This window comes from Desulfobotulus alkaliphilus (genome assembly GCF_007830435.1).
GTDB classification, from domain to species: Bacteria; Desulfobacterota; Desulfobacteria; order Desulfobacterales; family ASO4-4; genus Desulfobotulus; species Desulfobotulus alkaliphilus.
In genome coordinates this window covers 60,320-114,221 of sequence record NZ_VLLC01000013.1, presented here as the reverse complement: position 1 = coordinate 114,221, position 53,902 = coordinate 60,320, and the positions used below count along the sequence as shown (strand labels likewise).

Here is a 53,902-nt window from a genome sequence, read left to right as displayed (position 1 = left end):
CATGAGACATTCACACATGCACCGGGTCAGCGACTCCGGGGAACCTGCCTGCCACTTGCGTTGACGCAGCATTCAGTTTTGCCTTCCCGTTCACCCAACACGGTCAGCATTCCCAACCCTGATTTCGGAGCTCAATACCGAGCCTGTGTGTTCCCCTGTCAACGCTTAACCACTACCCTCACGAGCAGCAGCCCATGACTCGGGGCTCCGGCGGTTCGCTACACCTTACCGGATAGAGGACTTGCACCTCCAATCTTATGCCAGCTTATCCCGGCGCACTGGGTGTCCTATGGTTGTGCCTCCAATCTTATGCCAGCTTATCCCGGCGCACTGGGTGTCCTATGGTTGTGCCGGCCCCTCTCCCGGAGGGAGAGGGGAGGAAAAAAAGGAAAAAATCACTGTCCACCACGCACGAGGCGCACCTGGTAGTTGCTGGCCTTGCTGCCGAGGTTGACACCGCCGTAGCCGAAAAGGAGGTGCCACGCACCGCCACTGCCGTTGGCACCGGGCGAGGAAGACCAGAACCGAGAAGACGGCGTCTGTGGGAAAACGGCCGCATTAATGACAGGACTAAAGCATCTTTCTTCTACAATGGATTCCAGTTCTTTGATATTGGGAAGCCGCCAATCATTATGACCTGCAAAATTCGAATCCTGCGCCGCCTGCAAGGCCCCCTGCCAGTTGCGGGTAATGGCACTTCCAGTACAGGTGCTACCATCCCAATCCTGGCCTAAGGAGCAGCGCATCCACACAAGGCCCGTGGGCTTATGGGTCACAGTGCCGTCGGCATGGATATCAAAATCTACTGTGGGGGTGGTCGAGGTGATGGCCGTATTTTCCGATCCACTGCACAGGGTTCCGGCTATGAGGGATGGAGAAAAAAACAGGGCTGCAACAAAAGAAAGGCAGATGAACAGATAGCAAGGTTTCATGGAGAACACTCCTTATTTAAAGGTGCGAAAAATTATTTTCTTTACCCTCTCCCTCCGGCACTCAGACGGGAAGGACCTGTCAACTTAAAACATATTCAGTTCGCCGACTGTGTGCCGGACAGGCAACCCTCTGGCTTCGAGAGCCTCAGCCACCACCCGGAGGAAGAGAGAGTGTAAGATACACAATACGCCTCAGCACCCGTTTCCGGATACCTTTTTTCAAAAACCCCTCTTCTGTACACACAAGCCATGGCAGCCCTGCACTGTCCAGTGCCTTCCATAAACGCTCCCCCCTTTTCATGGGCAGCTCCCAGGCCTTTACAGGGGAAGGGCCTGCATAGGGCTTTGCATTCAAAAAAGGCTTGTTCAGAAGCCAGCTCCCACCACACTGCATGATCAGGATACAACCCGGATACATGGCCTTAAACCAGTGCCACTGGCTGTGCATGGTCAGGGGGGTGGGGGGCATCCACCGGGGTTTCAGGTCAAAGGCATCCAGAAAAAGGTTTTTCAGCCATGGGAATTTTTCAAACACGGCCTGCTTTAACCCATGGGCATCGGCATGGGAAAAATGCCCCCAGTAACTGACCAGCACAGAGCGCAGGCTTTTGCGGAGTTCCGGCTTCAGTTCCAGTTGCACGCCCCTGCCCCGGGGGATCAACAGCTTTTTTTCATAGTCTCTCAGTTTTTCAAAGAGATTGCCCTTCACACGACGGCGGACAAGGCGGTAATCGGGACGGATGATATACCCTAAAAAATCAACACCACTGGACAAAGCTTTTGGTGCGGAACCCGGCCGGAGCCGCAGGCGCAGCTTTTCTTCCAGAAAAAAAATGATGCGTTCATGCCAGTCTTCAAGGCAGGACCTTTCCTTATGCATCAACAGAAAATCATCCACATAGCGTACATAATAAGAGCATTTCAGATCATGCTTCACAAACTGATCCAGCACATCGAGATAGAGATTGGCAAAGAACTGGCTGGTCAGGTTACCGATGGGAAGCCCAGTTCCCGGAGGTGCATTTTCAAGGCGCTTATGCTCAGGCACACAGGCAAAGGAGCGGGCATCCCCGATGCGAATGGCCTGGGCCGCACAGGGCTGTCGGATGACACGGGAAGCCATGCGGTAACATTGCCTTGCCTGCTCCAAGGGCATCCCCTTTCGTTTTACGGCTTTCTGAAGCTTCAGAGAAAGACGTTCCAGCAGGGTATCATGGTGGATACTGTTAAAAAAACTGGCAACATCCAGTTGAAGCACAAAGCCCTTTCCCTGAATCCTGCGCATGAAGGTCTGGGCACGGTTCACGGCAAAGTGGGTGCCCCGATCCTTGCGGTTTGAGGCGGCATCATGGATGAAATCCTGATCTATTACAGCCTCCAACTGCGGAATCAGCCAGTGATGCACCACCCTGTCTTCATAGCAGGCGGCATATACTTCACGGGCCTTGGGTTTGGTAACAGTAAAGACAACGGGTGGCTGAGGCTGCCAGTACGCATTTTTCAGGGCGTCCTGTGTATCCACAAGATGATCCAGGAGGCGCTGTTCATACAAACAGGCACGCACCGTCCTCCGTTTTCGTTTCCGGCAGGCACGGTAGGCCCTGTCCACGGAGTAAAGGCTCAGGTACGGTGCTGTTTCACGCTCCACCACGCACGAGGCGCACCTGGTTGTTGTTGTTCTTGTTGTTGTTGTTGACATTGCCGTTGTTGAAATTGAGGTTCCACGCATTGTTACTGTTGTTGGCATTGGGCGAGGAAGACCAGAACCAGCATAACCTGCCTTCTTGACTCCCGCCCGCCACCCGTAAACGGCAGGCAGACGGGTTTTGTATCCCTTGCTTCAAGGGGAGGCAGGCGCACAGTGAATGGGGTCACGCACTGCGTTTCCATTACGCAGCACTTCTGCCCTTGCCTGTTTCAGCCAGCCACCAGCCTGTTTTCCCACCTGTACCGACAGTTCAGCCACCCGCTGAAACTGTGCAAAATTTTTAAAGGCCTTCAGTTCTTTGGCAAGTTGAATCTGCATTTTTAAATCTTCTATGCGTTCCGTAAGTTCCTGCACCTGTTTATGGCGGCTTTGCCTGCGGGTATAGGCCCTGTGAATCAACTGACAGATTCTTAAGCTGCTGGCCCGCAGTTCTGAGCCTATGGTGTATTTGTGATAACGGGGAAAAGCCCTTACAGCCTGCTCCACTTCCAGCATCAGGAGGTTGGCATCCCGCCATATGGGGAGGTGTTTCATATAGGGTACCATGGGGTTTTCTCCATTTTTAAGATTTCCCTCACCCCGGCACTCAGGCCAACAGGCTTCAGAACATTGTACAAATCCATTTTTTGGCCTGTGTGCCGGGCAAGGCCCCGGCCCCTCTGGCTTCGAGAGCCTCAGCCACCGCCCAGAGGGAGAGGGGAGAAAAAAGGCAAAAATCACTGTCCACCACGCACGAGGCGCACCTGGGAGTTGAGGTACTTGGCGTTGCTGTTGACATGGCCGCTGGCGAAAGCGAGGTTCCACGCACGGCCACTGACGTTGGCACGGGGCGAGGAAGACCAGAACCAGCTTGATTGCGTATTGGGAAAAAACTCCGTATCAATGGATGGATTTCTTCTGCCATAATTCACAATGGACAAAATCTCTTTTCTTGTGGGCATCCGCCAATCCCTTGCCCCGCAAAGACCCGCCTCATTCACAGCCTCCACAAAGCCTTTGGTATCGCAGTCAGAGTGCTTGCAACTACCTCTATTCTGATAGCCTGCGTGTCCACCGTTGGTGCCAGAAACAGGATTGTACCAGGAATAGCTATGTGACATATGCCTGAGATGCTCCGGATCATTCACCTTCACCTCCCAGATGAGGCCGGTGTGGTTATCTTTCACGCAGGACCACTTTGTGCCTGCGGCTTCACTGCCAGTATCCGACCAGCTATTATTCTGAATGGCAAGGGGCTGACCATTGGCACCCAGCTTGGTGAAGTCAAAGCCTGCGGCACCGGCACCTACCTTTTGCAGGGTTTCCTCACGGGCAGCCGCATCCCTGCCAAAGTCCGCATCCTGTCCGGGATGAGTGGCCACAGGACTTGTAATGTTGTTGGTTGTTTCATCGGCCCACCAGTCGATACCGGTGTCATTTAAGCGGCCTGTAATCAAAGAAGTATTTTCTGTATAGCACAAAGCATGCCTTGCCCCATCCCAGGATCCAAGATCAATCAGATGATTATCAATATTGGCATGGGAAAGATAATGGCCAGGTAAATTATGATCATGCCTTGTTATAAAATAGTGCCTCCTGCTTCCGTAAAGAACATGCCCATTCCTTGAAACATTCAGGCTTCTTCTGTCGTCACTTTCAGGTGAAGGCATTGCCAATCTGTCAAAAAATACATCCATGGATTTTCCTGAATCATAATAGGCTACAACATCATTCCAGTCCGCAAGACGGTAAGCGGAACCAAACTCATTTTTACAGGCCTGATTATTATCTTCTGTTTCATTATATTTATTAATGGTTGCCATAAATTTGAAGGCTGTAGGATTGGGCGTAGCAGAAACCTCATTGCTGTTTGAAGATTCACTACCCGATACAAGGGCACGGATCACAAAGTAATAACGGGTCCCGTTGTTCAGGTTTTGAACGGTATGGGCTGTGACATTGCCAAGGCTTATTTTTTCATCATAGGTTCTGTAATCATCCGGGTTTATACCAGCACTTCGGCCATAATAGAGGGCATAGCCCGTTGCCCCTGATATGGCATTCCAGCTTAATGCAACACTTTCTGAACCGAAAATTGCCATGAAGGCAGAAGGTGCTGCAATTGTTTGAGGTCGCAATTTACCCAAATTAACAGCGCCAGATGGCTGTTGGTCATCCGTCCTGTAAACACCGACAAATTCAATGGCATCTTTACTGAAGGGATACCCTGCAACTATAGAATAATCCGTATCAGATTCAAAGGGCACACGAACATCAACATAGCCCTGCCCATCACTGCTGGGGGCCATTTTACTGTCTTTGCCATCCATCCCCATGGGTATGACCCGGACCCATTTATTATTGGCTTTCACATATATGGGTTGATCTGTAATAAATGCCCCATTGCTATTCTCCAGTTGAAACTGCAAGCGCACTGAGGGTGTCACATGAACAAGAAGTTCTCTACGGGTTGTATAATCATTGCATGTTAATATGCAGTAACTGTGTGTGGCCCCAAACTGCATTCGCCATTCAGAAGGCCTGCCAGCTTCCTTAAGTTTTGCCTCCCAATTAAGCCTTTTATCTTTTTTAGAAAAAGCCGAATGCAAATCTATGTCTTCAAATGCAGCAGAAGTTTCTGTTACTTCGCTTTCTTCATAATAAGAAATATTAATGAGTTTTTTAGCAACCCAAGCTCCAAGAGAAACACCTGGAATTATATCTATCTTATTACGAAGCATACTGCGGACACCAATATCCAACAATTCTCCCTCCAGTACATCAACCCTGTCTATATTGTTCAGGCTTCCTGCTACATATTGATCCAAGGGCGTCACTGTTCTTGCATTATCTGTAATTTTAGAACCTGCCTCTTCATATACCTTCCCTGCAAAACCAGAACAGCTATATCCCCGATCCTCATTATTGCCTACAAATGTATATGGGGCACCTGTTTTAACAAGTGCGTTCCTGACTACCTCAATCCTTTTTTCCCAAGTCATCCCAGGAAATCTTTTAGCACCTAAGTAGTATTCACCGCTCCTGTAACCTGTATCGTGGGCTATCAGAACACCCTTATCATCATCGGCATTCTTTGAAGAATGTATATAGCTGTCATAGTCCCAAGGAGACCATGGGTCATCAAGTACAGGCTTACGACGATGAAGTGCCCTGTAAGAACTTTCATCAAGGGTTTTAAGGTGATTGAGCATATCCTCCAGTTCTGTATCTGTAAAACCTTCATGACGGGGTACTGGGTCTTTTAGTTTCCTTCCAATATGAGAAGGGCCAATTCCAAGGTTCATACGGACGTGGCCTGGAATCCAAGTCAATACTTGACCCAAAAAAGGGTAGTCTATGGATGAGGGAGAAAGTGTAAACTCCAGATCTCCTGGCAACAGATGATGACTGGGAAGTTCAAAAGCTAAAGAAACAACAGGGCCGCCACCTATAAAAGTAGCAACTGAAAAATGTGGAATTTCAACATAAAATTCACCATCATCGTTTATAAACACGCTTAAGGGTACAGCCTTAACCTGTCCATGCTCTGATTCAAAGCCTTCAAGAGAATCACTATACAAAAAAGCATCAATAATGCCGGAAGGGCCAGCCATGGACTTTGGAATTGTCAAAACAGCAGGCTCATCTTTGCTGAACTGCAATCCCTCTGGTTCCAAAACAAAGGTATTGACATAAACATCACCATCTCTTGTTTTCATATGTTTCATTTTAATTTCCGCATCCTCAGCCATGGAATCAGGTTTTACTTCCAGCTTAACCTGCTCTTTCATAGCAAGAACCCCACCCTCTGCAGCCTTGAAAAATTCCTCCTTAATTTCAACAGTATCAAAACGCCCGCCAGACTGATAAGCTGCTTCAATAGTCAGATCTTCGTATCCGCTATCTGTATAAAGCAAAACATAATAAATACCTGCCTGAGGACTTTTTATATGGCAGATTTTTTCATTCCCGGCTGATTCTTCTGAACGGCAGTCATATTCGGACAGTGTAGGATACACTCCTTGGCGCACATACAGATCGGCATCTCCTGAACCACCATACAGGCGAAAAATCAAATCTTTTGAACCTTCAGGTAAATCTATTTCGTATATTCTCTGGGCCTTGGGAACTGCACTTAGGTTAGTGATACCTAACCCATTTTGCAGGGGGATGGTTTCCATCCATTCAAACAAAGCTGTAACAGTACAATTTTCAAAAGTATTTGTAATTATATAAGTATTGGAAGATAATCTGCCCCCGCAGCCCGTTACCGATGAAATGCCGTAGCCTGTATCGGGGGTTACGGTAAACGAGGTGCTACTGCCGTGGTTTACGCTTCTGCTGGAAGGGCTTATGCTGCCGCCTTCCCCTGCGCTGGCGGATACGGTGTAGCTGCTCTGAATGAACTGGCTGAAGCTTGCCGTTACCGTACAGGCCCCTGTGATGGCTCCCGTGGTGTAAGTATTGCCGCTTAAGGTGCCGCCGCAGCCTGTTACCGAAGAAATGCCGTACCCTGTATCAGGGGTTATGGTAAAGCTTGTGGTAGCACCATGATTGACCGTCTGCGGCGTATCAGGATCTATAATGCCGCCTACTCCTGCTGAGGGAGTTACGGTGTGTCCTGTTTCATTTATGGGTGGTTTGGTATTGCCCCCATCACTGTCTTTGCTGTCCGAACCTCCACCGCCACAGCCGGAAAAAAGAAACAGGAATGACAGGGCAAGAACCCATAGGAATTTTGCACGCAAAGATTCCATACCCTGCGACGGAGACAAAGCCATTCTGTGATTGTTTTTCATTTAACACCCCTTGATGCTGATGCACAATGCCAGCCCTGTGACCGGATCATTACTTTTGGTTTTTTATGATCTGGAATAATCTTTTTGCCAACAGCCTGCCTTAAGGGTACATTTCAGTCAGGCAAGAAAACCGCCACCCCATGCTAAAAACATTGAACCGAGTTTTTTTTGCTTACTACACCCATCCGCAGATGAAAAGAAAAAAAACAACTTTTTCCTCATTTTGTTCTGAGTCTTCATCCGGCAGAGACAACAAAAGGTACAAAGGCCGAAGCCCCGGTAAGTGAAGGGTTTCGGCCTTTGTGTCTGTAAAGACTTATTCTTTTGGGCTGTGGGCTATTTTCTAGGGCCTCAGCCAATGGATTTTGGAGCCTCTGGCTTCGTGGCTTCGAGGGCCTCAGCCAACGGCCAGAGGGAGAAAGATCAAGACTTGTCAAAATTCAATCTGATTACCACTGTCTTTCAGTCATACAAACCTTAATCATGGAAATTATATGACCTGATTTTACGAATGTTAACGGGCACCCGTAAAGGGTGCCCCTACAAAAAACAGGGCCGTAAAACCCATTCGTAGGGGCAGGTCTTGCGCCTGCCCGTATTAAACCATGGGGCTGACAACAACCTGACCAGCAAGCTGTGGCTGAATCAGGGTAGTAATCAAAAAATTCAATCCTGCTGTTTTTCAGTCTCAACCCGCAAAAGGGAGGCCTTTTCAGGATTCAGAACCCTTGCGGCAAGGGCGCTTAAGTCTTCGGCGGTCCAGGCCATATAGTCTGATATCAGGGTTCTGGCCCATTCCCGCAGCTCAGGCTTTTCTCCGGAACCATCCATGACGCCCATGATCCAGTACATATTATTCTGTTGACGTGTTTCCAGATTGTTGATGAGCGGGCCCCTTACCCTTTCCAGCAGCTCCGGTGTCAGCCCGCCCTCCCCCAGACCCGCTGCAAGGGAAAGGATGCGGCCCGAAACCTCCTCCGCGGCTTCGGGGGCCACGGAAACCCCTGCCATGATGCCGCCCCAGTCGGACCATCCCGTATAGTGCCAGTGCCAGGCAAAGGGGGCATAGGCAATGCCCATATTTTCCCGGATTTCCTCACGCAGCCTCTCCCTCAGAACTTCCGCCAGCAGATTCAGCCCCCGGTGCTCCAGTGAAGAGGCACTGCCGCCCGTGGGAAAACCCCACTGCACAAGGCTTGCGGGCGGATGGGCATGGACCCTGACGGTTCTGGAAGTACCATGGGCAAAGGCAGGACTTTGGGCCACAGGCTCCGCCACCCTGACATGGGATGCGGGCCTTTTTCCCAGAATACTGCGCACAAGCCCTTCCACTTCCAGCACATCCATATCCCCTGCCACGGAGATTTCTAAGGGATCGGAGGCAAGAACAGGGGCCAGCCAGCTTCGGATATCATCCAAAGACCATGGGGGCAGGGCATCCGGCGGGCAGAGCCTTGCATCGTCTCCCGTGAAAAAGCAGGGGTTCTCCCGGCGAAATGTCCGGTCAATACTCCCGGCCGCCTGCTCCAGCTCTCTCACATAGCGATTTCTGGCAAGCTCAAAGGCCTCTTCCCTGAAACCCGGATCTTCCAGACGGGCACGCAGCAGATGAAGCAGGCTGGCAAAATCGCTCCTTCGGGCCTCTCCGTCAAAAAATATTTCCTTTGGTCCCATGCCCATGTGCAGGGCGACGCGCTTACCCGCAAGGGCCTGTTCCAGGGCATCCCGGCCAAGGGTACCCGTACCCGAAAGATTCAGGGTTTCGGTGGCAATATAGGAAAGACCGGGCCAGGGCTCACCGCTGCGCCCCGTACCCAGACGCACCCGCATCCGCACCCGGCCCGCCTCGAAGTCCGTCTGCCGGATGTGGAGAAGGGTGCCGTCTTCCAGCAGCACATCCCGGATGCCAAGCCCTTCATCCTCCCATACCTTTTTGACACCAGCCAGTTCTTCCGGTGCGGGCAGGTAGGGGAAATCAACGGCTTTTGACCACAACCTTTCCCTTGAAACCTCATCGCCGGCGGCAAGATAAATGGAACGCATCCGCTGTTTCACCTGAGCTGCGGGCAGAGCCACCCCTTCTCCCAGCATGCGCACCAGCCTGTGGCTGCCGGACCAGAGCTGCCGGAAAGAACGGTTCACTGCGGACAATTCCGCCTTCTCCAGAAAGGGAATCACCAGCAATGCCATGGCTTCAGGACATACAGGCACCTGATCCGTATAAAAATCCATCAGAAACTCTGCTGCCAGATCACCACTTGCCATGCGCCGGGATGTCTCTGCCCTTTCCTCAAACCAGGCAATGAACTCCTGCCTTACCCTTTCCAGCTCCCCTGCGGTAAATCCATGCACCAGGGCCTCCCTCAGGGTTTTTGTGGCAATTTTGAGATTTTCTTCCCAGGTCTCCGGCCTTGAAACCATCCGCAGATCCGCAAGCCGGATGCTTCCGTAAAGGTCATGGGTAAAGGCGGCAAGGGAAAGCACCGGAAGACCGCCCTCCTCCTTCAGCCGCTCAAGGCGCTGGGCCAGCATACGCATGCCCATGTGGCGCAGAAGCGCATCCTGATCCGACTGCATTGTATGGGGCGAGGGTTCCATGGATGATACCGTGGAAATTCCAAGGCGCAGCTCGCCGCTTGCCGGTTCATTGTGATACATGAATGCAAGTCCCCGATGATCCGGCACACCGATTTCAGGCTCCGGCAGCAAAGGACCACGGGCCTTGAGATCCCCGAAGGCGGCATGAATCTTTGCCTGCACCTCAGCCAGATCCATATCCCCAACGCCCAGAAGCAGCATGCGCTCCGGTCTGTACCAGGCATGGTAAAAAGCCCTGAAATCTTTTGCATCTGCAGAGCGGATCACAGAAGCAAGGCCAATGGGCGGCCTTTGGGGAATGCGGGTTCCCCTGAACAGAAAGGCCTGCTCTGCCCGGTGCATGCGGTAGGCAGCCGAATCCCTGTCCCTTTTTTCGGCAAGGACAATGCCCCGCTCCCGCTCAATTTCTTCTGCAGGGAAAAGAAGCTCTCCTGCATAATCGGCCATGATCCGAAGGCCCTGATCCAGGGTCTCGGATTTGCCTTCGGGAAGCACAATGTCATAGACCGTCCGGTCAAAGGCCGTATGGGCATTGGTGTCTCCCCCAAAATTCATGCCGATTTTCTGGAAGAAATGGATAAGGCTGCCCGGCGGAAAGTGGGTGGAACCGTTAAAGGCCATGTGCTCAAGGAAGTGGGCCAGCCCTTCCTGACCTTCGGCCTCATGGCGGGAACCCGAACGTACCAGAAGGTGAAGATGGACCCTGCCCGAAGGATGATCATTGGGAAAAAGGGCATAACGGAAACCATTGGGAAGCTCACCAAACACCAGCTTCGGATGGGGAGAAAGATCCGACCTTTCCCATGGCCAGCCGGAAGAAGACTCCCCTGCAAAGGCCTGTGTACTGCCGGATATAAAAAGCATCATCAGACAGACAAAAAACCAAAATGCCTTGCGCATACTTTCCTCCTCTACCTTAAAGATTTCCATCAATAGGAATCACCCATCCCGGCCTCATCCAATGCCTGCATCCGGTTTAAAAGTCCCTTCACCCGAAACTCCCATCCCGGCACCTCCGCAAGGAGGGCAAAAACCCTGCGGGCCTCACTGTAACGACTAAGCTCCCTGAAACACAGTCCTTTCATATAAAGCACTTCCGGCGTTTCTTTCAGGCCGGAAAGGCTCGCCAGAGCGGCTGAGGGATTTCCTGCCTGCCGGTGAAGCCGGGCTGCCAGCATCCCTGCCTCCGGTCCTTCGTTTTTCTGAAGAAGAAGCAGAGCATCCCGGTACCTCCCGGCAGCCATAAGGTAGGGAACCCCATCCATTGCATCCCTGCCCGCCCTTTCCATTGCCCCTGCCGCCAGATGGGGAAGCCCGGCTGAGGCATAGAGCCCAGCCAGCGCCTGCCAGTCCCCATGATCTGGTTTTTTTAAATAAAAAGCCGTTTCCAGAGCCAGTGCTGCCCTGCCCGCATAACCCGCCCTGTGCAGGCCCGAAGCAAGAAGCCGCCAGTCTTCGGCACGACCGCTTTCAAGGGCAAGGCCTTCCATCTGCCGGAGAAGCTCAGGCTTTGTATCACCCGAAGCCAGAGAAGCATGGACAAAAAGCCGCAGCCAGTCAGGGGGGGTATCGGCCTTAAGCCATTCGGCCATTTTTTCTTTCGCAGCCACAGCATCCCCGGCGTTAAAAAGACATAGGGCAAGGCCGTAGGCATCCTTTCCCTGCTGCGAAACCGTCAAAGCCCTTTGGAAGGCTTCTGCCCCATCCTTCCAACGGTCCATGCCATGGAAGGTCCATCCCAGATTGCGCCACAGATCCGCATTCTCCGGGTCCAGCGTCAGGCCCCGCTGAAAATCTTCCGCTGCCCCCTCCAGCTCTCCCATGCGGAAACGGGCCGTGGCCCGAAGACTCCAGTAATGGGAAAGCCCCTTCAGGGATACCTCCTGGGAAGCCAGAACATCAAAGGCCTTTTCAGGTTCTTCCCCTTCAAGGAAAAAAAGGGCCTGCTGCAAAACCCCGCGGGAAGAACCAAAGGCCGGAGGCGGTACTAAAATCATGGTTGACAGGCATATGAGAAACAAACAAATAAAACCACCTGACAAAATGGAAACACCCGGAAACAAAGCCCTCACCCCAACCCTCTCCCAGAGGGAGAGGGAGCTAAACAAAGCCCTCACCCCACCCCTCTCCCATACTTCTCTATCCATCCGGCTCTCCGAAAACAAGGGGCAGCTCAAAACGGGTGATTACATCCGCGCCCCCGAGCCTGCCCGGTGTAAACCGCCACCTGCGGGCCGCATCCAGGGAAACCGCCTCAAAATATCCCGAAGGATCTGCGGATATGACCTGTACATCCCGCACCCGGCCTTCTCTATCCACCTCCATGAGAAGACGTACCCTGCCATGGCGGATACCCTGCCTTCTGGCGGCATGGGGAAAAACAGGTATCACCCTGTGCAGGGGACGGGGCAGGGTATCCAGCTCTCCGGGACCATACACCGCATCGGCATCAACTATTTGCTGTGGTAAAAGGGTTTCCAGACTGCGGGCCAGAGCTGCCGCATCTGGAGGTCTTACATCCGGCACCACCTCGGGAAGGAGATTTTCCTGACTTAAGGAAGCTGTCTCCGGGATTCTCAAGCCGGGAGCATCAAAAGCCAGAGGCTCTAAGCTTTCCCACTCCGGCAGTTCCGGAATTTCCACGGGCCTTTGCGCCACGGCATCGGACCTCTGCCGGATCAGATCCTGACTCAGGGTGACGGGCACACCCTCCCATGGCTCCTCCGGGGGGCTGTTTTCACCGGAAACCAAAAAAAGACCAAAGATCAGCAGGGTAAGCCCCGCCCCCAGCCCCCAGCATACCAGCCAGACGGCAAAGGACCTCATTCCGGCCTCCGGGCCGCCAGAGCCAGATGCTGAATCCCTGCCATGCGGCAGATATCCAGTACCCGCATCAGGGTTCCGGATGCCGCCTCCTTATCCGCCGCCACCACCACGGCAGCACCGGGATTGTTTGCGGCAAATTCCTGCATCCGTCCCCGGAGTACTCCGGGATCCACAGGCCTGTCCTCCAGAAAAATTCTGCCCGAAGCATCCACGGCCAGCACTAACCGGACCTGATCCGAGGATACGGCACTCCGGGCCGAAGGCCGGTCCACAGGCACCGATGTTTCCCGTATAAAGCTGGCATTCACCACAAAAAAAATCAAAAGGATAAAAATCATATCCAGAAGAGGCGCCATATCCAGCCCCGGCGTGGCCCGTCTCCGCATCTGACGCAGCTTTCTTTTCACAGGCCCCTCCCTTTCCATCCAGCCCTGTGCCGCCTCTCCAGAAGATGGGCCATGAGAATACCCGGAATGGCTGCCAGAAGCCCCGCCTGTGTGCTCACCAGAGCCTGGGCAATCCCTCCGGCCATGGCCCTGTCCCCTGAAAAACCTTCGGCATGCAACCCGGCAAACATGGTGATCATGGCAGAGACGGTACCCATCAGTCCCAGAAGGGGGGCCGTGGCAGACAGAACACGGATGGCCCGGATGCGGTGAACAATGAGATCAGAACCCAAAGGGCCCCCTTCACGAAGGCCCAGATCCCTGAAAGTCTTAAGGCTTAAGGCCCAGATCCCCGCAGACATCAGGGCCAGCAGCCATATCCATATGCCACCCGTCATCCATGCATCCCGGAAGGTAGTGATCCATCCTGCGCCTGTCATGCCTGCTCCTTTTCCCCAAGCGGATGATCAGACTCTTTTTCCAGCAAAGCCAAAGCTTCTGCTGCCCTGTCCTCGGCATCGAGGGCCAGTCTTTCCGCCCTTCTCGAAAGCAGATGATGGGCCAGCAGCAAAGGTACGGCCACGGCCAGCCCCCACTGGGTGGTGACCAGCGCTTCGGAAATACCTCCGGACATAAGGCGGATATCCCCGGCACCCATGCGGCTCATGACACGGAAAGACGCCATCATGCCCGTCACCGTTCCCAGAAGACCCAGCATGGGCGCCAGTGCGGCCATCACACCAAGGCTGGCAATGCCCCGCTCCATGCGGTCGGACCAGCCCGCCACAGCACTTTCCAGCATCTGTTCCCGGACTTCGGCGGCCTCATCCCTGAGATCCGCAGCCATGACAAGCATGGAAAGTCCCGGACTCTTTACCGCCTTTGCCCCCCAGCCCCCTTCTCTGCCATACCGTCTGTCCCTGATCACCATGACCGCATCGCCCTTGAAAAAGGACAGGCGGAAAAGATCAAAGGCCCGGACAGTGAAAATCATAAGCCCCGCCACCCCCAGAAAAAGGATGGGCCAAATGAGAAGCCCCCCTTCCCTCACCCGGTCCCGCAGTCCCCTGCCACCGCTTTCCGTATCCAGAACCGTGCCTCCGGAAAGATCCACAGGAAGCATCCCTCCCCCTTCTCCGGCCAGAGCCCTTTCAATGGCACGGCCCTCGGAACGGGAAGGCAGCCTCCGGGCCTGCTGGTACATATCCCCGCTTCCGTGGCTGACAAGAAAAAGGGGACGGCCTTCGGCATCCTGCCCCATGGCGGCCAGGGCACCAATACGCAGTACATGGGCTTCATGCATACGTCCATCCCGGCCCATAAAGGAATGACTTTCCACGGCCATGGTATCGGAAGCCCTGAGGTGAAAATACAGGGTTTTCATAAAGGAGCGAAGGCGGTCTTCCGGGGTATCACCTTTTGCTTTCAAGGACTTAAGGGGCAGGGTGATGCCGGAGCCCAGCAGGGTTTCAAAACGGTCCGACGCATCGGACATCATGGCAAGCAGGGCCATTTCCGTACTCCGGGAAGCCTCCCTTTCGGTCTCTGCCTGCCGGGTTCGGGCCATGAGGGTTTCGAGATCTGCCTTTTTTTTGCGATTTGCGGCCTGTAATTCCCTGATTTCTTCCTCCAGAGACCTGCGCTGTGCGGCAAGGGCCTCCCTTTCCTTCCCAAGGATCTGGCGCTGCTGTGCCGCTTCTTCCCTTAAGTTCTGAAGAACCCTCTCCTGGGGAAGGAACTTTTCCCCGTGGGATGGAGAAAAGGGAAAAAGAATCAGCACCAGACCGATAAAAACAGAGCGCATCATGGAACCTCCGGCAAAGAAACAGGCAGGGAAATCAGCTCCGTGGGCATGCGCCGCTGTACCATGGCAAGGGCCCTCTCCACGGCCCTGCCCTCCCTGCGGTCCAGCGGATGGAAGTTACGGGTCTCCCGGTCCCAGCGGGCCACCATGTCTCCATCCGGGGAAAGGAAGAAAAGACCTGCGGCTCCCAGATGCAAAAAAATCCCCCTGAGGGTCTCCCCCTCCTTTTCCCATATGCCCGGTGCCGTGTCCGGAAAAACCCCGAGGTTCAGCTCGGCTTCCATGCCGTCCAGAAAGAGGCGGAAACGGTCTTCTGTATTTTTCTCTCCGTCTTCCATGGCCTCCCGCAGCCTCTGAACCCGCATCTTCCGGGCTTCCATCCCAAAGGGCGGCTGATTATCCATGCGCTCTTCCAGCGCATCCGTCAGCCTGCCCAGCAGGGGTTCCACCAGACGGGCCACCCGGCCGGGATCACTGGCCGCCTCCAGCCCCTCCAGTTTCTGGTGCTGACCGGCAATGCGTTTTTCCAGCATATGGTTTTCAAAACGAAGGGCTTCGGCCTCCATGCGTAAACGCATGAGAAGGGCTTCTTCTTCCTGACGCTCCCTTAAAAAGGCATCGGCCTCTGCCTGTGCCTCCAGAGCCAGACCAAGGGCTGCGTCCATTTTTTCCAGAACTTCCGCCTGCAAAACTCCGCCTGTGGACAGAAGAAAAATGCCTGTAAGGCAGAGGCAGAAACATGACCGTCTGATTTTTTTCATAAGCTCCCAGCCTTCACAAGACCTAATTGTGCCGAAGAATTACCACAAAACAAAAACTATGCAAAATCCCCCCTCAGAGCCTTCACCCGCTGCTCAAGCAGCTCTGCGGAAGCCATTTCCGGGGCCACGGCCTCTCCTGCCACAAGCCCCACCCTGGACCGGAAACGCCCTTTGAATTTCATGGCCCCCTTTCCCTCGTGGCTGAAAAAGGACCCCCACAGTCCCTGAAGGGCCATGGGCACCACAGGTACAGGGCTTCTGGAAAGAATATGCTCAATGCCCGGCCTGAAAGGATTCATTTCACCGTTTTTTGTCAACCGGCCTTCGGGAAAAATACAAACAAGGTTACCCTCGGACAGCTCCGAAGCAACACTGTCAAAGGCCCTCTCAAAAATGAGGGGATCTTCTTTTTTACTGCATATGGGAATGGTTTTAGCGGCACGGAACAGGGCGTTCAGAACCGGAAGCCTGTAAATGGCCCTTTCCATGACAAAACGCACAGGCCGCCTGCATGTACCCGCAATGAGCAGGGCATCCACATAGCTTACATGGTTGGCAACCAGCACGGCAGGGCCTTCTTCGGGTATGTGATGCAGATTTTCACTGCGCACCCGGTACATGGCACGGGTAAGAAGATACACCACAAAGCGCAAGAGAAACTCCGGCACCTGAATATACACATAAAGGGCCACCACAAGGTTCATGATGGCCAGTATCAGAAAATAATGGGAAATGGCCAGTTCAAAAACAGACAGAAACACAATACCCGCAAGGGCACTTCCCACCATAAAAAGGGCATTGAAAATATTGTTGGCAGCAATGATTCTGGCCCGCTGCCCGGGTTCTGCCCGCTTCTGTAAAAGGGCATAGAGGGGAACAATAAAAATCCCCCCGGCAACACCGATCAGCCCCAGACAGATCAGTACGGCCATGCCATGGGGCTGGGCCAGAAAGGCCCCGATGTTCATGAGCTCCCCCACTCCCGGCTCCGGACTAACGGAATACAGGGCAAGGCCTGCCAGACTGATGCCCATAGACCCCATGGGCACAAGCCCAAGCTCCACCCGGTCGCCGGAAAGACGTTCACAGAGCATGGAACCCACTGCCACCCCCACGGAAAAAGCCACGAGAAGGGCTGTCACAACGGTATTATCCCCCATGAGGACACTTTTTGTAAAATTGGGAAACTGGGTCAGATAGCTGGCTCCGAGAAACCAGAACCAGCTGATGGCCATGATGGAAAGGTAAAGGGTTCTGTTGGCATAGCTGATGCGGACAATTGCCAAAGTCTGGGACCAGGGAGCAAAGGAAAAGGAGGATGCCGCCCCCACTTTTCCGACAAAGGGAATCATGCGGCTGGCAAGGTATCCCAGAAAGGAAAAAAGAACGATCATCACACCCGTCCACAGTGCGGCATTTTCAAAGCCCACGAGGAGGCCTCCGGCAATGGTGCCCAGTAAAATGGCAAGAAAGGTACCCATTTCCACCCAGGCATTCCCCGCCAGAAGCTCGTCATCCTTCAAAAGCTGCGGAATCACCGCATATTTGACGGGTCCGAAAAAGGCAGACTGGGTTCCCATGAGAAAGAGAAGGCCCAGAAGAATAATATAAAGGTGAAAATAAAAGGCCAGGGCCGCAAGGGCCATCAGGATCATTTCCGTAATTTTCAGCGCACGGATCAGGCGGGTTTTACAGACACCATCGGCAAGACTGCCCGCTGTGGCGGAAAAGAGAAGAAAGGGCAGAATAAAAAGACCTGCGGCAAGGTTCATGGTGAAACTGGTGTCCCACGGCAAAGCCGATGCTGCACTAAAGGCGAGGAGCAGCATCAGGGAATTTTTAAAAACATTGTCATTGAAGGCCCCGCTGGCCTGGGTGAGAAAAAAAGGAAGAAAACGCCTGCTCACAATAATTTTACCGGCTGTCATTTTACCCTCCTGTGGCCTGATAAAACGGTCCATTCGCCCTCCCTGCAGATCTCGAAAATCTCATGGAAATAAAAACCGGTCTTTCGGGTTGACGGAAAAAGCCGTATGGCCTGCTTTAAAAAATCTGGAAACAAAAAAGTGCAATACCATAACTCTGTCCTTCCCGCCAGCCATCATTTCAGGTACAGTTCAGCGGAAAAACAAGTGTTTAAGGGCTTCTGAACCAGCCCCTTCCCCATCCTCCGGAGACCCGGCCGGAGAACCGTATTGACATGCACCGATGCCCCGGTGTATGCCCCCACTCACCAGATGATACCTGACCCTTCGGGTTCTTTTTGTTCATCCCCATACAGACACCTGCTGTTTCAGAAAGATCAAATCGTCCATGCAAACCGTACTTTTTTTTCTCATAACAGGTCTTTTGGCGGGGTTTATGCTCCGCAGACACCCCGGCCTGCTGCACAGGGCGGATCAGGCATCTTCCCTTGCGGTTTATCTTCTTCTTTTTTTTCTGGGACTTTCCGCAGGGCTTCAGCCTGAAATCCTCTCGGCCATGGGGCCATCGGGACTCCATGCCCTCATCCTCAGCCTTGCGGCCACAGCAGGCAGCATTCTGCTGGTCTGGCCCCTTTATCCCCTTCTCTTTAAAAACAAAAAGAATCCCCGGACAGAAAAAAAACATGGGCAGCCTTAAAATCATTGCGGCATTTTTTACAGGTCTGGGCTGTTCCCTTCTCCTGCCCTTTTTTCAAAAACTTCCTGCGGAAACCCTTTCCAGCATGGCCCTCTATCTGCTTCTCTTTCTTGTGGGAGTCAGCATCGGCGGCAGAAGGGAAACCCTTCAAATGCTACGGGGTATCCGGCCATCCCTTCTCCTGCTTCCCCTGATGGTTGCCTCGGGTTCCATACTGGCCCCCGGCCTTGTGGCAGCCCTTTTCCTTCCCCTGTCATTTCAGGAAGGAGCTGCCGTGGGGGCAGGCATGGGCTATTATTCCCTGTCCAGTATTCTCATCACAAAAATATCCGGAGAAACCCTTGGTCTCATTGCCCTGCTTTCCAATATTTTCAGGGAAATCCTTGCCTTGACAGCCACACCGCTTCTGGTGCGCTACTGCGGCAGACTGTCGGGCATTGCCGCAGGCGGGGCAACGGCCATGGATACCACCCTGCCCGTCATTGTACGCTTTACAGGCAGAGAATATGCCATCATCGCCGTCTTCTCCGGCCTTGTCCTCACCCTCTGCACCCCCGTACTGGTGACGGCCATTCTCTCTTACGGTGCTTGATCTTGCAGACATTCTTCCTTATAAAGAACGGGTCGAAGAGATGATCTGCCCCCTTTATAAACAAACGGGCCCCAGAACCCGGCCCCAGATTTCATAACCCTTTGCCAGACCGGGGCTGCAGAGAGCCGCCCCAAGGAGACTTCCATGACTTTGTACAATGCGGATTTTGAAAAAGCCATACAGACAGGCCGTCCGCCCAATATCACCCGCCTTTTTCCCAACTCCAAAGCCCTTCTGGTCAGCGGTAAATACATTGACAACGCCATGATCAAAAAAGGCCAGTGCATGACCATTGCCGCCAATGCGAGAAGCCATGTCATCATCCGCGGCGTACTTCAGGCGGCCCAGAAGGCCAATGCGGCCATCATCATTGAAATTGCAAGGTCCGAAGGCGGAGCCGATGCCTACTGCCCCGTCAGCCTCTGGAACATGGCCCGTCAGGTGGATGCCATTGCCAATGAACTGGGCATCACCATCCCCGTGGCCATACACGCCGACCACTACGGCATCAAAAAAGAAAGTGATCTTCCCGGTGCCCGCAGGGAAATCCCCTCCCTCTTTGAGGCAGGCATCACCTCCATTGCCATTGATGCCTCCCACATGCCCGATGATCTCAACCTTCTCACCAATATTGCCGTTGCCGATCTCATCCCTTCCTGGGCAGGCCTTGAAACGGAGGTTGGCGAAATCAAAGGCAATCAGGGGCTTTCCACACCGGAAGAAGCCCTCTTCCTCATTCAGGGCCTCAACGCCCACGGTATTTTCCCCAACTGGATTGCCCTGAACAACGGCACCACCCACGGGATTGAAGCCAATGAGGACGGTATTCAGATTGAACTGACCACAGAAATTCATAAGGCCCTTGCACCTTATAAAATATCCGGTGCCCAGCACGGCACTTCCGGCAATGATGCGGAAAAACTCCGCCGCATCGCAAAGGAAACCGCCACCACCAAGGCCAATGTGGCCACAGCCCTGCAGATGATCGGCTGGGGCATGGAAGTCAATCCCTTTGGCAATGCGGTGATGGATGAAAAGGGGGATGTGAAAAAAATTATCGGAGAGGGTCTGAATGAAAGCCTCTGGGCGGAAATGAAAGCCTATGCCGATGAAAGGGGCATCAAGGGAAGCAACTTCAAAAAACTCAACCTTCCCTTTGAAAATAAAATCCTCGGCCAGCCCAGGGAAATCCGGGACCGCATGGCTGCCCGCATTGAAGCCTTCACCTATGATCTTCTGGTGAATGTGTTCAATGCAAAGGATACGGCGGATCTGGTCATGGAGGAAATCCTCGAAAAGCAGAGCTTTGATCCCGGCCCCAAAGCCCAGCGTATCGAAGACCCTGCAGACTGGACAAGGGAAAAAATCATCCACAGGGCCTCCCTCATGGACACGGATAAAGGCCCCGACGGAGACTTTGACGAATAAAGGTCTTTCCTTACTGTTTTCCAAGTACCATAGCTGCCTGACAGATGCACAGGCACCCGGGCTGTTTGCCCGTGACGCAATCTTATTCGGGAGCTTCTTGCCCTGTGCGGAAGCGGCAAAACCTCCCCGCCACAGGCAGGATGCGCTTTTTTATTACCATAGCAGGCCTTGGTACGCTGCCTTTGTGGCGGCTCAGACAGTTTGCCGCTTCTTTCGCACAGGTCTGCAAAGCTCGGATCCGAAACGATTGCAACGTCACTTGCAAACAGCCAGGGAGCCTTGCAACAGTACAATGCTGATGCAATTGCAACATTGGAATTTCAGAATAAACTGTAATGCTGATGCAATTGCAGCATTGGAATTTCAGAATAAACTGTGCTGAATAACAGCCACGATACCTTTGCTCCCCTTTCCCTCCGGCTGGCGACTGAGGCCCTCGAAGCCGGGAGGAGGGGGCCAGTTAACGGAGATGTTTTTGATGCGGGCAGGCTGAAAGGCCTGACCCTGCGAAGGTTTTAAGGAAAAAATATGCAGAAAAAAAAATTCTGCCCCTTCTGCGCCGGTTCTCTGGTAGAACATTTTACCGAAGGCCGAATGCGTTCCTGCTGCGGCAGCTGCGGAAAAATCATGTATGAAAATCCCATCCCCGCAGCATGCACTCTGGTTCTGAATCAGGAAAACCACCTTCTTCTGGTCAAGCGCGGTGTTCCGCCCAAAGAAGGGGAATGGTGTCTTCCCGGCGGCTTTATGGAGCTGGAGGAAGGCCCCGAAGAAACCGCCCTGCGGGAACTGAAGGAAGAAACGGGGTTGCAGGGAAAAATTGACAGGCTCATCGGCGTAACAGCCCATCCCAGCGCCATGTACGGAGCCGTACTCATCACAGGTTTTCTGGTACGCAGCTTTTCAGGAAGCCCGGTTTCCGGAGATGATGCCGAAGACATCGCCTTCTTTCCCATGGACCGGCTGCCGCCCCTGGCATTTGACAGCCATATGAGATTTGTGCGCATATATCGGGATCTTTATATGCCCTGAACCTGAAAAGGGAAGCCTGTTCAGTGCCTCTGCCCTTATAAAATGCAGAATCAGCAAAGGTCACAGAATACTTTAAAAAAAAATTGTGTAAAGCGGAACAAAAGTACTCAAGCTCCCCTTTTCAAAGGCCGATAGTATAACCAGCATAAAGGAGCGGGCCATGCACGTACCGAGCTACCAGATTCACAATGTACTGAAGCTCTACAGCCGGCAGATAACCCTGGAGCGTTTTAAGGATATCCATGGCGCAGATCCTGACTCCGAAAATCCTGCGGGCCTTTCAGCGGAAGGCAAGCGGGAGAGCATGATACAGAAAATAACCTCGGACATCGTGGAAAAAATTACCAGGGACGGTTCCCAGGAGGCAGACAGCAAAGGAATGCCTGTAAAAAAAGAAAAAAACACAGGAGAATCCCGGCAAGACAGTGCCTGTGACGCCCAGACGAAGGAGTTCATTTATAACACCCTGGATGATCAGAACAGAAAGACAACGCATCGGGTGTCCCTGGAAGGCGCAGAAATTGTTCTCAAGCGGCTGGATACCTTTTAAATCCAAGCCGTACCGGAGAACGGGCCATGAATCATAAACGGCCGAAAATCTTTTTTGACTAAAATACTTTAAGGATCAGGAACAGGGCAGAACCACCGCAGGTCAAAAAAGATTTTCGGGCAGATATGATACAAAGGGAAGGGAGGGAATCATGAAAATTCATACAATGCTGTCGGGGGTTAAAACCAGCTCCCTGACCAAAGAACTGCAGCAGGACAGGGAAAAAAACAAAAGCAGCCAGAAAACACAGACAGAAGGCCGAGCAGACAGGGTGAGCCTTTCCAGCGACTCAAGGGAGGCCATGGAAACCCGGCAGGCGCACCCCAGAACGGTTGAAGACCTGCGTTCAGAGCGCATTGAAAAACTCAAATACCAGATCCAGAGCGGCACCTATACGCCGGACCCGGAACGCATTGCCAAAGCCATGTTCTCTGCCCACAGGGACTCTATGATATAAAAAACATTCATGGAAACATGTTCCCCCTGAATGCCCGTCAATCTTCCGGTAGGAAAAAAGTTCCTACCGGTTTTGTCCACCGGATGGTATTCCCTCCCAAAGCCCCTTTCATTCAGCCCAAGGATACGCAGGGCAGTTCTTCCTGACGCAATCTTTTACCGGTATCCATTCATCCCTTAAAGGCTATAATACAAAGACCATAAGGCACGCAGACAATAAAAAAACAGGCCTGCCTGCGGGTCCGCCTGTAAAAAAACAATCATATGCTTTGTGGGGTTTCGGTCTGGCATTACATTTGCTAAAAAACTCCCTAAAGAGATTCCCCTTTGAACAAGGAGGCCGTATGGACCGCATTACAAACCGCCCCGAATATACACCGGCCCCTGATATCCGACATACGGAAAAGGCAACTTCAGGCACAACTTCCGGAACCGGCTTTCAGGACGCCCTCAAAACGGCCATGACTCCCATGACACCATCTTCCAGCACCATGACGGTACAATCACCCCTGCCGCCCCCAAGAGCAATGGGCCTTGCAGGGCTTTTTGATTCTTCCAGCATGGAGAACCGTACCCGTGATCTTGTGAGCAACATGGAAAAACTATCTTCTGCCCTGATGAACCCGGATCAGGGAATCCGGGAGCTGAAAACCATGATCGAAGCCCTGGAAAAGGAAGCAGAAACCCTGATGAAGGAAAGCATGGAACAGAAGGAAAATCCTTCCGGCAACCTTGCAAAGAGAACGGCACTTCTGGCCAGGGTGGAAGTGGAAAAATTCCGCAGGGGAGACTTCTTCTGAATTCTTTCACCGGAAAAGAAGACCTGTTCCGAAGCTCTGCCGTAAAACAAGGTATTTTCCGATGACCGCCCCGGCTCCGCCACCGTTCACTGGCCCGGTTCTTGCCCTTCCATAATCGGGCCAAAAACCGTAATTATCCAGCACGGTTTATTCCGAACTGCCAATGCTGTAGTTGCAGCAGCTTCGTACTGTTGCAAGGCACCGTGGCTATTTGCAAGTGACATTGCAATCGTTTCGGATCAGAGCTTTACAGGCCTGTGCGAAAGAAGCGGCAAACTGTCTGAGCCGCCACAAAGGCAGCACACCAAGGCCTGCTATGGTAATCAAAATGCTTATCCTGCCTGTGGCGGGGAGTTTTTGCCGCTTCCGCACAGGGCAAGAAGCTCCCGAATAAGATTGCGTCACGGGCAAATAGCCTGGGGCCTGTGCATCTGTCTGGCAGCTATGGTACTTGGAAAGCTGTGCTGAGCAATTTCCAAAAACCTTGATACAGCCAGACGCAAGGCCTGATCCAGACATGGTTTTACGGTCCTCTTTTGTGCAGGGGCACCCTTCACGGGTGCCCGTAAAATTGCAAAAAAAGTTACACGAACATTTTTCCACCCCAGACGCTCACCAGCTTCTGCGCACGGCCACACCCGAGCCATGGAGATGGTCCTTGATTCCGGGAATGGTGTAATCTCCATAATGCACCATGGAAGCAATGAGGGCGGCATCTGCCATTCCCTTTGTCAGCACCTCCGCCAGATGGGCAGGAATACCGCCGCCGCCGGAGGCTATCACAGGAATGGGAACGGCTTCTGAAATCATGGCCGTCAGGTTCAGCTCATAGCCATCCCGTGTGCCATCGGCATCAATGGAATTCAGACAGATTTCCCCAGCCCCCAGCCGCACAAGCTCCTCTGCCCAGGCCAGGGCATCCATACCGGTATAGGTACGGCCACCATGGATTACCATTTCATATCCCGAAGGAATTTTTCCGCTTTTTTCCACCTTCTTCACATCCATGCCCACCACAATGCACTGGCTGCCAAAGGCCTCAGCCCCTTCGGAAATAATACGGGGATTTTTGATGGCCGCAGAATTTACGCTTACCTTTTCAGCGCCCGCCAGCAGCACATCCCGCATATCAGAAACCGAAGCAATACCGCCGCCCACGGAAAAAGGAATAAAAATGGTTTCCGCCACCCTGCGTACCACATCAATCATGATGCCCCGTTTTTCATGGGATGCGGTGATGTCATAAAAAACCAGCTCATCGGCACCGCTTTCATAATAATGACGGGCCATTTCCACAGGATCGCCGATGTCCACATTGTTTTCAAAGCGGATTCCCTTGGTGGTTCTGCCTTCCCGGACATCAAGACAGGGAATGATGCGTTTTGTCATGGCACTTTTCATACTTCCCCCCCCCACCGGCAGAAATTATCCAGAAGCTTCAGACCCGGTTTTCCGCTTTTTTCCGGATGAAACTGGGTGGCCACAAGGTTGCCAAAACCCATGGCAGAAACAAACTCAATGCCATAGGGCGTTGTTGCCAGCACATGGTCCGGATTTTCGGGTTCCGGATAATAGCCGTGGACAAAATAAAAGGCATCCTCCCCACGGATATCCCACAATACGGGATGCACCCTCTTCACCTGCACCCTGTTCCAGCCCATATGGGGAATTTTCAAAGCCCTGTCCGCATCATCCTTCATGGAGGCAGGAAAAGCCCTCACCCTTCCAGGAATCAGGCCGAGGCAGGGCACATCCCCTTCCTCACTGAACCCCGTGATTATCTGTGTTCCCAGACAGATCCCCAGCAAAGGCATCCCCGCATCCATCACCTGATGTAGCACGGTGTCCAGTCCATAGTTTTTAAGGCTTTCCATGGCCGAAGCCGCAGCCCCCACTCCGGGGAAAATCACCCGATCCGCCTGAAGAATCTCACCGGACTCACGGGTGATCCGGTAGGCATGGCCCAGATGGGCCAGCGCCCTTGCCACGCTGGTCAGGTTACCGGCGTCATAATCTATGATCGCAATCATGGCTTTCCTTTTTTATTTCAACCTGTTTTATTCCATCCTTTTTGCATCCTGCCACAAAAATTCCAGCGCTTCCTGCCCCACAGAAGCGGGCTCTTTGCCTGCTTCTGCGAGGACAGCTTCCATATGCTGGAAACGACGGGAAAATTTTGCCACCATCTCCCGCAGGGCTTCTTCCGGATCAATCTTTCGAAATCTTGCCACATTCACCAGAGAAAAAAGAAGGTCCCCGAATTCCATGGCTGTTTCCTGCCTGGAATTTTTATGCACCGCATCCTTAAATTCAGCCATTTCCTCATTGACCTTCTCCCAGACAGCGGACTCTTCATCCCAGTCAAAACCACAGGCCGCCACCTTCCGTGAAACCGCCATGGCAAGGGACAGGGCCGGCTGGCTGCGGGGAATCCCTGAGAGCAGGGATTTCTTTTCATCCCCTGCCTTTTCTTCCGATTTAATTTCTTCCCAGCGCCTTGCCACATCGGAAACAGTGTCCAGCTTTTCCGAACCAAAAACATGGGGATGACGGCGGATCAGCTTGGCTTCTATGCGATGGGTCACATCGGAAAAAGAAAAAAGCCCCTTTTCCTGATACAAAAAAATTATAAAAAGAAGCTGAAAAAGCACATCCCCCAGCTCCTCACATACAGCATCGGCCCGGTTTTCTAAAACGGCATCGGCCAGCTCATAGCCTTCATCCAGAAAATATTTCACCATGGACTCAGGGGTCTGCTTTTTATCCCAGGGGCAGCCCCCCTCACCACGCAGACGCTCGAGAATTTTCCACAGGGAAGCCGTACTATAAAGTTCCGGATTCATTTCAGGTTCATTTGTTTTCAAAACGTCTTTTTTTCCCTTTCCTGCCAGACTTTTTTCAAGGAACCCGCCTTTTCATAGAACTGTTTTTTCATATCCTCAGGCACAAGTGCGGCCAGCCCCTCGGATACCACAAGAACATTGGGGGCAAGGCGGGATTCCGGCAAGAGGCTGTTTTCCTTTGGCAGAAAGGATGCCAGTGCCACCAGAACCACAGAAACAATAAGAACGCCCTTTACAAAACCGAAACCGCCCCCGGCCAGACGATCCACCCAGCCCAGAAATACAACGGAAAGGACCATGCGGATCAAAGAGCCCAAGAGGGCAACCAGTATAAAGATGCCCAGAAAAATCGCAAGAAAGGCCAGCATTTTTGCCAGTTCAAGGTCCGCAAACCAGCGGGAGATCATTTCCGTCAGCATGGGGTAGTAGGTATAGGCCGCATAAAACCCCGCCAGTACGCCGATAATGGAAGAAACCTCCCGGATCAGGCCCCGGAAAATACCACGGATCAGGCAGAAGCCCACAATACAGAGTATGGCGATATCCAGCGGATTCATAAAAAGTATTCCTTTCAGGGGAGAGGAAAATGGAACGGTACGGATACGACAAAGAGAATTTGCAGGATTTTCCGTAACAGATCCCCCCCATGGCGTCAATAAAACGGAACTTCTTTCACCGATTCTGATGTTTGCCTTTGGAAAATAGAATATGCTATGAAGATCTGTCCGAAAGGATGGATCTGGCCGGACCGCCGGATACCCCTGCCCCACCCCCCCAAAAAAGAATCTTAAGGGGACTGGGGCTGCGTGCTTTCTTAAGGCCGGCATACGTCAACACAGGACGGCGCACTCCGCCGAACAGGTATGAAAAACCAGAAAAAAAACAGCATTCAGGCAAACCATGCCTTTGATGACCCCATGCTTGCACGCCAGCTCTTTGGCGAGCAGAACAGAAACCTCCACCGCATTGCCTCAAGCCTTGCCATCTCCCTCCATTCCAGGGGAGATCAGCTTCTCATGGAAGGGGAAACCTCCCAGGTCCAGCTTGCAAGAAAGGTTCTGGACCAGCTCTACGGCCTGCTGCGCAAGGGCTACCCCGTATACCCCAATGACATCGACTATGCAGTACAGGCCATTCAGGCCAACGATAAGGTGAACCTCAAGGAGATCTTTCTGGACACCATCTACGTTACTGCAAACAAACGCTGCATCACACCCAAAAATCCCAACCAGAAAAGCTACATCGAAGCCATCCGCAATCATGATATTGTGTTTGGCATCGGTCCTGCGGGCACGGGAAAAACCTATCTGGCCATGGCCATGGCCGTGGCAGCCCTCAGCCGGGGCGAGGTAAACCGCATCATCCTGACCCGTCCCGCCGTGGAAGCCGGGGAATCCCTAGGTTTTCTTCCCGGAGATCTTGCAGAAAAGATTGACCCCTACCTTCGTCCCCTTTATGATGCATTGCATGATATGATGAAGTTTGAAAAGGCCGAAGGTTTTATCCAGCAGGGAGTCATTGAGGTGGCCCCCCTGGCCTTCATGAGGGGCCGGACCTTAAACGATGCCTTCATCATTCTGGATGAGGCCCAGAACACCACAACGGAACAGATGAAGATGTTTCTTACCCGCATTGGTTTCAATTCAAAAACCATTGTGACGGGAGATGTCACCCAGATAGACCTGCCCAGCAAAAAAAAATCCGGGCTGCTTCAGGCCGTGGACATCCTCCAGGACATAGAAGGGATTGCCTTTACCTTTTTCGATCAGAAGGATGTGGTGCGCCATCACATCGTCCGGCGCATCATCAATGCCTATGAAAAACTTCAGGCAAAGGAGAACGGCATGGAGGAACTCCGGCCGCAGTTACCATGACAAATCTTTCCCAACGGAAAAAGGCTGTGGCCCGTTTTCTCGGAACCCATAACGGTGTCCGGCTGGGTATGCTTTCTTTGATTATGGCCTCCCTTGCCCTGATGCTGATCCCCGGCATGCCTTCCCTTTACTACAATCTGGAAGCCGGGGACGTGGCACCAAGGAGCATCAAGGCTCCCAGAGACTTCATCATTGAAAACAGTGAGGCCACGGAAACCAGCCGCCAGCTGGCCGCAGCCTCCGTACTCACGGTGTATGATCTTGATGCAACGATGGGGAGCAGGACCATCAGCGGGGTGCAGTCCGGTTTTCAGGAAATGCGCAGCATTCTGGAAGAGCCCCTGCCCCTTCCCGTGGAAGGCATCACGCCCACACCGCCGGAAAACATCCGTTCCCAGAAAATATGGGCTGCCAAACCCCGTTTTGAGAATCTGCTGGGAATTCCCGTCAGTGACGGGGCCTTCCGGCTGCTGGAAAGGGAAAATTTTTCCCAGGGCATAGAAGATAAAATAACAGAAATCCTCAGGGCCATCTTTGAAAACGGCGTGGTTGCCAATAAAAACATTCTGCTGGAAGATCAGGACAGGGGCATAACCCTGAGAACCCTGGATTCTGAGAAGGAAACCACGGAAACCAACCTGCGCCGCTTTTACGGACCTGATCAGGCCCGGACCATGGTCCGCATTGTGGGCGAACCCCTGCTGCGGGGGATGCACTACAACCATATCAACCTCATTGTGGACCTCAGCCAGCGGCTCATCCGGCCCAACATCACCCTGAACCGCAGCGAAACCCAGAAGCGCATGCAGGAAGCCACAAGCCTTGTCAAGCCGGTTCTCTACCAGATCAAGGCAGAAGAAATGCTCCTTCGGGAAGGAGAAAGGGTGACGGATCTGCATAAAATCAAGCTGGACGCCCTGGCTTCCCAGATCCGGACCCAGGATATCTTCCGCAGCAATTCCGGCAGCCTTCTTCTGAGCCTTTTCATTCTTCTGACCGGATACTGCCTCTGTTTCCGGCGCCCCCTGTCCCAGACCCGCAATCCCAACAAAAACATCTTTTTTCTCAGTACCGTACTCATCGCTGTGCTGGCCATGTCCAAGGGATTTCACATCCTTATCCTTCCCATGATCAGTGAGGCAGGCACCTTTGCCACGCCTGCACCTCTGCTCATGGCCCTGCCCGTAGCCGGTGCCGCCATGCTGGTCTGCCTCTTCTTCTCCATGGCCCAGGGCCTGCCCTTTGCCCTGATCATGGGCAGCCTTGTGGCCATTATCCTGAAGGCGGATCTGCCCCTTGCCTTCTTCTTCATCCTCAGCGGCGCCATGGGCGCCTACTGGATGCAGGACTGCAGGGAACGCAAGGTCTTTGTCAAGGCCGGCTGGAAACTGGGCCTCTTTCAGATGGCCCTGGCCATGGGACTCTTTCTGCAGATGGAAAGCTTCTCCCCGCCCCTCATGGCCTGGACCCTGATCTTTGCCTTTACCGGCGGTATGCTTTCGGGAATCCTGACGGCGGGCATGGCTCCCCTTCTGGAAATTCTCTTTGACTACACCACGGACATCAAGCTTTTAGAGCTGGCCAACCCGGACCAGCCCCTGCTCAGACGGCTCATGCTGGAAGCACCGGGAACCTACAACCACGCCATGATAGTGGGAACCCTGGCTGAAGCGGCCGCTTCGGAAATCGGTGCCAATTCCCTGCTGGCAAGGGTGGGCGGGTATTACCACGACATCGGAAAACTCTCAAAACCCCTTTACTTCATAGAAAATCAAGGTGGTGGAAAAAACAGCCACGACAAACTGGCCCCTTCCATGTCCGCCCTCATCCTTATCACCCATGTCCGTGATGGCATCTCCATGGCCAAAAAGCACAAACTGGGGGAAGCCATTACGGATATCATTGCCCAGCACCATGGTCGCAGCCTCATCAAATTTTTCTATGAAAAGGCCAAGGCCCAAAAGGGAGAGGCAGACAATATCAATGCCGATGACTACCGCTACCCCGGCCCCAGACCCCAGAGCCGGGAGGCGGCCATTGTCATGATGGCCGATGTGGTGGAAGCGGCTTCCCGCACCCTGGAAAATCCCACAGCTGCCCGCATACAGGGGCTGGTGCAGAAAATGATCAACAATATCTTTTCAGACTCCCAGCTGGATGAATGCGACATCACCTTAAAAGACCTGCACAGAATTGCCCGGAGCTTCAATAAAATTCTTACGGGTATCTACCACCACCGCATTGAATATGCGGAAAGTGCCGCCCCTGGAGGACAGAAGAAAAAACATGCCCATACAGATCGACAACTCCCAGAATCTGATGATGCTCAACGAAGAGATCCTGACGGAAAAGGCGATGCGCATCTTAAGCGCCTTGGGATATCCTGAGGCAGAACTCTCCCTTCTCTTTGTGGATGATGAAGCCATGCGGGAGATCAACCTCGAATACAGAAATGTGGATAAAAGCACCAATGTTCTGGCCTTTGCCATGCACGAGGGAGAATTTTCCGAAATCAACCCCGATCTTCTCGGGGATGTGGTGATTTCCACGGAAACAGCCCTGAAGGAAGCCAGAGAGTGGGAAATGAACCCGGATATCCGCATCACCCAACTGATGGTACACGGCATTCTCCACCTTGTGGGCTTTGACCATGAAAAAGGCCCGGATGCAGAAGCCGAGATGGAAAAAAAGAGCACCGAACTGGTTCGCATGCTGGAAAACAATGACCAGCTTGCAGGATGGCTTGACCCCTGATCCTTAAAAACCCAAGGAGGTTCCCATGCCCAGACTCGCCGTAAATGTGGATCACATTGCCACCCTCAGGGAAGCCCGGAAAACCAATTACCCGGACCCCGTGGCCGCAGCCGTTATCGCTGAACTTGCCGGTGCCGATGCCATTGTGGTGCATCTGCGGGAAGACCGGCGGCATATCAAGGAAAGGGACGTGCGCATCCTCAGGGATACGGTGCAGACCCGGCTGATCCTTGAAATGGCCGCCACATCTGAAATGCTGGAATTTGCCCTGGAAGTCCTTCCTGACCTTGTGACCCTTGTGCCGGAACGCAGGGAAGAAGTTACCACCGAAGGCGGGCTGGATGTGCTGGCCCATAGGGCTTCCGTCACCAATGCCATAGAAACCTTAAAAAGTGCGGGGATTCCCACCTGTCTATTTGTGGATCCGGACATGGCCCAGATCGAAGCCTCCAAAGCCGTGGGCGCCCGGTATGTGGAACTGCATACGGGAAGCTTCTGCGAAACCACAGACACCAGAGAAAAGGCAAAGGCCTTTGAAGCCCTTCTGATGGCCGCCCGCAGGGGCAAGGAAATCGGCCTTGGCGTCAATGCGGGCCACGGCATCTGCTACCGTTCCATTCAGGCCTTCAAAGGGGTTCACGAAATTGACGAGTTCAGTATCGGCCACAGCATTGTATCCCATGCAGCCCTTGTGGGCATGGAAAATGCCGTCCGCCGCATGGCTGAGCTGATCCGGGAACTTTAGGCCATGCGGCCTCTGGCAACAGCGGCATCCATGGCTGCCATGGACAAAGACACCATGGAAAACTTCGGACTTCCCGGCCGTATCCTGATGGAAACCGCAGGCCGGGAGTCTGCACGCATCATCTCTGACAACTTCCCCTTAAGAAAAAAATCTGTTCTGGTTCTCTGCGGCACAGGCAACAATGGGGGGGACGGATGGGTGGCCGCCCGTTACCTTCTGGGCTGGGGCTGGGACATCCATGTGCTGCTGGCGGGCCCACCAGAAAAACTCAGTCCCGAAAGCCGCATCAACAAGACCCTTTATGAAAAGGCCGGTGGCAGGGTTTTTATGGCAGAAGATGCTGCTGCCCTGAAAGGCCCTGAGCAGGCACTTTTTCGGGCAGATCTCTTTGTGGATGCCCTTTTCGGCATCGGGCTGGATCGCCCCGTACAGGGTTTTTATGCCGGACTCATGGAAAGGGTAAAAGAATCCGGCGGAGCCGTGGTGAGTCTGGACATTCCTTCCGGCATCCATGCGGATACGGGAGCCATACAGGGAAAGGCCCTGAAGGCCAGCCATACCATCACCTTCGGATTTGCCAAACCCGGCCTTCTTCTGGAACCGGGCCGCAGCCACAGCGGAAAAATCCATGTGGTGGACATCGGCATACCCGAAGTCATCAGCCAAAAATATCCCCCCAGAGTGGAACAGGTGACAAAGAAATGGGCTGCGGCGCAGCTTCCGAAGCGATCCGCCGCCAGCCACAAGGGACATTTTGGCCATCTCCTCCTTGTGGCCGGAGCCCCTGCCACAAGGGGAGCCGCCGTACTTGCCGCCACAGGCGCCCTCCGGTCCGGCTGCGGCCTCATAAGCCTTGCCGTGCCGGAAACCAGCCTGCCCCTTCCGGGAATACTCCCGGAAATCATGGTGCAGGGCCTTAAGGGCGATGGCAAAGGCTTTTCCAGTCAAGCGACAGAAAACCTCTTGCCCTTGCTTGCAGGAAAAAGCCTTGCCGCCGCAGGACCGGGTATGGGCACGGGAAAAACAGCTGCAGCCATGCTCCGCATCCTTCTGGAAAGCCCCCTGCCCCTTGTACTGGATGCGGACGCCCTGAACCTGCTGGCCCAGCATGGGGATCTCATGGATCTGCTCTCTTGTAAAAAAGAAGCCTGCGTGCTCACCCCCCATCCCGGTGAAATGGCAAGGCTCTGCGGCATGTCCGTTCAGGCCGTGCAGGAAGACCGTATCCGTGCCGCCAGAGATTTTGCCATGGAAAAGGACTGCCACCTTCTGCTCAAGGGTGCGGCTACCATAACTGCAACGCCCCAAGGCCTCTGCCGCATTATCACCGAGGGAAACCCCGGCATGGCCACGGGCGGCTCCGGTGATGTGCTGTGCGGCATTATTGCAGGACTCATGGCCCAGGGAAAACCCGCAGATACGGCAGCCCCCCTTGGGGCTTTTTTACACGGTATGGCAGCGGATCATCTGGCGGAAAAACAGGGCCCCCAAGGGTATCTCCCATCGGAAGTGGCTGCAGTCCTTCCGGAAATTTTTAAATCAATCACAACAGGATCAGCATGGAAATCCTGAGTATCACACGGCAAAGCCGCTCTCCGGAAGAAAGCTTCAGACTTGCTGAAAGCCTGGGCCTGCGGATTCACAGCCCCTGCCGCATCGCCCTTTCCGGTGATCTGGGAGCCGGGAAAACCCACTTTGTTCAGGGCCTTGCCTCGGGCCTTGGCGTGGCCGAAGGCAGCTATGTCACAAGCCCCTCCTATGCCCTGATCCATTCCTATGACGCCCGGCTGCCCCTGCACCATGCGGACCTCTACCGCCTTTCCCACAGCGATGAGGTTTTTGACATCGGTCTTTATGAACTCATGGCCTCGGAAGCCGTCACCGTGGTGGAATGGGCTGAACGCATGGAAGGTATGGAAATCTTTGATCTGGAAATCCACATTGAAATTCATGGGGAAAGTGAACGCACTATCCGTGCACAGGCCTCTGGACTTCATTTTCAGGATCTGCTAAGGAGCTGGCAACAAGACAGCCATCCGGTATAAAATCGGATAAGGATACCTGATGAAAAGCCTCTCCTTATGGTCATAAAAGGAAAAGGCTTTTTTTGGGCTTTACCACCCTTTCAGCAACAGGTTTTTTACCTGCGTATCCGGCTTATACGGATATTTTTTTTAGGCCTCGGAGGAGGGGTTTTGTCATGGGACTGATCGTACAGAAGTACGGAGGCACTTCCGTCGGCGACATTGACCGCATACGCAATGTCGCCCGCAGGGTTGCCAGAACCTATGATGCCGGAGACAAGGTGGTGGTGGTACTTTCCGCCATGTCCGGCACCACGGACAGACTGATTGCCATGGCCGAGGAGGCCTGCGAACGACCGGATAAACGGGAGATGGATGTTCTTCTGGCCACAGGGGAACAGACCACCGTAGCCCTGCTGGCCATGATTTTAAAATGCATGGGATATCAGGCCACATCCCTGCTGGGATTTCAGGCGGAGGTGGTCACGGACTGCTCCTGCGGTGCGGCCCGCATCCTCAATATCGGAGCCTCCCGCATCCGCAGGCTCCTCGATGACGGGCAGATTGTCATTGTGGCAGGCTTTCAGGGCAGCGATGCCGAAGGCAACATCACCACCTTGGGCCGGGGCGGTTCCGATACCTCCGCCGTGGCCATTGCCGCAGCACTCAAGGCAGACACCTGTGAAATTTATACGGATGTGGACGGTGTCTATACCACAGACCCCAATATCTGCAAAAAAGCCCGGAAACTCTCCAGGGTCAGCTACGATGAAATGCTGGAAATGGCCAGCCTCGGCGCCAAGGTGCTGCAGATCCGGTCCGTGGAATTTGCAAAAAAATACAACGTACCCGTACACGTAAGGTCATCCTTCAAGGATGAGGAGGGAACCATGGTCATGCAGGAAGATGCGGATATGGAACGCCTGGTGGTCTCCGGCGTTACCTGCAACAAGAATGAGGCAAGAATTACCCTCAAGGGCGTACCCGACCGTCCGGGGATTGCCTTCAGAATCTTAAACCCCATTGCCGAGGCCGGTATCCTCGTGGACATGATCATCCAGAATACCCGGTCCGGCAATATCACAGACTTTACCTTTACCGTTCCCAAGACGGATATCCGGGACGCCCTCGAAATCAGTAAAAAGGTGGCCGAAGAAATCGGTGCGGAAGAGGTTATGGCTGATCCCAACATCGCCAAGGTTTCCGTCATTGGCGTGGGCATGAAAAATCACTCCGGCGTGGCCTCAAAAATGTTTGCCGCCATGTGTGAGGAAAACATCAATATGATCATGATCAGCACGTCTGAAATCCGCATTTCCTGCATCATAGAAGAAAAATACACGGAACTGGCCGTGCGTGCCCTCCACACGACCTTCGGTCTGGACAGGCCCGAAGAAAAGCTCAGTTGAAAACAATGAAGGCCTTCACCCCGGACCAGCTCCGCTTTGCCCTGATTCTGGGCGTACTGCTTTTTATTCTGGCCCTTTTCCGCCTGCCATTTCCTTAAGAATCTGATCTGCTGCCCATCCGGGGTCCGACGCATCCCGGATGGGTCTTCCGATCACCAGCATGTCCGCACCCGCAGCAAGGGCCCGTTCCGGTGTCATGACCCGCTTCTGGTCATCACCCCTCCCAAGGCTCCATGCCGGACGGATTCCCGGTGTCACCGCAAGAAACCCGGCCCCGCACCTCTCCTTCACCCCTGCGGCTTCATGGCCTGAACATATCACGCCGGAAAGCCCGGATTCCATGGCAAGGACAGCCCGTATTTTAACCAGATCCTCCATGGCCGCGTCGTCTTTCAGCTCCAGCCCCGTCTCCTTCAGGGTGGAAAGCCCGCTGCTGGTGAGTACGGTAACCCCCAGAAGCTTCATGCTGCCCCCTGCGGCATCCGCAGCCTTAGACAGCATCTCCCGTCCGCCCGCCGTATGCAGGGTAAGATAATCCACCCCCAGTTTTTTAAGGTTTCTCACACTTCTTTCCACGGTTGCAGGAATATCATGGAGTTTTAAATCCAAAAAAACCTCCGCATCACTTTTATCCCGGATTCTTGGAACAATGTCAGGGCCTTCCCCGAGAAACAACTCCAGCCCGATCTTCACCACCCCCACCCTGCCCGCAAGGAGGGGCAGAATGGGAGCCGCCGATGCAAAATCCGGATAATCCAGCGCAAAAATCAGATGTTTTGAAAATGAAGTATCCACACAATCTCCTGAAAAATAATATTTTTACAAATAAAATCAAAGAACATAACCAGAGATTCCACCATGAAATAAAGGGGGGTGATCAGGGATGCATCTTTTTAGTGGAATCATACTTGAATCCAAAGTCACTGAAATGCTATGGAAGAATGTTTTACAATACTCTGGTATATACCAGAAAAACCGGGAGTATCTATGGAATCCAATATTCACTATGTGGCATCTGGCCAGTTCATGGTTGCCGCAGACAGACAGCCCCTGATCCTGAAAGCCCTGCTGGGCACCTGTGTGGGCGTCTCTGTCTATGATAGCGTGGCAGGCATGGGTGGCCTTCTGCATATCCTTTTGCCCGAACCCGTATCCGGTGCATCGGATACACACCCCGGAAAATATGCCAGTACCGGTGTCCCTGCCTTCCTCAAAGCCCTCATTGAAAAGGGAGCCCATCCGGATAACATGCGCGCCACCGTTGCCGGTGGTGCCCTTGTGGGCCCTGTGAGTGAACAGGATATGGCCTTGGATATCGGTGGCCGGACCGCAGAAAAGGTACACGAGCTTCTGAAAAGATACAATATCCCCGTCAGTGCTTCGGAAACCGGTGGCTTTTTCACCTGTACCCTGGAGCTGGATCTGAACACCGGTAAAAACCGCATCTGCCCGTCCGGCCTGCTGCGGGATCCGGAAGAGGCCTTCCACTATACGGCCCCTTCGGCGGATGCCATTGCAGCCAGTGTCACAGGACTCAAGCCCATCCCTCAGGTTGCCTTAAAAATCCTGCGCATGGTGACATCGGAAGAAGCGGATTTCAAGGCCATTGCCGCAGAAGTCCGTAAGGATCAGGTAATTACCGCCCAGACCCTGCGCATGTGCAATGCCGCCCTGTATTCAGGCCGCAATCAGGTGGCCTCCATCGACGACGCCCTGATTCTGCTGGGGCAGGACACCCTCATTAAATCCATTATCTCGTCTGCCCTTAAAACCTTTTACAGACAGAGTGATTCCGTATATTCCCTGTGCAAGGGAGGCCTTTTTCACCATGCCATGGGCACGGCCATCGTGGCCGATCAGCTTGCCGCCCATACGGGGGCTGCCCACAGGGCCACCGCCTATACTGCGGGTCTGCTCCATGATATCGGCATGGTGGTGCTGGACCAGCACATCACCTCCGCCTGCCCCCTCTTTTACAGGGGCATGAAAAAGGAGAACCACCGGATTCTCGAAGTGGAAAAACGGATTCTTGGTGTGGATCACTGTGAAGTGGGGGCCAAACTAGGTCTGAAATGGGCCTTCCCGGAAAACCTCATCCATGCCATCCGGCATCACCACAGACCCGAAGACGGAAAGGCCGGAGACAAACTGGCCTATATTGTCCATGCTGCGGACCTCATCATGTCCCGCTTTCAGTCCGGTGTTTTTCCGGAATCCAGCAGAGGCAGTATTGCAGACCGCCTTGCCGTACTCGGCATGGGGCCTTCGGATTTTGAAAATTTCATTGACCGGCTGCCCATGGATGTTTTCAGTATGCAACCGGAAACGGTCCTTTTCAAAAAAACCTGAATTTCGAAGAAATAAAAGAAAGTGTACGAAAAATCCATGGCCACCCAGCAACTTCTCAGGCATCTTCCGGGAGTGGACACCCTTCTTCTGGAAATGGAAACCCTTAAAGAATGGACGGATGCCCCCCACAGTCTCAAAGCCCGCATCATCCGGGAAGTGCTGGAAGAAAAACGCAGAGACGTCCTTGAAAACCGGATTCAGGATGCAAAGGATCTGGCTGCTGCCATCCTGATACCCCGGATCACAGAGAAACTGGAGAGGGCAGTCAGCCCCAACCTCCAGCGCACCATCAATGCCACAGGTGTTGTGGTACACACCAATCTCGGCAGATCCCTCCTTGCCGGAGAAGCCCTTGAAAGAATCATGGCCGTTGCCAGCCATTACAGCAATCTGGAGTTCAGCCTTGAAAGCGGTAAAAGGGGACTGCGTTACACAGCCGTATCCTCCCTGCTCACGGAAATCACCGGAGCAGAAGCCGCCATGGTGGTCAACAACAATGCTGCGGCGGTTCTTCTCTGTCTGGATACCCTGACCAAAGGCAGGGAAGCCATTGTATCCAGAGGGGAGCTGGTGGAAATCGGCGGCTCCTTCCGCATTCCCGATGTCATGGCCAAAAGCGGTGCCATCCTGAAGGAAGTGGGCACCACCAACCGGACGCACCTGAAAGACTACGAAGAAGCCATCGGAGAAAATACGGGCCTGCTCCTTAAAGTACACACCAGCAATTTCCAGATCATGGGCTTTACCGCCTCCGTAAGCATGGATCAGCTCGCAACTCTGGGCAGAAAACACGGCATCCCTGTCATGGATGACCTTGGCTCCGGCACATTCGTGGACTTCTCACCCTTTGGCCTTTCAAAAGAACCCACGGTACAGGAATCCCTGAAGGCCGGTGCCGACATCGTTACCTTCAGCGGAGACAAGCTGCTCGGAGGCCCCCAGGCCGGTATCATTGTGGGCAGAAAAGAATGGATAGAAAAAATCCGCAGCAATCCCCTGACCCGCGCCCTGCGCATCGACAAGCTCACCCTTGCCGCCCTGGAAGGCACCCTGCGCCTTTACCGGGATCCTGAAAAAGCCATGGCCAGCATCCCCACCCTGCGCATGCTGACCATGGATGAAAGCCTCTGCACGGAAAAGGCGACCACACTCCATAAAAAACTCATGGCACTGGGGCTGCAGGGCTTTGATATGGAAGTTCTGCCCAGCACGGCGAGAGCCGGAGGCGGCTCCCTGCCCACCCAGGACCTGCCCAGCCGCTGCATAAGCATAAAAAGCCGGGATGTTTCCGCCGCATCCATGGAACGTCAGTTCCGGAATTTCCAGCCCCCCATCATCGGCCGGGTGGAAAGTGATGCCTTTCTCATGGATGTGCGAACCCTGCAACAGGGGGAGGAAGACATCATTGTTACGGCTTTTTCCACCCTTTTTTGCCCAGAACCCCTTCTTCCCTGTATTAAAAAGGAGAAGCCATGAAGGCCAGTTCCGCCCTGCAAGGGGAATGCCCGGATCCTTTTCTCCGGTGCAATGGAAGTCCAGATCCTGCATTGCCCTGCTCCCGGCCCCAGGAAGCTCCTGCACCCCTTCCCGATGGCCCGCACTTTCCATCCCCGGAATCCCTGAGCGTTCTTTTCACTCAGGAGTCCTGCCCCCCATTTACAATCCTGAGCCTGCAGGTGGAAACCCTGTCCGGGGACATGGAAAAAACCCTTAGCGATCTTGGAAAAGAGCAGCAGGACAGGCTGCATATTACCCAGGAGAACAACATCTTTTTCCTTCTTTTGCAGGACAAAGGTCCCGAAGAAGCTGAAAAAATCTTCCACAAACTGAAAACAGGCCCCGAAACAGCAATGAATGCGGGGATTTTTACCTACCCCCTTGATGGCTTTACCGCAGCAAGGGCTCTGGAATACAGCAGGAAAACCCTGACCCACAGCCTGCTTCTGGGTCCGGATTCCCTGGCAAGCTTTGATGCCGTCACCCTGAACATTTCCGGAGACGAAGCCTATCAGGAAGGACGCATGGATGAAGCCATAGAAGAATATGAGGCTGCCCTGCGCCTTGACCCTGAAAATGCCAATGTGCTCAACAGCCTTGGGGTATGCTTCGGTGTCATTCAAAATTACGAAAGGGCCCTCAACGCTTTCCGCCGCAGCCATGCCGCCGACCCAAAGGAAGCCATGCCCGTTTACAACGAGGGACTGATCCATGAGATGCAGGGGGAAAAACAAAGGGCAAAGGACTGCTTTGAAAAGGCCTTGTGCCTGTCTCCGGACAGCTTTGAAAGTGCCTTTCACTTAGGCAAAAGTCTCGTGGCCCTTGAAGACCCGGAAGCAGCCCTGCCCTTTCTGGAAAAGGCCCGGACCATTAAACCGGAAAACGGTCCTGTGCTGAAGTTTCTGGCGGAAGCCTGTTTCAGAACCAGAGAAACGGAAAAGGCCTTTCATCTCTTCCGTCAGGCCCTGCGACGCATGCCAAGGGATGCAGCAGTGCTTTCCGGCCTTGGGGCCTGCTTTGATCTTAAAGGGGAAAATCCTGACATAGCCGCCACATTCTGCGAGGAGGCCCTTGCCATAGAGCCGGATAACGGTCTTTTTGCCCTGCGCCTTGCCAGAATACGGATACGCCAGAACAGAAATGAAGAAGCCCGCAGCCTTCTCTTGATGGCCAGAAAAAACGGACAGAAACTGAGCCGGGAAGAAGAAAACGGACTTAACTGAAAAATCGTACCTTGGCATGAATTTTATAAAAATGAAGAAGGAGGCCCTATGCCCATCTATGAATACCACTGCAAATCCTGTGAAAAAAACTTTGAATCTTTAGTCCTGAAACGGGATGAGGTTCCCGGCTGTCCCTTCTGCAACGGAGAAAATGTACAGCGGCTCATGTCGGCCTGCGGCTTTATAAGCAAAGGCACAGGTGCCGGTGGGGAAACCACGGTCACAAGCAGCGCAGGTACTTCCGGCTGCAGCGGATGCTCCGCCTCAAGCTGTGCGGGATGCGGGGTGTGAGGCGCAGGCTGTCAAATGTAAATCAAAAGTAATTGTTCAGCACAGTTTATTCCAAAATTACAACAATATAGTTAGCGCAGTTCCGTACTATTGCAAGGTGCCCTGGCTGTTTGCAAGTGACATTGCAATCGTTTCGGATCAGAGCTTTGTCTGGCACTCAAGCCATAAACCCAAAGCCTATGATGCAAATAATATAGCTTTTTCAGGCTTGAGTGCCGGAGTGCTAATAAGAAGCGGCAAACTGTCTGAGTCGCCACAAAGGCAGCGTACTGAAGCCTGCCATGGTAATCAAAAAGCGTATCCTGCCTGTGGCGGGGAGTTTTTGCCGCTTCCGCACAGGGCAAGAAGCTCCCGAATCCGGCACTCAAGATCCTTGAAGCACTTTTGTTCCCGTAAAGGGCTTGAGCTTTTCAGCTTGAGTGCCGGATTGCGTCACGGGCAAACAGCTTGGGTGCCTGTACATCTATCTTCCAGGTATGGTACTTGGAAAATTGTGCCGAACAGCTACAATCAAAATTGAGTACACAGATATCATACAAGGAATACCCATGGAACCCGGAAAAGTTTATCTCGTTGGCGCAGGTCCCGGAGATCCCGGCCTTTTTACCCTCAAAGGCAGGGATTGCATGACCCGTGCCGGAGTGATCATCTATGATTATCTGGCCGCTCCGGCCCTCCTCGCCCTTGCTGCTCCGGATGCAGAATGCATTTATGTGGGCAAAAAGGGCGGGGACCATACCCTTTCCCAGGAAGGTATCAACCAGCTCATTGTGGACAAGGCCCGCACGGGCCGTACCGTGGTCCGGCTCAAGGGAGGCGATCCCTTTATCTTCGGAAGGGGGGGAGAAGAAGCGGAAGTTCTCAAGGCGGAAGGTATTCCCTTTGAAATCGTACCCGGAGTCACAGCGGGCATTGCTGCCTCTGCCTATGCGGGTATTCCCCTCACCCACAGAAAAATGACCGCAACCCTTGCCTTTGTCACGGGCCATGAAGACCCCACCAAGGAAGACTCCCGCATTGACTGGGAAGCCCTGAGCCGGGGGATCGGCACTCTGGTCTTCTATATGGGGGTGAAAAATCTCCCCCTCATCACAGGCCAGCTTCTGAAATACGGCAGAAACCCTGAAACTCCCGTGGCCCTGATTCGATGGGGCAGCACCAGCCAGCAGCAGACCGTAACCGGCACCCTCGCCACCATTGAAGAGGAAGTCCGCAGGGCAGGCCTGAAGGCACCGGCCATCATTGTGGTGGGCGAAGTGGTGGAACTGCGCAGCACCCTTGCATGGTTTGAAAGGGAGCGCCCCCTGCTTGGCAGGCGTATTCTGGTCACCCGTGCCAGGGAACAGGCCAGCGACCTTCTTGGCAGGCTCACCCAACTGGGAGCCCACTGCATTGAAATGCCCACCATACGGGTGGTGCCGCCTCTGGATATGTCGGACATGGATGCAGCCATTGACAGACTGGGAGAATATGACTGGCTGGTTTTTACCAGTGTAAACGGAGTGAAGCATTTTTTCAAAAGACTCTTTGACAGAGGCCTCGATGTGCGGGCCCTGCACCGGGTAAAAACCGCCTGCATCGGCCCTGTAACCGCCGAAAGACTGCTGGATTATGGTATCCGCTGTGACATTCTTCCGGAAAACTACCGTGCGGAATCCGTGGTGGATGCCTTCCGAAAGGAAAAGATGTCCGGAGTCAGGGTACTGCTGCCCAGAGCCGCCGAAGCCCGGAGCGTACTGCCGGACAGCCTGAGGGAAATGGGTGCCCATCTGGATGAGGTCACGGCCTATGTCACCCTGCCCGTTACGGATCAGGCGGAAGAACTCATCGCTCTCCTTGAAAAGGAAGGAGCGGATATGGTCACCTTTACAAGCTCATCCACCGTAAAAAATTTCAGAAGCCTCATTCCGGATGAACACTTTAAAAACCTTATACAGAAACTTAAGGTGGCTTCCATCGGTCCCATCACTTCGGATACCGCAAGGGAGCTTGGCTTCCATGTGGATACGGAAGCCATTGAATACACCATACCGGGCCTTGTGCAGGCGATTTGTGGGACTGCAGGCTAAGCTTTCATGGAAAAAACTGTTCAGCACCATTTATTATGAAATTCCAAGGCTGTAATTGCAGCAGCTTCGTACTGCTGCAAGGCACCCTGGCTATTTGCAAGTGACGTTGCAATCGTTTCGGATCAGAACTTTGTCCGGCACTCAAGCCAAAAACCCAAAGCCTGCGATGAAAAAATGGGCTTTTGCAAGCTTGAGTGCCGGAGTGCTATAAAAGCGGCAAACTGTCTGAGCCGCCACAAAGGCAGCGTACCAAGGCCTGCTATGGTAATAAAAAAACCCATCCTGCCTGTGGCGGCGAGTTTTTGCCGCTTCCGCACAGGGCAAGAAGTTCCCGAATCCGGCACTCAAGATCCATAAGCTTTTTTGCTCCAGTAAAGTGCTTGGGTTTTTCAGCTTGAGTGCCGGATTGCGTCACGGGCAAATAGATTGGGTGCCTGTGCATCTATCTGGCAGCCGTGATACTTTGAAAATTGTGCTGAACAGCAACCCACGCCGTGTTGCGGTGTTTTGTCATAAAGTAACTTTTGAAGTTACTCAGACGTTACCTTTTTTCAAAGGCCGTTCCCGGCTTCATGCCCAGTTTACCCAGAACAATGGCAAGGGGGCAGAAACCCGTAAAGGCGGCCTGCAGGAGGTTGGCCCCCACAAAAACAGTAAAAAGAAGCCACCATCCGGAATGAAGCCATGAAAGCATCAGGGAAAGCAGAATCATTGTTCCGGCAAAGGCCATGACCACACGTTCAATGCTCATTTTCCACCTCCTTTGAATGTCTGTACCTGTTTTTCCGGCAAAGAGGATTACCCGTTTCCCCCCCCCTGCACAAGCTCCCAGCCCCCATCCTCCAGCATGGCCAGATCCCTTTCCACGGCTTTTCCCGGTGTGGTCAGGTAGTTTCCCGTCATAAGCCCCGTAGCTCCGGCAGAAAAAATAAGGGCCTCCAGGGAAGCGAAACTCTGCTGCCTGCCCCCGCAGACAATCAGTGGTGTATCGGGCATGAAAAAACGAAAAGCGGCCAGTATCTTCAGGCAGCGCAGGGGGCTGAGCAAAGGATAGCTCTCTGTGCCGGTTCCCGCAATGGGCACCAGAAAATTCATGGGTATGGCATCCACCCCAAGGGCCTTCAGGGTTTCTGCAAACTCCAGGATCTGTTCATCCTTTTCTCCCAGACCGAAAATACCCCCGCAGCAGAGTTCAAGGCCTGCCCTTTTTGCCGCAGCCAGGGTTTCCAGGCGCTCTTCATAGCTGTGGGTGCTGCATATGGAAGGAAAAAGGGAGGCTGCCGTTTCAAGATTGTGGTGATAACGGGTCACACCTGCATCCTTAAAGCGTTTCAGTGCAGATTCCGGCAGAATACCCAGAGAAGCACAGTAGGCAACCCTGTTGCGGGGAAAAGATTCATAGGCCCGGATGAGGGTATCCAGCTCAGATCCTTCCATGCCCCTTCCACTGGTCACAATGCTGTAGCGATCCAGAGGGAAATCCGCAGCCATAGCCGCCTCTTCCCGCAGCTTTTCTTCTGTCCGGAGGGGGTATATTTCAATATCACTGCGGGCATGAACCGACTGGGAGCAGAAGGAGCAATCCTCGGAGCACCTGCCGGATTTGCCGTTGCAGATGGCGCAGAGCCGCACCCCCCTGCCGAAAAAAAAACGGCGGATTCGATCCGACCCCGCCAGAATCTCTGCCATATCGGCCCTGTCTGCACCAAGCAACCACAAAAAAAAATCATTGGCGATGCCTTTACCCGCCAGAACCCTTTCCGCTGCCATCAGAGGATTCAAAACCGTACTCCTGTATTAAAAATTCCTGAAATCCATCCTAAGAACGCAGGTGACGTCCCAGATTATCCAGAAGCCGATCCGCCTCCTCAAGGGTTTTGACCCTGTGCACATCCGCATCCGACTGGGGGCCGGGGCATTTTGCCATATCCTCAAAAAGAAACCGCATGGACTGGGAATCTTCCATCACCCGCACAATGGGGTCTGCCTGCATCTGGGTGAAGGCATAGGCGGTCTTGCGGAAATAAAAACGGGCCCTTGAGTCCAGATCAGAAATCATTTTCCGCAGATCCACAACCACTGTGAAACCCGGATGCAGATTCTCCATGACCGATAAAATGGCATTGGATATGAGTTTTCCGGAATTTTTTTCCACCTTACCGAAAAGCTGGATATACAATCGATTTTTTCTTTCATCCAACCAGATTTTCCAGGCAGCCAGATCTTTTTTCCCGGTTCTGTGGGTCGGCGGACTCCGCCTCAGCATACCGGCAAGGTGCTGAACCCTCCGCTCCGATTCCGCAAGGCTCTCTTCCAGGCGTATCACCTCACGCACCAGAAAAGGTGTGGCCTTCAAAACCAGATTGATGTCTTTTAAATCCGCTACGGCTTTACTCTGAAATTTTTCCTTCAGCTCTTGAAGATCCATGGGACACGGCCCCGCCTGTTTGAGTCAGAAACTGTCTGTTTTCTCCGCCCTGCCTTCAGGGCATACAAAGGGCTATCATATCCCAATGGGCGGAGAATACAAGTTTCTAAAGGGGCAGAAAAAGCGTAAAAACACTTCCCTCCCCAGGACGGCTGCGCACCTCCACCCTGCCACCGTGGGCATTCATGATATGTTTTACAATGGCAAGCCCCAGACCGGTTCCTCCAAGCCTGCGGGTTCTGGCCTTGTCAACACGGTAAAAACGCTCAAAAAGCCGGGGCAGATGCTCTTCAGGAATCCCCGGACCGCTGTCTGCAAAGGCAATGGATATAAAAGCATCCTTCTCTTCAGCATGGATATGGACCCTTGCCTGATCGGAAGAATATTTAAGGGCATTGTCCAGAAGATTGACGAATGCATGTTCCATAAGATGGGAATCCATCCTTGCCTTGAGGCTTTCGGGACAGTCCCCCCCCCCCTCAATGCCCTTTTCCTCCATCCTTGGCGTACAGAGCTGAACCGCCGCAGAAAGTACATCTTTAAGGGATTTTTCCTCCAGCAGGAGATCCTCGTTTTCTGCCTCCTGCTCGATGGCGGATAATTTCAGAAGATCATCCACCAGAAGAATCAGACGGTTCACATTTCTGTCTATGATATGCATGAAGCGTTTGGCTTCTTCGGGATCGGTGCTGCCATCCTCCCTTAAGGTTTCCACAAACCCTTTAATTGCCGTAAGGGGGGTTTTCAGCTCATGGGAAACATTGGCCACAAAATCTTTACGCATATGCTCCAGCCTGCGCAACTGGGTAACATCCTGAATGACAAAAAGGGTTCCCATGCGCTGATCATCGGCATCCTTCAAAGGAGAGCTGTGGGCATGGACAAGCTTTTTCCCATACTGATAAAGATCCATATCCGCTTCAACGGAACTCTCTGCGGCAAGGGCTTTGTCCACAAAACGAAGAGCCTCAAGGTTCCTTACAACCTCGTGGACATTTCTTCCCTGATAAGCCGCCGCATCCACACCAAACATCCGGGCTGCGGCCTGATTCATGCGTAAAAGTGCCCCTTCAGTATCCAGGGCAATCACCCCTTCCTCCATACTGGAAAGGACGGCTTCCAGCTCGTTGCGCTGGCGAACCACCAGACGGATACGCTGATCCAGATCCTCTGCCATCCGGTTCATGGCATCTGAAAGGGCGGCCATCTCCTGAATATCGGGCACAAAAAGCCTGTGGGAAAGATCACCCGAAGCAAAACGATTGGCACCTTCACGCAGGGCAATCAAAGGGTTTGCAATTTTTCTGGACAAAAACCATGAGAATCCAGCAGCAAGAACAAGAACAAGGAAACCACAGATAAAAATCCGTTTCTGCAGGACAAGAACGGCCTCATCAACGGCTGTGAGCGGCACGGCAGCCCTGAGAACAGCCTTAAGATTTCCGGAGCTTTCCAAAGGAATGGCCACATACATCATGGACTGGCTCACCGTTTCCGAATACCTTGAAACCACCCCGGTAAGGCCTGAAGCCGCCCTGACAATCTCCACCCTGTCCCTGTGATTTTCCATATCCATGGGATTTTCATCCGTATCGCCCACCACAAGGCCCGAAGGCAGCACCACGGTGAAACGCGTCTCAGAAGCCGCTCCTGTCTCTTTGCATATGCGCTGAACTTCCTTATAATTCCCTTCCTTTATCAGGGAAAGGATCTTTGGTTTAAGGATCAGGGCCCTTGAAACAAGTTCTTTTTGGGTATTTTCCATAAAAAACTGTTTCATGGTTCCTGCGGAATAAAGGCTGACCGCCACAAGTCCCACAAGAATGATCAGAAAATAGGAGGGATACAGCTGCCATAAAAGCGCTCTTTTTTTTATCATGCCCTTACTCCCTGAAACGATAGCCGACACCCCGTACCGTTTCGATGCGTTTTCCATGGGGCCCCAGTTTTTTACGCAGGCCGACAATCTGCACATCCACGCTGCGGTCCGTCACAGGATAATCATCACCATGGATGGCATCCACGATCTGGGTTCTGGTAAACACCCAGCCCGGACGGCGTGCAAGAAAATGAAGAATCTGAAATTCCGACCAGGTCAAAGACAAAGGTTCACCATCTGCCAGTACCTCATGGCGACCCGGATGGATGATAAGGCCACCTGCTTCCAGGGGTTTTTCCCCCTCCTGGGACTTTTCCATGCCCAGCAGCTTTCTGCGTCTGAGAACGGAGCGGATTCTGGCCAGAAGAATCCTCGGACTGAATGGCTTGGTCACATAATCATCCGCCCCCAGCTCAAGGCCCGCCACCACATCGGCCTCTTCCCCTTTGGCCGTCAGCATGACAATGGGCAGAGATGCATCTCCGGGCTGCCTGCGGATACGGCGGGTCACTTCAAGGCCATCCACACCGGGAAGCATGAGATCCAGCACCATCAGATCCGGAGAATGGTCCCGCACCAGCCGCAGGGCTTCCTCACCACTTCCCGCCAGCAGTACACCATAGCCCTCACGGCTCAGGTGATACCGGATGAGTTCAAGGATATCCTCCTCATCATCCACGACAAGAATATGTTCCTTTGCCATTGCAACCCTTTCATGCTTTGATCTGGCTGTGGCGGACAATCTGCCCTTCAATCACATAAATCACCTCTTCGGCAATGTTTGTGGCATGATCCGCCATACGTTCCAGATGACGTGAAATCAGAAACATATTGATCAGATAGGCAACATCATCGGGGGTTTCCCGAATCCTTTCCTTGACCCGGCCATACACCTGCGTATTCATGATATCCACCTCATCATCCATGGCACGCACCGCATTGGCAAGGGAAGCATCCATGTTAACAAAGGCATCGAGACTTTTTTTAAGCATCAGCCCCACCTTGGCGGACATTTCTGAATAATCGTAAAAGGGCATGGCCCTTCTGGCAGCCATGGTCATGACCCTTCGGCCGATATTAACGGCCAGATCTCCGATACGTTCCAGATCATTATTGATTTTAATCACGCAGACAAGAAAGCGCAGATCCACGGCAACGGGCTGATACAAAGCGATGATCTTAAGGCATTCCTCTTCTATCTCCACTTCCATATCATCGATTTCATGGTCCGACTCCACAACAAATCTGGCCATCTCAGAATCCATGGCAGCCATGGCGGAACAGACCGTATGTACCCGGTCTTCTACCATGGTTCCTAAGGAGAGAAGATTTTTTTTCAGCCGCTCCAGTTCATGATGCAGAAATAAACCCATGTACAACCCCTTTTCCCATCAGCCAAAACGGCCGGTGATATATTCTTCGGTTTGTCTGTTCTTCGGATTGGTAAAAATTGTATCCGTCTCACCCACCTCAATAATACGGCCCATGTAAAAAAAAGCCGTTGTATCGGATACCCGGGCCGCCTGCTGCATATTGTGGGTCACAATGATGATGGAGTAAAATCTTTTCAGCTCATGGATCAGCTCTTCGATTTTCTGGGTTGCCAGAGGATCCAGGGCAGAGGCAGGTTCATCCATGAGCAGCACTTCCGGCTCCACCGCAAGGGCCCTTGCAATGCAAAGACGCTGCTGCTGACCGCCGCTCATTCCCAGAGCAGACTCATGGAGTCTGTCCTTCACTTCTTCCCAGAGGGCTGCCTGACGAAGGCTTTTTTCCACCTGACCTGCAATGATATTTTTATCCCGGACCCCATTCACCCGCAGTCCGTAAGCCACATTCTCAAAAATCGTTTTTGGGAAGGGGTTGGGTTTCTGGAAAACCATGCCGATTCTCCTCCGGATACGGACCACATCCACGGAAGGGGCATAAATATTTTTGTCATCCAGCAAAACTTCTCCCTCTACCCGACTGATGGGAATCAGGTCATTCATCCGGTTCAGACAACGCAGGAAGGTACTTTTTCCACAGCCCGAGGGGCCGATCAGCGCCGTCACATCCCTCTCCCTGAATCCCAGCTCAATATCGTAAAGTGCCTGAAAATTACCGTAGTAAAAATTCAGACCCTTTGCCTGCATTTTCCATTTTTTTTCCATGGCCCACCCTTTATCTCACCATACCTGTAAAAAACTATTGCCTTCATTCTCAACGCATTTTTTTACGCAGCTTCGAACGGTAAATAATCGCCACAAGGTTCATGCCCAGCACAAGGGCAATGAGCACCAAGGCCGTTCCATACTGCAGGGGACGGGTCTGTTCGATGCTGGTACCAGCCGTTGCCAGAACATAGATATGATAGGGCAGGGCCATTACCTCATCCATAATGGAAGAAGGAATCTTCGGTGTAAAGAAAACCGCTGCCGTGAACATGATGGGTGCCGTCTCGCCTGCTGCCCGGCTGATCCCAAGGATGGCTCCCGTGAGTATGCCCGGCAGCGCAGAAGGCAGAACCACCCGCCAGATGGTCTGCCACCTTGTGGCCCCAAGCCCCAGTGAGGCTTCCCTGTAGGTATCGGGAACGGATTTCAGGGCTTCTTCCGTGGCACCAATGATCACGGGCAGTGTCATGGCACCCAGAGTAAGGGCACCTGCGGCAAGACTTACTCCCATACCCAGGATAATACAGAAGAAAGCCAGACCAAAAAGCCCGAAAACCACCGAAGGAACACCTGCAAGGTTGCTGATACCCAGACGGATGATGCGTGTGATTTTCCCTGAACTGGCATACTCATTGAGATAGACGGCCGAGGCCACGCCAATGGGCAGTGCCACGGCAATGGCCCCCAGAGCCAAGCCAAGGGTACCGATGATACAGGGGAGAATTCCCCCCGCTGTCATTGAGTCCCTGGGAGGCTGGGTGAGAAACTCCCATGAAATGGCCTGCCAACCCCGGGAAAGCATGAAAAAAAGGATAAGGCCGAGGGCAAAGCCATTGACCAGGGCTGCACCCCGGAATAATGTGAACCACAGTGTCTGAATTCTGCGTCTTACATTAAGGCCAGCGCCTTTATCAAAAATCCCTGTTATCCGCCCATTTTCACCAGAAAGGGACTCTTCGGACGAATCTTTCATAATGAAGCCTCCCCGCTCTGCCTGTAACGCTGCGCAATTTGATCCGCCACCAGGTTAAAGGCCAAGGTAAAAAGAAAAAGTACGATACCAATGGCAAAAAGGGCATGGTAGTGTTCCCCCCTGAAGGGAGCCTCGGCCATTTCCGCTGCAATACTTGCGGGCATGGGCCGAACGGGATCAAAAATGGATCCCGGAAGCATGGCAGCCCCGCCCGCCACCATGAGAACCACCATGGTTTCACCAATGGCCCGGCTCATCCCCAGAATAATGGCCGTACATATTCCAGAAAGCCCTGCAGGAACAATCACCTTGACGATGGTTTCCAGCTCTGTAGCCCCCAGGGCAAGGGAGGCTTCCCTTAAGGAATTTGGAACGGAATACAGGGCGTCTTCGGCAATGGAACAGATGGTGGGAATAGACATGAAAGCCAGCATCAGACCAGCATTGAATAGATTCAGACCAATTGGAATACCAAATGTTTTCTGGAGAAAAGGCCCCACCAGCACCATACCGAAAAAACCAATGACCACACTGGGAAGGGCGGCCAGAAGCTCCACAACGGGTTTTACCAGCTCCGCAATCTTTCTGGATGCAATTTCCGAAAGATAAACCGCCGTCATCACCCCCAGCGGAATGGAAATCACAGCGGAAAGCAGTGTCACGAAAAGGGAGGCGACAATGAGGGGAAAGATGCCAAAGTCCGCAGGATCATCCGTCGGGTACCAGTAATGACCCATGACAAACTCCTGCAACGTAACAGTCTTGAAAATAGGCAGACCCTCTTGAAACAAAAAAAACATAATCAAAACAAGAATACCGATGGAAACCGTGGCAATACCCAAAAAAAGCCAGTGAATCGCTTTTTCCGTCCTATTGCGTAAAACTGCCATGCCAATTTCCTTATGAAGAATGTAAAAAAAACGGTGTGTGCCTGACCATATCCTCACACACCGTATCTTTCATATTAAAGAACCAAAGGGTTTAGTAAACCGGTATGCTCCCGGAAGCCCTTACGGCTTCCTGTCCCTTTCTGGAAAAAACAAAATTGATAAAATCCAGCGTCACTCCCTCTGGCCAGCCTCGGGTAAACATGAACAGAGGCCTTGAAATGGGGTAGCGGCCACTGATGGTATTTTCCTCACTGCCCATAACCCCGTCCACGGAAACCATTTTCACATCCTGATTCACATAACCTAAAGCAATATAGCCAATGGCGCCAGGTGTTGTGGTAACAGCCTGAACCAGACCGCCATTGGACGGAACTGTCAATGCACTGGGCACCACACGCTGTTTGTTCATCACAAGATCACCCCAGGTTTCAAAGGTACCCGATGAAGAATCTCTGGAAACAACCACCACACGCATATCCTTTCCACCAACCTCTTTCCAGTTGCGGATTTTGCCCGTGTACATGTCCCTCAACTGATCCAGCGTGAGATTTGTGACGGGATTGTCCGGGTGAACGACAGGCACGATACAGTCCAGGGCAATACGGAAGGGAACCGGATAAGTATTCCTTTCCACAGCCATTTTTACTTCACTGCTTCTTATAAAACGGGAGGAATTACCAACATGGGAAGTTCCATCAACAATAGCCCTGATGCCATTGCCTGAGCCCCCGCCCGCAACGGAGACCGCCACGTCAGGACGAACCTTCATGAAGGCTTCCGCAAGCTTCTGGGCTGCCGGGAGCACGGTTGTTGAACCGTTAATGGAAAGCCTTTCAGCAAAGGCAGCGCCACTTCCCATACAGAGGAAGGCAAGGGCAGCAAAAAAAAGACCGGCTTTTCTCAGCATCTTCATTTCTCCTTAATTGATTTTTTAACGAAACACCGAAGTGGGTGTCAGCGCATCACTGGAAACGAAGATAGGGGGGAATTGTTCAGGAAAGATTAGGGGGAAATTTACTTTTTATGAGGTTAAACAAAAACCATACAAAAAGGTGCACTTTCCATCAGGGAAAGGCACCTTCGCTGTAACCAGCCCATAAAAAAATATCCTGCCAGTCCCAAAGACTGCACGATACCATCAGTAAACAAAAAATACACATGAAAAAAGGCCGGAAAAACCGGCCTTTTTTCAACCAGCATCAGGCTTCTGCCGCCTCTGCAGCAGCAACAGGTGCCGGATCCACAAATTCAATCAGGGCCATGGGGGCAGCATCACCAGCCCGGTAACCCAGCTTGATAATGCGGGTATAGCCACCGGCACGGTGACCGAAGCGATCCTGTGCTTCGGCAAAGAGCTGATGAACCACACTTTTTTCCCGAATAACGGAAAGGGCCTGACGTCTTGCGTGCAGATCTCCCCGCTTGGCCAGGGTTACCATCTTATCCACCCAACGTCGCAATTCCTTGGCCTTCACATCCGTTGTACGAATACGACCGTGCTTGATCATGGACGTAACCATGTTACGGAACATGGCATCCCGATGGCTGGATGTGCGATTGAGTTTTACGCCTGCTTTTCTGTGTCGCATGCTCCGCTCTCCTACTCGTCGTCTTCCTCAGCCGCATCTTCTTCAAAGGGTACAAACCCCTCAAGCTTCATGCCCAGGGACAATCCCATATCCGTAAGGACTTCCTTGATTTCATTCAAAGATTTGCGACCGAAATTTTTAGTCTTGAGCATCTCATTTTCACTCTTTTGCACCAGCTGCCATATCTTAAGTATTTTTGCATTTTTGAGACAGTTGGCACTCCGGACAGAGAGTTCAAGCTCATCTACATTCCTGTACAGATGCTCATTGAATTCACGGCTGCCACTTTCTTCTTCCTCGACATAGGAAGCTTCCGGTACAACCTCTTCATCAAAGTTAATGAATACGGACAACTGCTCCTTGAGAATTTTTGCCGCATAGGCTACGGCATCTTCGGGAGAAACACTGCGGTCCGTCCAGACCTCCAGGGTCAGCTTATCATAATCCGTCTTTTGCCCAACCCGCGCATTCCCTACGGTATACCGAACCCGCTGTATGGGAGAAAACACAGAATCAATGGCCAGTGTCCCCACAGGCGCATCGGGATCCTTATTGGAAGCTGCAAGGGCAAACCCTTTACCCAGCCTTACCGTCATTTCCATCTGCAGGCGACCACCCGGATTCAGGGTAGCGATATAGTGATCGGGATTCAGAACCGTGATTCTGCCATTATCCGATATAATATCCCCAGCGGTAATGCGTTTTCCCTCAGAGACATCAATGCGTATGGTCTGGGGGTCAGGATCATCAGTTCTCAGACGGACTTCCTTAAGGTTAAAAATAATTTCACTGACATCTTCCAGCACATGGGGAATCGTCGTGAACTCGTGCATCACATCTTCGAACTTAACGGACACAATGGCAGCACCATGGAGGGAAGAAAGAATCGTCCTGCGCAGAGCATTACCAATGGTTGTCCCGAAACCTCGCTCCAGGGGTTCGAATACGAACTTGCCGTATTCTTCTGTTGTCTCCACCTGGATTTTATCGGGCCTGATCATGTCCGTCCAGTTAACATACATAAGTTCGTTCGATGACATATGGCCTTATCTCCAATCGGTTCAGAGGATGCCCGATCCGGTTCGGGAAGCAACAGCCCTACCCGCCCGGTCATGTGACCGAGGATGACGGGGCCTACTTGGAGTACAATTCAACAATGAGCTGCTCCTGAATTGGCAGTGTAATATCTTCACGAACAGGTGCAGATTTTACCGTCCCTTTAAATCCATCCTTATCCAGCTCCAGCCACTGGGGAACACCACGACGCACCACAGCGTCCATGGCATCACTCACCGCCTGAACCTTCCGGCTTTTTTCACGGATTTCAATAACATCACCGGCCTTAACCACATAGGAAGGGATGTTCACCCGGATACCGTTTACTAAAAAATGGTTATGACGGACAAAGTGGCGACCCTGGGTACGGGAATTCACAAAACCCATACGGTAAACCACGTTATCCAGACGGGATTCCAGATGCATCAGAAGATTGATGCCGGTAATTCCCTTTTTCTGTTCTGCCTTGCTGAAGGTCAGACGAAACTGTTTTTCAGAAAGCCCATACAGGCGCTTGACCTTCTGCTTTTCCCGAAGCTGTATCCCATAATCTGAAACCTTGCTCCGACGCTGGCCATGC

General features: G+C 52.9%; 50 protein-coding genes (1 of these 50 only partly in view). 19 read left to right on the top strand and 31 right to left on the bottom strand.

Annotation, left to right across the window (positions count from 1 at the left end; all coding sequences use genetic code 11):
* Positions 1–395 precede the first annotated feature (395 nt).
* The 13 genes from LZ24_RS09705 to LZ24_RS09645 all read right to left on the bottom strand — a co-directional run bounded on the left by LZ24_RS09705 (position 396) and on the right by LZ24_RS09645 (position 17,721).
* The gene (locus LZ24_RS09705) at positions 396–932 is read right to left on the bottom strand and encodes an Lcl C-terminal domain-containing protein (protein ID WP_144684955.1); all 537 of its coding nucleotides are present in this window, start codon (positions 930–932) and stop codon (positions 396–398) included.
* A 145-nt stretch (positions 933–1,077) separates the two neighbouring features.
* Positions 1,078–2,583, bottom strand: coding sequence for an RNA-directed DNA polymerase (locus LZ24_RS09700; RefSeq protein ID WP_222427597.1), 1,506 nt, complete (start codon positions 2,581–2,583; stop codon positions 1,078–1,080).
* Positions 2,570–2,734, bottom strand: coding sequence for an Lcl domain-containing protein (locus LZ24_RS18065; protein WP_407923303.1), 165 nt, complete (start codon positions 2,732–2,734; stop codon positions 2,570–2,572). Before LZ24_RS18065 ends, LZ24_RS09700 begins: the two co-directional genes overlap by 14 nt.
* 38 nt (positions 2,735–2,772) lie before the next feature.
* On the bottom strand, positions 2,773–3,186 hold the full coding sequence (locus LZ24_RS09690) for a four helix bundle protein (protein WP_144684951.1): 414 nt from the start codon (positions 3,184–3,186) through the stop codon (positions 2,773–2,775).
* A gap of 170 nt (positions 3,187–3,356) precedes the next feature.
* Complete coding sequence (locus tag LZ24_RS09685; protein ID WP_144684949.1) at positions 3,357–7,418, bottom strand: Lcl domain-containing protein; 4,062 nt, start codon at positions 7,416–7,418, stop codon at positions 3,357–3,359.
* A gap of 666 nt (positions 7,419–8,084) precedes the next feature.
* Entirely contained in the window at positions 8,085–10,916 is a 2,832-nt protein-coding gene (locus tag LZ24_RS09680; protein ID WP_186443044.1) for a M16 family metallopeptidase, read from the bottom strand.
* Positions 10,917–10,945: 29 nt separating this feature from the next.
* Positions 10,946–12,037 carry a tetratricopeptide repeat protein gene (locus tag LZ24_RS09675; RefSeq protein WP_222427596.1) on the bottom strand — a complete coding sequence of 364 codons (1,092 nt, stop codon included), beginning with the start codon at positions 12,035–12,037 and terminating at the stop codon, positions 10,946–10,948.
* Positions 12,038–12,155: 118 nt separating this feature from the next.
* Entirely contained in the window at positions 12,156–12,842 is a 687-nt protein-coding gene (locus tag LZ24_RS09670) for an energy transducer TonB (RefSeq protein WP_144684943.1), read from the bottom strand.
* Positions 12,839–13,249 (bottom strand): ExbD/TolR family protein, encoded by a 411-nt coding sequence (locus tag LZ24_RS09665; RefSeq protein WP_186443043.1) that lies wholly within the window; start codon positions 13,247–13,249, stop codon positions 12,839–12,841. Before LZ24_RS09665 ends, LZ24_RS09670 begins: the two co-directional genes overlap by 4 nt.
* Entirely contained in the window at positions 13,246–13,668 is a 423-nt protein-coding gene (locus LZ24_RS09660; protein ID WP_144684939.1) for a MotA/TolQ/ExbB proton channel family protein, read from the bottom strand. Before LZ24_RS09660 ends, LZ24_RS09665 begins: the two co-directional genes overlap by 4 nt.
* Positions 13,665–15,035, bottom strand: coding sequence for a MotA/TolQ/ExbB proton channel family protein (locus LZ24_RS17595; protein ID WP_222427595.1), 1,371 nt, complete (start codon positions 15,033–15,035; stop codon positions 13,665–13,667). Before LZ24_RS17595 ends, LZ24_RS09660 begins: the two co-directional genes overlap by 4 nt.
* Positions 15,032–15,793 (bottom strand): DUF3450 family protein, encoded by a 762-nt coding sequence (locus tag LZ24_RS09650; RefSeq protein WP_144684937.1) that lies wholly within the window; start codon positions 15,791–15,793, stop codon positions 15,032–15,034. Before LZ24_RS09650 ends, LZ24_RS17595 begins: the two co-directional genes overlap by 4 nt.
* A 56-nt stretch (positions 15,794–15,849) precedes the next feature.
* A complete protein-coding gene (locus tag LZ24_RS09645; protein WP_144684935.1) occupies positions 15,850–17,721 on the bottom strand; it encodes an MFS transporter in 1,872 nt (623 codons plus the stop codon).
* Positions 17,722–18,106: 385 nt separating this feature from the next.
* On the opposite strand from LZ24_RS09645, the gene LZ24_RS09640 reads away from it, so the two are divergent.
* The 7 genes from LZ24_RS09640 (at position 18,107) to LZ24_RS09610 (ending at position 23,273) form a co-directional block, all read left to right on the top strand.
* Positions 18,107–18,415, top strand: a complete 309-nt coding sequence (locus LZ24_RS09640) for a LysO family transporter (protein ID WP_144684933.1) — start codon at positions 18,107–18,109, stop codon at positions 18,413–18,415.
* On the top strand, positions 18,402–19,007 hold the full coding sequence (locus LZ24_RS09635; protein ID WP_144684932.1) for a lysine exporter LysO family protein: 606 nt from the start codon (positions 18,402–18,404) through the stop codon (positions 19,005–19,007). The genes LZ24_RS09640 and LZ24_RS09635 overlap by 14 nt, the downstream gene beginning before the upstream one ends.
* Positions 19,008–19,151: 144 nt before the next feature.
* On the top strand, positions 19,152–20,435 hold the full coding sequence (locus tag LZ24_RS09630; protein ID WP_144684930.1) for a class II fructose-bisphosphate aldolase: 1,284 nt from the start codon (positions 19,152–19,154) through the stop codon (positions 20,433–20,435).
* 528 nt (positions 20,436–20,963) lie between these two features.
* On the top strand, positions 20,964–21,467 hold the full coding sequence (locus LZ24_RS09625; protein ID WP_144684928.1) for an NUDIX hydrolase: 504 nt from the start codon (positions 20,964–20,966) through the stop codon (positions 21,465–21,467).
* A gap of 160 nt (positions 21,468–21,627) precedes the next feature.
* Positions 21,628–22,017, top strand: coding sequence for a DVU0524 family FlgM-associated protein (locus tag LZ24_RS09620; protein WP_144684926.1), 390 nt, complete (start codon positions 21,628–21,630; stop codon positions 22,015–22,017).
* 151 nt (positions 22,018–22,168) lie between these two features.
* Complete coding sequence (flgM, locus tag LZ24_RS09615; protein ID WP_144684924.1) at positions 22,169–22,474, top strand: flagellar biosynthesis anti-sigma factor FlgM; 306 nt, start codon at positions 22,169–22,171, stop codon at positions 22,472–22,474.
* A gap of 343 nt (positions 22,475–22,817) precedes the next feature.
* Positions 22,818–23,273 carry a hypothetical protein gene (locus tag LZ24_RS09610; RefSeq protein ID WP_144684922.1) on the top strand — a complete coding sequence of 152 codons (456 nt, stop codon included), beginning with the start codon at positions 22,818–22,820 and terminating at the stop codon, positions 23,271–23,273.
* Positions 23,274–23,885: 612 nt separating this feature from the next.
* On the opposite strand, the gene hisF is transcribed toward LZ24_RS09610, so the two are convergent.
* Genes hisF through LZ24_RS09590 form a run of 4 tightly spaced genes read right to left on the bottom strand, consistent with a single transcriptional unit; the run spans position 23,886 to position 26,673 of the window.
* The gene (hisF, locus tag LZ24_RS09605; protein WP_281282284.1) at positions 23,886–24,674 is read right to left on the bottom strand and encodes an imidazole glycerol phosphate synthase subunit HisF; all 789 of its coding nucleotides are present in this window, start codon (positions 24,672–24,674) and stop codon (positions 23,886–23,888) included.
* Positions 24,671–25,303: an imidazole glycerol phosphate synthase subunit HisH gene (hisH, locus tag LZ24_RS09600; protein ID WP_144684920.1), complete on the bottom strand. Its 633-nt coding sequence runs from the start codon at positions 25,301–25,303 to the stop codon at positions 24,671–24,673. Before hisH ends, hisF begins: the two co-directional genes overlap by 4 nt.
* Positions 25,304–25,330: 27 nt before the next feature.
* On the bottom strand, positions 25,331–26,137 hold the full coding sequence (gene mazG, locus LZ24_RS09595) for a nucleoside triphosphate pyrophosphohydrolase (RefSeq protein WP_144684918.1): 807 nt from the start codon (positions 26,135–26,137) through the stop codon (positions 25,331–25,333).
* A complete protein-coding gene (locus LZ24_RS09590; protein ID WP_186443040.1) occupies positions 26,134–26,673 on the bottom strand; it encodes a CvpA family protein in 540 nt (179 codons plus the stop codon). Before LZ24_RS09590 ends, mazG begins: the two co-directional genes overlap by 4 nt.
* 306 nt (positions 26,674–26,979) lie before the next feature.
* On the opposite strand from LZ24_RS09590, the gene LZ24_RS09585 reads away from it, so the two are divergent.
* The 7 genes from LZ24_RS09585 to LZ24_RS09555 all read left to right on the top strand — a co-directional run bounded on the left by LZ24_RS09585 (position 26,980) and on the right by LZ24_RS09555 (position 34,922).
* Positions 26,980–27,990 carry a PhoH family protein gene (locus LZ24_RS09585; RefSeq protein WP_144684914.1) on the top strand — a complete coding sequence of 337 codons (1,011 nt, stop codon included), beginning with the start codon at positions 26,980–26,982 and terminating at the stop codon, positions 27,988–27,990.
* On the top strand, positions 27,987–30,377 hold the full coding sequence (locus tag LZ24_RS09580) for an HD family phosphohydrolase (protein ID WP_144684913.1): 2,391 nt from the start codon (positions 27,987–27,989) through the stop codon (positions 30,375–30,377). Before LZ24_RS09585 ends, LZ24_RS09580 begins: the two co-directional genes overlap by 4 nt.
* Positions 30,346–30,744 (top strand): rRNA maturation RNase YbeY, encoded by a 399-nt coding sequence (gene ybeY / locus LZ24_RS09575; protein WP_246118572.1) that lies wholly within the window; start codon positions 30,346–30,348, stop codon positions 30,742–30,744. The genes LZ24_RS09580 and ybeY overlap by 32 nt, the downstream gene beginning before the upstream one ends.
* 25 nt (positions 30,745–30,769) lie before the next feature.
* Complete coding sequence (locus LZ24_RS09570) at positions 30,770–31,489, top strand: pyridoxine 5'-phosphate synthase (RefSeq protein ID WP_144684911.1); 720 nt, start codon at positions 30,770–30,772, stop codon at positions 31,487–31,489.
* A 3-nt stretch (positions 31,490–31,492) separates the two neighbouring features.
* Complete coding sequence (locus LZ24_RS09565; RefSeq protein ID WP_144684909.1) at positions 31,493–33,061, top strand: NAD(P)H-hydrate dehydratase; 1,569 nt, start codon at positions 31,493–31,495, stop codon at positions 33,059–33,061.
* Positions 33,049–33,534 carry a tRNA (adenosine(37)-N6)-threonylcarbamoyltransferase complex ATPase subunit type 1 TsaE gene (gene tsaE / locus LZ24_RS09560; protein ID WP_144684907.1) on the top strand — a complete coding sequence of 162 codons (486 nt, stop codon included), beginning with the start codon at positions 33,049–33,051 and terminating at the stop codon, positions 33,532–33,534. The genes LZ24_RS09565 and tsaE overlap by 13 nt, the downstream gene beginning before the upstream one ends.
* Positions 33,535–33,689: 155 nt before the next feature.
* Positions 33,690–34,922 carry an aspartate kinase gene (locus LZ24_RS09555; protein WP_144684905.1) on the top strand — a complete coding sequence of 411 codons (1,233 nt, stop codon included), beginning with the start codon at positions 33,690–33,692 and terminating at the stop codon, positions 34,920–34,922.
* Between the two features lie 63 nt (positions 34,923–34,985).
* Here the strand turns inward: LZ24_RS09555 and pyrF are convergent, their stop codons facing one another.
* Positions 34,986–35,717 (bottom strand): orotidine-5'-phosphate decarboxylase, encoded by a 732-nt coding sequence (pyrF, locus tag LZ24_RS09550; RefSeq protein ID WP_144684903.1) that lies wholly within the window; start codon positions 35,715–35,717, stop codon positions 34,986–34,988.
* A 192-nt stretch (positions 35,718–35,909) separates the two neighbouring features.
* Between pyrF and LZ24_RS09545 the strand changes: the two genes are divergently transcribed.
* The 5 genes from LZ24_RS09545 to cobA all read left to right on the top strand — a co-directional run bounded on the left by LZ24_RS09545 (position 35,910) and on the right by cobA (position 42,351).
* On the top strand, positions 35,910–37,271 hold the full coding sequence (locus tag LZ24_RS09545; RefSeq protein WP_186443039.1) for an HDOD domain-containing protein: 1,362 nt from the start codon (positions 35,910–35,912) through the stop codon (positions 37,269–37,271).
* Positions 37,272–37,292: 21 nt separating this feature from the next.
* Entirely contained in the window at positions 37,293–38,747 is a 1,455-nt protein-coding gene (gene selA, locus LZ24_RS09540; RefSeq protein WP_246118571.1) for an L-seryl-tRNA(Sec) selenium transferase, read from the top strand.
* Complete coding sequence (locus LZ24_RS09535) at positions 38,744–39,991, top strand: tetratricopeptide repeat protein (protein ID WP_144684900.1); 1,248 nt, start codon at positions 38,744–38,746, stop codon at positions 39,989–39,991. Before selA ends, LZ24_RS09535 begins: the two co-directional genes overlap by 4 nt.
* A gap of 48 nt (positions 39,992–40,039) precedes the next feature.
* Positions 40,040–40,282 carry an FmdB family zinc ribbon protein gene (locus LZ24_RS09530; RefSeq protein ID WP_144684898.1) on the top strand — a complete coding sequence of 81 codons (243 nt, stop codon included), beginning with the start codon at positions 40,040–40,042 and terminating at the stop codon, positions 40,280–40,282.
* A gap of 548 nt (positions 40,283–40,830) precedes the next feature.
* Positions 40,831–42,351: a uroporphyrinogen-III C-methyltransferase gene (cobA, locus tag LZ24_RS09525; RefSeq protein ID WP_144684896.1), complete on the top strand. Its 1,521-nt coding sequence runs from the start codon at positions 40,831–40,833 to the stop codon at positions 42,349–42,351.
* A gap of 541 nt (positions 42,352–42,892) precedes the next feature.
* Here the strand turns inward: cobA and LZ24_RS09520 are convergent.
* The 13 genes from LZ24_RS09520 to rpsD form a co-directional block, all read right to left on the bottom strand.
* On the bottom strand, positions 42,893–43,102 hold the full coding sequence (locus LZ24_RS09520; RefSeq protein ID WP_144684894.1) for a YgaP family membrane protein: 210 nt from the start codon (positions 43,100–43,102) through the stop codon (positions 42,893–42,895).
* A gap of 47 nt (positions 43,103–43,149) precedes the next feature.
* Entirely contained in the window at positions 43,150–44,133 is a 984-nt protein-coding gene (gene bioB / locus LZ24_RS09515; protein WP_144684892.1) for a biotin synthase BioB, read from the bottom strand.
* Between the two features lie 37 nt (positions 44,134–44,170).
* The gene (locus LZ24_RS09510; protein WP_144684890.1) at positions 44,171–44,779 is read right to left on the bottom strand and encodes a hypothetical protein; all 609 of its coding nucleotides are present in this window, start codon (positions 44,777–44,779) and stop codon (positions 44,171–44,173) included.
* A 106-nt stretch (positions 44,780–44,885) separates the two neighbouring features.
* Positions 44,886–46,658 carry a sensor histidine kinase gene (locus LZ24_RS09505; protein WP_186443038.1) on the bottom strand — a complete coding sequence of 591 codons (1,773 nt, stop codon included), beginning with the start codon at positions 46,656–46,658 and terminating at the stop codon, positions 44,886–44,888.
* 4 nt (positions 46,659–46,662) lie between these two features.
* The gene (locus LZ24_RS09500; RefSeq protein ID WP_144684886.1) at positions 46,663–47,361 is read right to left on the bottom strand and encodes a response regulator; all 699 of its coding nucleotides are present in this window, start codon (positions 47,359–47,361) and stop codon (positions 46,663–46,665) included.
* A 10-nt stretch (positions 47,362–47,371) separates the two neighbouring features.
* Complete coding sequence (phoU, locus tag LZ24_RS09495) at positions 47,372–48,031, bottom strand: phosphate signaling complex protein PhoU (RefSeq protein WP_144684884.1); 660 nt, start codon at positions 48,029–48,031, stop codon at positions 47,372–47,374.
* Positions 48,032–48,049: 18 nt separating this feature from the next.
* Positions 48,050–48,811 carry a phosphate ABC transporter ATP-binding protein PstB gene (pstB, locus tag LZ24_RS09490; RefSeq protein WP_144684882.1) on the bottom strand — a complete coding sequence of 254 codons (762 nt, stop codon included), beginning with the start codon at positions 48,809–48,811 and terminating at the stop codon, positions 48,050–48,052.
* A gap of 49 nt (positions 48,812–48,860) precedes the next feature.
* Positions 48,861–49,787, bottom strand: coding sequence for a phosphate ABC transporter permease PstA (pstA, locus tag LZ24_RS09485; RefSeq protein ID WP_144684880.1), 927 nt, complete (start codon positions 49,785–49,787; stop codon positions 48,861–48,863).
* Complete coding sequence (gene pstC, locus LZ24_RS09480; RefSeq protein WP_144684878.1) at positions 49,784–50,677, bottom strand: phosphate ABC transporter permease subunit PstC; 894 nt, start codon at positions 50,675–50,677, stop codon at positions 49,784–49,786. The genes pstA and pstC overlap by 4 nt, the downstream gene beginning before the upstream one ends.
* A gap of 91 nt (positions 50,678–50,768) precedes the next feature.
* The gene (locus LZ24_RS09475; RefSeq protein WP_246118570.1) at positions 50,769–51,584 is read right to left on the bottom strand and encodes a phosphate ABC transporter substrate-binding protein; all 816 of its coding nucleotides are present in this window, start codon (positions 51,582–51,584) and stop codon (positions 50,769–50,771) included.
* A 292-nt stretch (positions 51,585–51,876) separates the two neighbouring features.
* Positions 51,877–52,266, bottom strand: a complete 390-nt coding sequence (rplQ, locus tag LZ24_RS09470; RefSeq protein ID WP_139447991.1) for a 50S ribosomal protein L17 — start codon at positions 52,264–52,266, stop codon at positions 51,877–51,879.
* An 11-nt stretch (positions 52,267–52,277) separates the two neighbouring features.
* Positions 52,278–53,306: a DNA-directed RNA polymerase subunit alpha gene (locus LZ24_RS09465; RefSeq protein ID WP_144684874.1), complete on the bottom strand. Its 1,029-nt coding sequence runs from the start codon at positions 53,304–53,306 to the stop codon at positions 52,278–52,280.
* Between the two features lie 94 nt (positions 53,307–53,400).
* A protein-coding gene (gene rpsD, locus LZ24_RS09460) for a 30S ribosomal protein S4 (protein WP_144684872.1) crosses the window boundary here: on the bottom strand, positions 53,401–53,902 show its 3' portion. Its footprint extends 125 nt past the window's final position; only the last 502 of its 627 coding nucleotides appear in the window; the start codon falls outside the window, past its right edge — the gene reads right to left on this strand; it ends in the stop codon at positions 53,401–53,403.

What these genes read in the sequence shown, in the direction of transcription:
- LZ24_RS17595 (WP_222427595.1), bottom strand. Translation starts at nt 15,035, where the DNA reads ATGATGCGCTCTGTTTTTATCGGTCTGGTGCTGATTCTTTTTCCCTTT.
- LZ24_RS09570 (WP_144684911.1), top strand. Translation starts at nt 30,770, where the DNA reads ATGCCCAGACTCGCCGTAAATGTGGATCACATTGCCACCCTCAGGGAA.
- hisH (WP_144684920.1), bottom strand. Translation starts at nt 25,303, where the DNA reads ATGATTGCGATCATAGATTATGACGCCGGTAACCTGACCAGCGTGGCA.
- LZ24_RS09620 (WP_144684926.1), top strand. Translation starts at nt 21,628, where the DNA reads ATGCACGTACCGAGCTACCAGATTCACAATGTACTGAAGCTCTACAGC.
- LZ24_RS09630 (WP_144684930.1), top strand. Translation starts at nt 19,152, where the DNA reads ATGACTTTGTACAATGCGGATTTTGAAAAAGCCATACAGACAGGCCGT.
- LZ24_RS09510 (WP_144684890.1), bottom strand. Translation starts at nt 44,779, where the DNA reads ATGGATCTTCAAGAGCTGAAGGAAAAATTTCAGAGTAAAGCCGTAGCG.
- cobA (WP_144684896.1), top strand. Translation starts at nt 40,831, where the DNA reads ATGGAACCCGGAAAAGTTTATCTCGTTGGCGCAGGTCCCGGAGATCCC.
- LZ24_RS09565 (WP_144684909.1), top strand. Translation starts at nt 31,493, where the DNA reads ATGCGGCCTCTGGCAACAGCGGCATCCATGGCTGCCATGGACAAAGAC.
- LZ24_RS09590 (WP_186443040.1), bottom strand. Translation starts at nt 26,673, where the DNA reads ATGAATCCGCTGGATATCGCCATACTCTGTATTGTGGGCTTCTGCCTG.
- LZ24_RS09545 (WP_186443039.1), top strand. Translation starts at nt 35,910, where the DNA reads ATGGAATCCAATATTCACTATGTGGCATCTGGCCAGTTCATGGTTGCC.
- LZ24_RS09705 (WP_144684955.1), bottom strand. Translation starts at nt 932, where the DNA reads ATGAAACCTTGCTATCTGTTCATCTGCCTTTCTTTTGTTGCAGCCCTG.
- LZ24_RS09625 (WP_144684928.1), top strand. Translation starts at nt 20,964, where the DNA reads ATGCAGAAAAAAAAATTCTGCCCCTTCTGCGCCGGTTCTCTGGTAGAA.
- LZ24_RS09690 (WP_144684951.1), bottom strand. Translation starts at nt 3,186, where the DNA reads ATGGTACCCTATATGAAACACCTCCCCATATGGCGGGATGCCAACCTC.
- LZ24_RS09685 (WP_144684949.1), bottom strand. Translation starts at nt 7,418, where the DNA reads ATGAAAAACAATCACAGAATGGCTTTGTCTCCGTCGCAGGGTATGGAA.
- pstA (WP_144684880.1), bottom strand. Translation starts at nt 49,787, where the DNA reads ATGAAAGATTCGTCCGAAGAGTCCCTTTCTGGTGAAAATGGGCGGATA.
- LZ24_RS09635 (WP_144684932.1), top strand. Translation starts at nt 18,402, where the DNA reads ATGGGCAGCCTTAAAATCATTGCGGCATTTTTTACAGGTCTGGGCTGT.
- hisF (WP_281282284.1), bottom strand. Translation starts at nt 24,674, where the DNA reads ATGAAAAGTGCCATGACAAAACGCATCATTCCCTGTCTTGATGTCCGG.
- LZ24_RS09520 (WP_144684894.1), bottom strand. Translation starts at nt 43,102, where the DNA reads ATGAGCATTGAACGTGTGGTCATGGCCTTTGCCGGAACAATGATTCTG.
- LZ24_RS09465 (WP_144684874.1), bottom strand. Translation starts at nt 53,306, where the DNA reads ATGTCATCGAACGAACTTATGTATGTTAACTGGACGGACATGATCAGG.
- LZ24_RS09650 (WP_144684937.1), bottom strand. Translation starts at nt 15,793, where the DNA reads ATGAAAAAAATCAGACGGTCATGTTTCTGCCTCTGCCTTACAGGCATT.
- LZ24_RS09670 (WP_144684943.1), bottom strand. Translation starts at nt 12,842, where the DNA reads ATGAGGTCCTTTGCCGTCTGGCTGGTATGCTGGGGGCTGGGGGCGGGG.
- flgM (WP_144684924.1), top strand. Translation starts at nt 22,169, where the DNA reads ATGAAAATTCATACAATGCTGTCGGGGGTTAAAACCAGCTCCCTGACC.
- pstB (WP_144684882.1), bottom strand. Translation starts at nt 48,811, where the DNA reads ATGGAAAAAAAATGGAAAATGCAGGCAAAGGGTCTGAATTTTTACTAC.
- LZ24_RS09645 (WP_144684935.1), bottom strand. Translation starts at nt 17,721, where the DNA reads ATGACAGCCGGTAAAATTATTGTGAGCAGGCGTTTTCTTCCTTTTTTT.
- LZ24_RS09610 (WP_144684922.1), top strand. Translation starts at nt 22,818, where the DNA reads ATGGACCGCATTACAAACCGCCCCGAATATACACCGGCCCCTGATATC.
- ybeY (WP_246118572.1), top strand. Translation starts at nt 30,346, where the DNA reads ATGCGCATCTTAAGCGCCTTGGGATATCCTGAGGCAGAACTCTCCCTT.
- phoU (WP_144684884.1), bottom strand. Translation starts at nt 48,031, where the DNA reads ATGGGTTTATTTCTGCATCATGAACTGGAGCGGCTGAAAAAAAATCTT.
- tsaE (WP_144684907.1), top strand. Translation starts at nt 33,049, where the DNA reads ATGGAAATCCTGAGTATCACACGGCAAAGCCGCTCTCCGGAAGAAAGC.
- LZ24_RS09580 (WP_144684913.1), top strand. Translation starts at nt 27,987, where the DNA reads ATGACAAATCTTTCCCAACGGAAAAAGGCTGTGGCCCGTTTTCTCGGA.
- LZ24_RS09640 (WP_144684933.1), top strand. Translation starts at nt 18,107, where the DNA reads ATGCAAACCGTACTTTTTTTTCTCATAACAGGTCTTTTGGCGGGGTTT.
- LZ24_RS09530 (WP_144684898.1), top strand. Translation starts at nt 40,040, where the DNA reads ATGCCCATCTATGAATACCACTGCAAATCCTGTGAAAAAAACTTTGAA.
- rplQ (WP_139447991.1), bottom strand. Translation starts at nt 52,266, where the DNA reads ATGCGACACAGAAAAGCAGGCGTAAAACTCAATCGCACATCCAGCCAT.
- LZ24_RS09535 (WP_144684900.1), top strand. Translation starts at nt 38,744, where the DNA reads ATGAAGGCCAGTTCCGCCCTGCAAGGGGAATGCCCGGATCCTTTTCTC.
- LZ24_RS09660 (WP_144684939.1), bottom strand. Translation starts at nt 13,668, where the DNA reads ATGACAGGCGCAGGATGGATCACTACCTTCCGGGATGCATGGATGACG.
- LZ24_RS09680 (WP_186443044.1), bottom strand. Translation starts at nt 10,916, where the DNA reads ATGCGCAAGGCATTTTGGTTTTTTGTCTGTCTGATGATGCTTTTTATA.
- LZ24_RS09505 (WP_186443038.1), bottom strand. Translation starts at nt 46,658, where the DNA reads ATGATAAAAAAAAGAGCGCTTTTATGGCAGCTGTATCCCTCCTATTTT.
- LZ24_RS09585 (WP_144684914.1), top strand. Translation starts at nt 26,980, where the DNA reads ATGAAAAACCAGAAAAAAAACAGCATTCAGGCAAACCATGCCTTTGAT.
- LZ24_RS09500 (WP_144684886.1), bottom strand. Translation starts at nt 47,361, where the DNA reads ATGGCAAAGGAACATATTCTTGTCGTGGATGATGAGGAGGATATCCTT.
- LZ24_RS09475 (WP_246118570.1), bottom strand. Translation starts at nt 51,584, where the DNA reads ATGCTGAGAAAAGCCGGTCTTTTTTTTGCTGCCCTTGCCTTCCTCTGT.
- pstC (WP_144684878.1), bottom strand. Translation starts at nt 50,677, where the DNA reads ATGGCAGTTTTACGCAATAGGACGGAAAAAGCGATTCACTGGCTTTTT.
- LZ24_RS09555 (WP_144684905.1), top strand. Translation starts at nt 33,690, where the DNA reads ATGGGACTGATCGTACAGAAGTACGGAGGCACTTCCGTCGGCGACATT.